Origin of the sequence: Phytobacter diazotrophicus, from assembly GCF_052061655.1 — a bacterium.
Taxonomy (GTDB): Bacteria; Pseudomonadota; Gammaproteobacteria; order Enterobacterales; family Enterobacteriaceae; genus Phytobacter; species Phytobacter diazotrophicus.
This window is the reverse complement of record NZ_CM125428.1, coordinates 5439732-5497402: the sequence shown is the minus strand read 5'-3', so window position 1 is coordinate 5497402 and position 57671 is coordinate 5439732. Positions and strand designations below refer to the sequence as shown.

Below are 57671 nucleotides of genomic sequence, written 5' to 3'. Positions count from 1 at the left end.
ATGGCACTTTGGGGTGGGCGTTTTACTCAGGCAGCAGATCAACGGTTCAAACAGTTCAACGACTCTTTGCGCTTTGACTATCGCCTGGCGGAGCAGGATATCGTTGGCTCTGTGGCCTGGTCCAAAGCGTTGGTCACCGTGGGTGTATTAACCAACGATGAGCAGCTACAACTGGAAGAGGCGCTGAATATCCTGCTGGAAGAAGTGCGCGCGAATCCGCAGCAGATCCTCGAAAGTGATGCCGAAGATATCCATAGCTGGGTGGAAGGCAAACTGATCGATAAAGTCGGCCAGTTGGGTAAAAAGCTGCACACCGGGCGTAGCCGTAACGATCAGGTCGCGACCGACCTCAAACTGTGGTGCAAAGACACGGTGGCTGAGCTGCTGACCGCAAACCGTCAGTTGCAAAGCGCGCTGATTGAAACCGCGGAAAATAACCAGGATGCAGTCATGCCGGGTTATACCCACCTGCAACGTGCGCAACCGGTCACTTTTGCCCACTGGTGCCTGGCTTATGTAGAAATGCTGGCGCGCGATGAAAGCCGCCTGCAGGATACGCTTAAGCGCCTTGATGTGAGTCCGCTGGGCTGTGGCGCGCTCGCAGGCACCGCTTATGAAATCGATCGTGAGCAGTTGGCAGGCTGGCTGGGCTTTGCATCCGCGACCCGCAACAGCCTGGACACCGTTTCTGACCGTGACCACGTGCTGGAACTGCTCTCCGACGCCTCTATTGGTATGGTCCATCTCTCCCGTTTCGCCGAAGACCTGATTTTCTTCAACACCGGTGAAGCCGGGTTTGTTGAACTGTCCGATCGCGTTACTTCCGGCTCATCCCTGATGCCGCAGAAGAAAAACCCGGATGCGCTGGAGCTGATCCGCGGTAAATGTGGCCGTGTGCAAGGCGCCTTGACCGGCATGATGATGACCCTGAAAGGTCTGCCGCTGGCCTACAACAAAGATATGCAGGAAGACAAAGAAGGGCTGTTCGATGCGCTCGATACCTGGCTTGACTGTCTGCACATGGCGGCGCTGGTGCTGGATGGCATCCAGGTGAAACGTCCGCGTTGCCAGGAGGCGGCACAGCAGGGTTATGCGAACGCGACTGAGCTGGCAGATTATCTGGTTGCCAAAGGCGTGCCATTCCGTGAAGCGCACCATATTGTTGGTGAAGCGGTAGTCGAAGCTATCGGCCAGGGCAAACCGCTGGAAGAGCTGGCGCTGGCGGATTTGCAGAAATTTAGCGCGGTGATTGCCGATGATGTCTATCCGATTTTGTCGCTGCAATCTTGCCTGGACAAACGCGCCGCAAAAGGCGGCGTGTCACCGAAACAGGTCGCTCAGGCCATTGCGGATGCGAAAAACCGGTTGGTTTGATTTGTGCGGGCTGGTGCCCTCACCCCGCCCTCTCCCACAAGGAGAGGGAGCAAACACTAAAAATGGCAACTTCGGTTGCCATTTTGCTTTTATCCCGGGCTTTTTTACGCAAAAAAAAAGCGGACCACGGGGTCCGCAAATGTTCACGTTGGCTTTAGTTGTTCAGAGAGAACGCGCAGTGGTATCAAGGGTAATGTCTCCCGCTGCGTTTCTTGAGCTAATTATTGAACAGAATGCTTGATAGGGATAATCGTTCGTTGCTATTCTATCTATCGCCATGAACTATCGTGGCGACGGAGGATGAATAATGAATATTCGTGATCTTGAATATCTGGTGGCGTTAGCCGAACACCGCCATTTTCGCCGCGCAGCGGATTCCTGCCACGTCAGCCAGCCAACACTGAGCGGGCAAATTCGTAAACTGGAAGACGAGCTTGGCGTTATGCTGCTGGAGCGTACCAGCCGCAAAGTCTTGTTCACTCAGGCCGGTTTGCTGCTGGTGGATCAGGCACGTACCGTGCTGCGTGAGGTCAAAGTGCTCAAGGAGATGGCAAGCCAGCAGGGGGAGACGATGTCCGGCCCGCTGCATATTGGCTTAATCCCTACCGTTGGACCCTATCTGCTTCCGCATATTATCCCTATGCTGCACCAGACATTCCCGAAACTGGAAATGTATCTGCATGAGGCGCAGACGCATCAGCTTCTGGCGCAACTGGACAGCGGCAAGCTGGATTGTGCAATCCTGGCGTTGGTGAAAGAGAGTGAAGCCTTTATTGAGGTGCCGCTTTTCGACGAACCCATGATGCTGGCGATTTATCAGGACCATCCCTGGGCGAATCGCGACCGCGTCCCGATGTCCGATCTGGCGGGTGAAAAGCTGCTGATGCTGGAAGATGGACACTGCCTGCGCGATCAGGCGATGGGCTTCTGCTTTGAAGCGGGTGCAGATGAAGACACTCACTTCCGGGCGACCAGTCTGGAGACACTGCGTAATATGGTGGCTGCGGGCAGCGGTATTACGTTGCTACCGGCGCTGGCGGTACCGCGTGAGCGTGTGCGGGATGGTGTGGTGTATCTGCCCTGTATTAAACCGGAGCCGCGCCGTACTATCGGTCTGGTCTATCGTCCGGGCTCACCGCTGCGTAGCCGCTATGAGCAGTTGGCAGAGGCCATCCGTGGTGCGATGGATGGCCATTTCGACAGTGCGTTAAAACAGGCGGTTTAAGCCATTTAGCGCAGCTACCCGATAGGCTTCCGCCATAGTCGGGTAGTTAAAGGTGGTATTAACAAAGTACTCGATCGTGTTACCGCCACCTTTCTGCTCCATAATCGCCTGGCCGATATGAATGATTTCGGCCGCGCGTTCCCCAAAGCAGTGAATCCCTAAAATCTCTTTGGTTTCGCGATGGAACAGGATTTTCAGCGTGCCAACGTTCATACCCACAATCTGCGCTCGCGCCAGATGCTTAAACTGTGCCCGGCCCACTTCATAAGGTACTTTCATTGCCGTTAGCTGCTGCTCGGTTTTGCCCACAGAGCTAATTTCCGGAATGGTGTAAATGCCGGTTGGAATGTCTTCAACCAGGTGCGCTGTCGCTTCACCTTTCACCATCGCCTGTGCGGCGATACGCCCCTGATCATACGCTGCTGAGGCAAGGCTTGGATAACCGATCACATCACCCACCGCATAAATATGCGGCAACGCTGTCTGGTACATACTGTTGACTTTCAACTGACCACGACCATCAGCATCCAGGCCAATATTTTCCAGTTGTAAACTGTCGGTGTTACCGGTGCGTCCGTTCGCATAGAGCAGGCAGTCTGCTTTCACTTTCTTGCCAGATTTCAGGTGCATAATCACACCATCATCCATTCCCTCGATCTGCTCGTACTCTTCGTTATGGCGGATAACGACGCCACTGTTCCAGAAGTGGTAGGAAAGGGAGTCCGACATTTCCTGATCGAGGAAAGCCAGCAGGCGATCGCGGGTATTGATCAGATCGACTTTTACATTCATTCCCCGGAAGATCGAGGCATATTCGCAGCCGATCACCCCCGCACCGTAGATAATTACGTGACGAGGTTCATGGTGCATATTCAGAATCGAGTCGCTGTCGTAAATGCGCGGATGAGAGAAGTTCACATCGGCCGGGCGATAGGGGCGGGAGCCACAGGCTATCACGAACTTCTCGGCGGTGAGGGTTTCTACTGAGCCGTCCGGACACTCCAGCGAAACTGTGTGTGGGTCAATAAAATGAGCGTTACCCTGCAAAATCTCGCAGCGATTACGCTCATAAAAGCCTTGCCGCATCTGCGTTTGTTGGTTAATCACGCTATCCGCATGGTTGAGAATATCGGCGAAAGAGGAACGAAGAAGGCGGGTGTGGTCGCTATATAAAGGGTTTTGGTTAAATTCGATAATACGGCTGACCGCGTGGCGAAGGGCTTTCGAGGGGATGGTTCCCCAGTGGGTACATCCTCCGCCCACGTTGTGATAGCGCTCAATCACCGCTATCCGGGCACCTTGTTTAACCAGCCCCATAGCAGCGCCTTCGCCGCCGGGACCGGAGCCTATAACTATTGCGTCGTAATCGTAGGAATGTGGCATGGGAGGGCTTACCTGTTCTTATACATAAAAACAACATAATAGTAACATCGTTAGCGGCATAACCCAATTATCGTTGTGCTTTTTTCATGCAGCAAAGCAGAAAGAGCTCGTAAACAATCATTCACAATCCAGTACAATCCGATTAGTTTTATTCTCTGGTATAGTGCCAGCAGGTCTGCGGAGGGATTCAAGCATCGTGATGGGCGTTAGAGCGCAACAAAAAGAAAAAACCCGGCGTTCGCTGGTGGAGGCGGCATTTAGCCAGCTTAGCGCTGAGCGTAGTTTTGCCAGCCTGAGTTTGCGCGAAGTTGCGCGTGAAGCGGGCATCGCCCCGACGTCCTTTTATCGCCATTTCCGCGATGTGGATGAGCTTGGCCTGACGATGGTCGATGAAAGCGGCTTAATGCTGCGCCAGTTAATGCGTCAGGCGCGCCAGCGTATCGCAAAAGGCGGCAGCGTTATTCGAACGTCCGTTTCGACCTTTATGGAATTTATCGGCAACAATCCGAACGCATTTCGTCTGCTGCTACGTGAACGTTCCGGCACCTCAGCGGCATTCCGCGCTGCGGTAGCACGTGAAATCCAGCACTTTATTGCGGAACTTGCCGATTATCTTGAACTCGAAAACCATATGCCGCGTGCGTTCACCGAAGCGCAGGCCGAGGCAATGGTCACTATTGTTTTCAGCGCGGGTGCCGAAGCACTGGATATCGGCGTTGAGCAACGCAGGCAATTAGAAGAGCGACTGGTATTGCAACTGAGGATGATCTCCAAAGGCGCGTATTACTGGTATCGCCGTGAACAAGAAAAAATGGCGCATCAAACCGACGAGTGAAGGATAAGTAATGAAACAATCTGTCCAGGATAAAGGTACATTGTTGCTGGCACTGATCGCTGGCTTATCGATTAACGGCGCATTTGCAGCGATTTTTAGCTCGATCGTGCCTTTCTCCGTTTTCCCGATTATCTCACTGGTGCTCACGGTGTATTGCCTGCATCAGCGTTATCAAAACCGAACCATGCCGGTCGGATTGCCGGGTCTGGCAGCGGCTTGCTTTATTCTGGGCGTGTTACTTTACAGCACCGTGGTACGAGCGGAATATCCGGCTATCGGCTCTAATTTCCTGCCTGCGGTATTGTCCGTGATCCTGGTTTTCTGGATTGGTTATCGTATGCGTAACCGTAAGTCGGAACTGTAATCCAAACAAATAAAGCGCATCCGGCCCTTGAGCTGATGCGCTTTTTTTTACTTCGCCGTGAGCAATACGCCGCACTCCATATGGTGCGTGTAAGGGAACTGATCGAACAGCGCAAGGCGTTCAACGCGGTGTGTCTGGCTCAGGGTTTCCAGGTTCTTACACAGCGTCTGCGGATTACAGGAGATATAAAGAATGCGCGGATAGGCCTGCACCATCTTTTCTGTCCCGGCATCCAGTCCGCTACGCGGCGGATCGACAAAAATCGTCTCGCACTGATAGCCTTTCAAATCGATACCCTGCAAGCGGTTGAAGTCACGCACACCGTTCATCGCCTGAGTAAACTCTTCTGCCGACATACGAATGATTTGCACGTTATCGATATGATTCGCTGCGATATTGTATTGCGCGGCCGCAACCGAAGGCTTGGCGATTTCTGTGGCCAGAACGCGGTCAAAATTACGTGCAAGTGCCAGTGAGAAATTGCCGTTCCCACAGTAGAGCTCCAGCAGATCTCCCGTTGAATCTTTCGTCGCGCCCAGCGCCCACTCCAGCATCTGAATATTCATCGCCGCGTTAGGTTGTGTGAAGCTGTTTTCAACCTGGCGATAAATCATCTCTTTCCCGGCGACCGGCAGACGTTCGTCGATATAATCCTGATCCAGCTCGATTTTAGTTTTGGTGGCGCGCCCGATAAGGTGCACATTCAGGTTTTTAGCACGTAAAGCATCACGCAGACGCGTAGCCTCTTCACGCCATTCGTCATCCAGCTTTTTGTGATACAGCAGGGAGACAACGGCCTGATTGCTCATGGTGGTCAGGTAATCAATCTGGAATAGCTTGTGGCGCAGCACCTTATTGCCGCGCAGGCCTTCCATCAGCTCTTTCATTAACTGATTAATCAGCTCGCTTGCCGCCGGGAAGCTATCGACACGGATTCGGCTTTTCGTCTGTTGATCAAAAATAATGTGGTAGAGATCGTCACCGTCGTGCCAGATACGGAATTCGGCACGCATGCGGTAATGGCTGACCGGTGAGCGGAACACCTCCGGAACGGGCGCGGAAAAAGGCGTCATCATGGCTTGCAGACGTACGACTTTCTCAGCCAACTGGGCTTCGTACTGTTCTGTTGGCAGGTGTTCGGGTGTCATTGTGTTTCCTGAATGATTAAGAATAACGCGGGGATTGTAGGGATTGCTCAGGGGATGTCCAGTCCTGATGTTTTTTCACTTCCCGGCATAGCAGTCTGGACATCTATATGTTTCTGAATGTAGCATCCTTGTTCCGGTCCTGTGAGTTAAAAGGGAATCCAGTGTAAATCTGGAGCTGACGCGCAGCGGTAAGGATGTGTGGGATGGTAGCGAAAGCAGACACTGCATATATATGTGGGAAGTCATCATCTTGTTGTACCTCCTAGCCCGAAGACCTGCCGGAATTACGTCGCATTTGGTGCCATCATCGCGAGCTATTGATGACACCTGCGGCATCCTTATTATTTTGTGGATGCTCTCACAATGATTAAAAAAGCTTCGCTGCTGACGGCGCTCTCCGTCACAGCTTTTTCCGGCTGGGCGCAGGATGGCAACCCGGACACTCTGGTGGTAACAGCAAACCGTTTTCAACAACCGGTGAATACCGTACTGGCACCCACCGATGTGGTGACGCGTGAAGATATTCAACGCTGGCAGTCAAAAGACCTTAACGATGTGATGCGTCGTCTGCCAGGGGTGGACATTGCCCAGTACGGTGGAATCGGGCAGAGCTCCTCTCTTTTTGTTCGCGGTACCGAAGCGCGTCATGTACTGGTGCTGATTGACGGTGTACCGATGGCGCGTGCCGGTATTGGCAATGCAATCGATATTGGTCAGATCCCGGTCTCGCTGGTACAACGTATTGAATATATCCGTGGGCCACGCTCTGCGGTTTATGGATCCGGTGCCATCGGTGGTGTGGTTAACATCATTACGATGAGTGAAGATGAGCGCGCGCAGATTAACGCAGGGATGGGGACCAACGGTTACCAGAACTATGACGGCGCGATAAATCAACGCTTTGGCGATACGATGGTCACTGCTGCTGGTGCGTATCAGACGACCAAAGGTTTTAACGTTCAGCCGGACTCAACCTACGCGGATGACAGCGATCGCGACGGTTATCGCAATAAACTGTTCTGGGGCGGTGTTCAGCATAAGTTTAACGATAGCGTCTCAGGTTTCTTCCGCGGCTATGGCTACAGCTCCAATACTGACTATGACCAGGGCAGTGGTGGTTACGCAGGTGGTGGCGATGAAAGCCAGAACTATACCCAATCATGGGATACCGGCCTCAATTATCATTCCGGCATCTACTCATCTCAGCTGATTGCCAATTATCAGCACCTTAAAAATTATAATTACAATGCGCAGGATGGTCGCTATGCAGCGAGCGCAAGCCTGGACAATATGGAACAGCGTTACATCCAATGGGGTAACAACGTCGAGGTGGGACATGGTTCCGTCAGTGGTGGCGTTGACTGGAAACAAGAGAAACTGCAATCCAGCGGCACATCCAGTACGGATATCTATAAGCGCGACACCACCGGGCTCTATTTGACCGGCCAGCAGCAAATCGACAAAGTAACCCTGGAAGCATCCGGGCGTGAAGACCATGACGAACAGTTCGGTTGGCATGGTACCTGGCAGACAGCAGCGGGTTGGGAGTTCGTTGATGATTACCGAGTGACGCTTTCTTATGGGACCGGATTCCTGGCGCCATCGCTTGGGCAGCAGTTTGGCGCGGAGCGGTTTGGCATTGCTTCCAACCCGAATCTGAAACCGGAAGAGTCGAAGCAATGGGAAGCAGGGCTTGAAGGCCTGACGGGACCGTTGGACTGGCGTCTGTCTACGTATCGCTATGAAATCAATAACCTGATTGATTACGATAATAGCGCTTATTACAACGTGAAATCGGCAACGATCAAAGGGCTGGAGTGGACCGGAAACGTAACGACAGGTCCTGTCGATCACCATTTGACGCTGCAATATATCGATCCGCGTGATGACGAAACCAATAAGGTGCTTGCTCGCCGTGCGAAGCAGCAGGTTAAGTACGAACTGACCGGGCAGATTTATGACCTTGGCTGGAATGTGGCGTATCAATATCTGGGGCAACGCTATGACAACGCCTATGACGCAACTACCTATACTTCCCATACCGTTAAGCTGGGCGGTGTAAGCGTCTGGGACATTGGATTGTCATATCCGATGACCTCACATCTGACAGTTCGTGGTAAAATAGCTAACCTGTTCGATAAAGATTACGAGACAGCTTATGGCTACCAAACTGCAGGACGAGAATACACCTTGTCTGGCAGCTACACCTTCTAAACTGCGGCCCACCGTGCTGGTGTTTGATTCTGGCGTAGGTGGGTTATCTGTTTATGATGAGGTCCGGCATCTCCTGCCGGACCTGCATTATATTTACGCGTTCGATAATGTCGCCTTTCCTTATGGTGAAAAGAGCGAAGAGTTTATCGTCGAACGTGTTGTCGAAATCGTCACTGCCGTTCAGGCTCAATATCCCCTGGCGCTTGCCGTCATTGCCTGTAATACCGCCAGCACCGTTTCTTTACCTGCGCTACGTGAGAAATTCGCTTTCCCGGTTGTTGGGGTGGTTCCCGCGATCAAGCCCGCTGCACGCTTAACGGCGAATGGTGTGGTGGGGTTACTGGCCACACGTGCAACCGTAAAGCGTCCTTATACCCACGAACTCATTAAGCGCTTCGCTAACGAATGCAAAATTGAATTGCTGGGTTCAGCGGAGATGGTTGAGCTTGCGGAAGCGAAGCTGCACGGTAAGCCAGTTCCGTTGGATGAACTCAAACGCATTTTACGTCCGTGGCTTCGGATGCCTGAGCCGCCGGATACCGTGGTGCTTGGATGTACGCATTTCCCTTTATTGCAGCATGAGCTGTTGCAGGTGCTTCCGGAGGGAACGCGGCTGGTGGATTCGGGTGCGGCTATAGCGCGTCGTACGGCCTGGTTGCTTGAGCATGAGGCGCCTGATGCTAAATCAGCAGATGCAAATCTGGCGTATTGCATGGCCGTCACACCAGAAACTGTTCTTTTATTGCCCGTTTTACAGCGCTATGGCTTCGGAACGCTCGAAAAACTCGCGCTTTAATGGTCTTTTGAGCAAAAAAGAGACGGTTGAAAAATTTTTTAAAATTAGGGCTTGTCACTTCCTGAGAACTCCCTATAATGCGCCTCCACTGACACGGAACAACGGCAAGCAAGCCGCCGGGTCAGCAGGGTTCTCAGGCGAATGCCGGTGAGAATTCCGCAGAGAAAAGTGAAAATAAATACTTGACTCTGCAGCGGGAAAGCGTAATATGCACACCCCGCGCCGCAGCGAAAAACGAAGCGGCACTGCTCTTTAACAATTTATCAGACAATCTGTGTGGGCACTCAAAGTGACATGGATTCTTAACGTCCTCGGACGATAAATGAATACCAAGTCTCAACGAGTGAACACGTAATTCATTACGAAGTTTAATTCATTGAGCATCAAACTTTTAAATTGAAGAGTTTGATCATGGCTCAGATTGAACGCTGGCGGCAGGCCTAACACATGCAAGTCGAACGGTAGCACAGAGGAGCTTGCTCCTTGGGTGACGAGTGGCGGACGGGTGAGTAATGTCTGGGAAACTGCCCGATGGAGGGGGATAACTACTGGAAACGGTAGCTAATACCGCATAATGTCGCAAGACCAAAGAGGGGGACCTTCGGGCCTCTTGCCATCGGATGTGCCCAGATGGGATTAGCTTGTTGGTGAGGTAATGGCTCACCAAGGCGACGATCCCTAGCTGGTCTGAGAGGATGACCAGCCACACTGGAACTGAGACACGGTCCAGACTCCTACGGGAGGCAGCAGTGGGGAATATTGCACAATGGGCGCAAGCCTGATGCAGCCATGCCGCGTGTGTGAAGAAGGCCTTCGGGTTGTAAAGCACTTTCAGCGGGGAGGAAGGCAGTACGGTTAATAACCGTGTTGATTGACGTTACCCGCAGAAGAAGCACCGGCTAACTCCGTGCCAGCAGCCGCGGTAATACGGAGGGTGCAAGCGTTAATCGGAATTACTGGGCGTAAAGCGCACGCAGGCGGTCTGTCAAGTCGGATGTGAAATCCCCGGGCTCAACCTGGGAACTGCATTCGAAACTGGCAGGCTTGAGTCTTGTAGAGGGGGGTAGAATTCTAGGTGTAGCGGTGAAATGCGTAGAGATCTGGAGGAATACCGGTGGCGAAGGCGGCCCCCTGGACAAAGACTGACGCTCAGGTGCGAAAGCGTGGGGAGCAAACAGGATTAGATACCCTGGTAGTCCACGCCGTAAACGATGTCGACTTGGAGGTTGTGCCCTTGAGGCGTGGCTTCCGGAGCTAACGCGTTAAGTCGACCGCCTGGGGAGTACGGCCGCAAGGTTAAAACTCAAATGAATTGACGGGGGCCCGCACAAGCGGTGGAGCATGTGGTTTAATTCGATGCAACGCGAAGAACCTTACCTGGTCTTGACATCCACGGAATTTGGCAGAGATGCCTTAGTGCCTTCGGGAACCGTGAGACAGGTGCTGCATGGCTGTCGTCAGCTCGTGTTGTGAAATGTTGGGTTAAGTCCCGCAACGAGCGCAACCCTTATCCTTTGTTGCCAGCGGTCCGGCCGGGAACTCAAAGGAGACTGCCAGTGATAAACTGGAGGAAGGTGGGGATGACGTCAAGTCATCATGGCCCTTACGACCAGGGCTACACACGTGCTACAATGGCATATACAAAGAGAAGCGACCTCGCGAGAGCAAGCGGACCTCATAAAGTATGTCGTAGTCCGGATTGGAGTCTGCAACTCGACTCCATGAAGTCGGAATCGCTAGTAATCGTGGATCAGAATGCCACGGTGAATACGTTCCCGGGCCTTGTACACACCGCCCGTCACACCATGGGAGTGGGTTGCAAAAGAAGTAGGTAGCTTAACCTTCGGGAGGGCGCTTACCACTTTGTGATTCATGACTGGGGTGAAGTCGTAACAAGGTAACCGTAGGGGAACCTGCGGTTGGATCACCTCCTTACCTTAAAGAACCTGCCTTTGTAGTGCTCACACAGATTGTCTGATGAAATACAGCAGTAAAAAATCTCTGCAGGCTTGTAGCTCAGGTGGTTAGAGCGCACCCCTGATAAGGGTGAGGTCGGTGGTTCAAGTCCACTCAGGCCTACCAAATTCCTGCTGATGCTGCGTTGCGGCGACACTCACATACTTTAAGTATGCTTCGTGTCACCACGCCTTGCCTCAACAGTAATTAAGGTTGGTGAGATTTACCTACGATGGGGCTATAGCTCAGCTGGGAGAGCGCCTGCTTTGCACGCAGGAGGTCTGCGGTTCGATCCCGCATAGCTCCACCATCTTTTACTGCGAACACAAGAAAACTTCAGAGTGAACCTGAAAAGGTGCACTGCGAAGTTTTGCTCTTTAAAAATCTGGATCAAGCTGAAAATTGAAACGACACACAGTGTCTGTTCTCCGTAATAAGAACAGATGACGGTGTGTTCGAGTCTCTCAAATTTTTGCAGCGCGATGATGAATCGAAAGAAACATCTTCGGGTTGTGAGGTTAAGCGACTAAGCGTACACGGTGGATGCCCTGGCAGTCAGAGGCGATGAAGGACGTGCTAATCTGCGAAAAGCGCCGGCGAGGTGATATGAACCTTTGACCCGGCGATGTCCGAATGGGGAAACCCAGTGTGATTTGTCACACTATCATTAACTGAATCCATAGGTTAATGAGGCGAACCGGGGGAACTGAAACATCTAAGTACCCCGAGGAAAAGAAATCAACCGAGATTCCCCCAGTAGCGGCGAGCGAACGGGGAGCAGCCCAGAGCCTGAATCAGCTTGTGTGTTAGTGGAAGCGTCTGGAAAGTCGCGCGATACAGGGTGACAGCCCCGTACACGAAAGCACACAGGTTGTGAGCTCGATGAGTAGGGCGGGACACGTGGTATCCTGTCTGAATATGGGGGGACCATCCTCCAAGGCTAAATACTCCTGACTGACCGATAGTGAACCAGTACCGTGAGGGAAAGGCGAAAAGAACCCCGGCGAGGGGAGTGAAAAAGAACCTGAAACCGTGTACGTACAAGCAGTGGGAGCCTCTTAATGGGGTGACTGCGTACCTTTTGTATAATGGGTCAGCGACTTATATTCTGTAGCAAGGTTAACCGAATAGGGGAGCCGAAGGGAAACCGAGTCTTAACTGGGCGTTAAGTTGCAGGGTATAGACCCGAAACCCGGTGATCTAGCCATGGGCAGGTTGAAGGTTGGGTAACACTAACTGGAGGACCGAACCGACTAATGTTGAAAAATTAGCGGATGACTTGTGGCTGGGGGTGAAAGGCCAATCAAACCGGGAGATAGCTGGTTCTCCCCGAAAGCTATTTAGGTAGCGCCTCGTGAATTCATCTCCGGGGGTAGAGCACTGTTTCGGCTAGGGGGCCATCCCGGCTTACCAACCCGATGCAAACTACGAATACCGGAGAATGTTATCACGGGAGACACACGGCGGGTGCTAACGTCCGTCGTGAAGAGGGAAACAACCCAGACCGCCAGCTAAGGTCCCAAAGTCATGGTTAAGTGGGAAACGATGTGGGAAGGCACAGACAGCCAGGATGTTGGCTTAGAAGCAGCCATCATTTAAAGAAAGCGTAATAGCTCACTGGTCGAGTCGGCCTGCGCGGAAGATGTAACGGGGCTAAACCATGCACCGAAGCTGCGGCAGCGACACTATGTGTTGTTGGGTAGGGGAGCGTTCTGTAAGCCTGCGAAGGTGTGCTGTGAGGCATGCTGGAGGTATCAGAAGTGCGAATGCTGACATAAGTAACGATAAAGCGGGTGAAAAGCCCGCTCGCCGGAAGACCAAGGGTTCCTGTCCAACGTTAATCGGGGCAGGGTGAGTCGACCCCTAAGGCGAGGCCGAAAGGCGTAGTCGATGGGAAACAGGTTAATATTCCTGTACTTGGTGTTACTGCGAAGGGGGGACGGAGAAGGCTATGTTAGCCGGGCGACGGTTGTCCCGGTTTAAGCATGTAGGCTGGTTATCCAGGCAAATCCGGATAATCAAGGCTGAGGTGTGATGACGAGTCACTACGGTGATGAAGTAACAAATGCCCTGCTTCCAGGAAAAGCCTCTAAGCATCAGGTAACATCAAATCGTACCCCAAACCGACACAGGTGGTCAGGTAGAGAATACCAAGGCGCTTGAGAGAACTCGGGTGAAGGAACTAGGCAAAATGGTGCCGTAACTTCGGGAGAAGGCACGCTGATATGTAGGTGAAGCCCCTGCGGGTGGAGCTGAAATCAGTCGAAGATACCAGCTGGCTGCAACTGTTTATTAAAAACACAGCACTGTGCAAACACGAAAGTGGACGTATACGGTGTGACGCCTGCCCGGTGCCGGAAGGTTAATTGATGGGGTTATCCGTAAGGAGAAGCTCTTGATCGAAGCCCCGGTAAACGGCGGCCGTAACTATAACGGTCCTAAGGTAGCGAAATTCCTTGTCGGGTAAGTTCCGACCTGCACGAATGGCGTAATGATGGCCAGGCTGTCTCCACCCGAGACTCAGTGAAATTGAACTCGCTGTGAAGATGCAGTGTACCCGCGGCAAGACGGAAAGACCCCGTGAACCTTTACTATAGCTTGACACTGAACATTGAGCCTTGATGTGTAGGATAGGTGGGAGGCTTTGAAGCGTGGACGCCAGTCTGCGTGGAGCCAACCTTGAAATACCACCCTTTAATGTTTGATGTTCTAACGTGGACCCGTGATCCGGGTTGCGGACAGTGTCTGGTGGGTAGTTTGACTGGGGCGGTCTCCTCCCAAAGAGTAACGGAGGAGCACGAAGGTTGGCTAATCCTGTCGGACATCAGGAGGTTAGTGCAATGGCATAAGCCAGCTTGACTGCGAGCGTGACGGCGCGAGCAGGTGCGAAAGCAGGTCATAGTGATCCGGTGGTTCTGAATGGAAGGGCCATCGCTCAACGGATAAAAGGTACTCCGGGGATAACAGGCTGATACCGCCCAAGAGTTCATATCGACGGCGGTGTTTGGCACCTCGATGTCGGCTCATCACATCCTGGGGCTGAAGTAGGTCCCAAGGGTATGGCTGTTCGCCATTTAAAGTGGTACGCGAGCTGGGTTTAGAACGTCGTGAGACAGTTCGGTCCCTATCTGCCGTGGGCGCTGGAGAATTGAGGGGGGCTGCTCCTAGTACGAGAGGACCGGAGTGGACGCATCACTGGTGTTCGGGTTGTCATGCCAATGGCATTGCCCGGTAGCTACATGCGGAAGAGATAAGTGCTGAAAGCATCTAAGCACGAAACTTGCCCCGAGATGAGTTCTCCCTTGGACTTTAAGTCCACTAAAGGAACGTTAAAGACGATGACGTTGATAGGCCGGGTGTGTAAGCGCAGCGATGCGTTGAGCTAACCGGTACTAATGAACCGTGAGGCTTAACCTTACAACGCCGAAGATGTTTTGGCGATTTGAGAAGATTTTCAGCATTGATTACAGATTTTCGGGAACGAAAGATTTTACGCTGAGGCAAGGCGGCAAATGAAGTAAAGGAAGGAGCATACATGAGTATGTGACTGACTTTGCGAATGCAGCCAACGCAGCCACAGTGAAAAAGATTCGTTTCTGGCAACAGAATTTGCCTGGCGGCTTTAGCGCGGTGGTCCCACCTGACCCCATGCCGAACTCAGAAGTGAAACGCCGTAGCGCCGATGGTAGTGTGGGGTCTCCCCATGTGAGAGTAGGGAACTGCCAGGCATCAAATTAAAAGACCTGCACCAGTCTTCGGGGCAGTTCGCTACTCGACAGAGAGTAGGACAAAAGCGAGCGCTTTTGAACGTTGCGCAGCAACGGCCCGAAGGGTGAATCACAACATGATTCATAAACTGCCAGGCATCAAATTAAGAAGTAAACCGGTGCATTAATCCGGTGGTTACAGAAGTATTCGGTGGAGCGGTAGTTCAGTCGGTTAGAATACCTGCCTGTCACGCAGGGGGTCGCGGGTTCGAGTCCCGTCCGTTCCGCCACCCTATTTAGGGGCGTAGTTCAATTGGTAGAGCACCGGTCTCCAAAACCGGGTGTTGGGAGTTCGAGTCTCTCCGCCCCTGCCAGAAAAAGAAAAAATCCTTTGCTCAGGCAAAGGATTTTTTTTTGCTTGTTTTCTGACAAAGCAATTGAAACGCATCCATAGCGGATGCGTTGACGTTACTCCATTACCTGTATTTTCAATAGCTCGCGGATCTGGTTTTGCTTATCGCTATTCTGTAACCAGATAGCGTAAAGCGGTCGGGATAACGTCGTGCTATCAGTCACAACATGCAGGCCATTCCTTTGCTGCGCCCAGGATACGGGTAACCACGCACATCCATTTAACAGTGTCAGTTGCTGATGAGCGACCTCAGCAGAACTGGTGGTTAGTGTTGGTACATCGTCGCTGCCGATCAATTCGGACTCATGTTGCTGAAAATCCGGCCCCCATTCCAGGCGTAAATAATTTAACTGTGACTTCGTTTTTTCGGGCTTTGAGCAATAGAGCCCAAGCGTAAAGTGACCTAACAACTGGCTGCTAAATTCGTCCATTTTGGGCGTTTCTGTTGTGATCAGGAGATCAAGCTGACGCTCATGTAACTGTTTGACCAGCGATTGTCTCTGTGCAATTCGTGCTTCAAATTGCAGACTTTCCTCGAGCTGATACAACCTCCCAAGCCAGTCGCTAAGCATGCATTCCCATAGCGATGCACTTGCGCCGATAGAAAATTGATTGTGTCGCGATGTATGGGCTACTTCTTTGCGTGCCGCCTGCCAGGTATTCATCAGCGTTTCGGCATAGGGGAGGAGTTTTTCTCCGGCCGCTGTCAGGCGGATATTATTGCGATGGCGAGTGAAAAGGTTCACGCCAAGCTGGTTTTCTAACTGACGAATACGAAAGCTCACCGCTGACTGGGTTAAATAGAGCGCTTCAGCTGCACGCCCAAAGTGGCGAGTTCGGCTGACTTCCAGGAAAGTTTTTAGCAATTCCGTATCCACAGGTTTCTCCGCAAAATTATTTGTCGTAATGATTTAAATGTTTTGTTTTACACTCTGTCAAGCGTAACTAATACTCCGCGCCATAAATAGCTCGGCCAAAGAATTAGGAGCGTGCAGGATGGCGGAAAGCTTTACGACGACTAATCGTTTTTTTGATAACAAACATTATCCGCGCGGGTTTTCCCGTCATGGTGATTTCACCATCAAAGAAGCTCAGCTGCTTGAGCGTCACGGTTATGCTTTCAACGAGCTGGATCTCGGGAAGCGTGAACCGACCACCGAAGAAGAAATCCGTTTCGTCGCTGTATGTCGCGGCGAGCGCGAGCCAGATACCGAAGCAGAACGCGTCTGGTCTAAGTATATGTCACGCATTAAGCGTCCAAAGCGTTTTCATACCCTGTCCGGTGGCAAACCGCAGATGGAAGGGAATGAGGACTACACGGAATCTGACGATTAAAAAACAGGGGCTACGGCCCCTTTTTTTATCCCAACATTTTCTGCAAATGGATGAGTAGCCTGTCGATAGCACGATAGCTAAGCGCTTCCTGTAGATGCTCGCGCTGAATACTTTCTGCGCCTTCCAGATCGGCGATGGTTCTTCCTACTTTCAATAAACGTTGCCAGGCTCGTACTGAAAGGCCAAGCCGAACCAGTGTTTCTTCCAGCCACTGTCCATCCGTTTGCGTGAGCACGCAAAAATCCCTCATCTCGCTATTTTCCAGTAGCGCATTGAGCTTCCCTTGCCGTTGGTACTGTCGTTCATGTGCTGCGATAACCCGTGCACGAACAACGCTGCTCTTTTCGCTGTCATGTTGGCTATGACTCAGCATACCGGGCGGCAGAAGCGGGATCTCAAGCGACAGGTCGAAGCGGTCAAGAAATGGGCCGGATAAACGCCCAAGGTAGCGCAGTGTCTGCTCCGGTGTGCTGCGGTTATGGTTCCCTTGATAATGCCCTGTCGGACTGGGATTCATGGCGGCAATAAGTTGAAAACGGGCAGGATAAGTTACTTTCGCCCGCGTACGGGAAATATGAATCTGCCCTGACTCGATGGGTTCTCGCAACGCGTCCAGCACTCGACGCTCAAATTCGGGAAGTTCATCAAGAAACAACACGCCGTTATGGGCCAGCGAGATCTCTCCTGGCCCCGGTATTGCGCCACCGCCAACCATGGCCGTAAGTGAGGCACTATGATGCGGTGCGCGAAAAGGTCTCTGTCGCCATTGACGTATCAATCCGGAGGTATTTACCAGACTCAGAATTGCCGCGCTTTCCAATGCCTCCTGGTTGCTCAGGGGCGGCAACAATGCACCAAGCCTGCTGGCGAGCATGGTTTTACCTGTCCCCGGTGGACCAATCAACAATAAGTTATGTCCGCCAGCAGCGGTAATCTCCAGTGCGCGTTTGCCTTGATCCTGGCCGATGATATCGCTTAGGTCGTGTTGCACTGTATCCTGGTTATCACTGATAAAATGTGGAGAGGGGGGAGATAACTCATGTTTGCCTTCAAGAAAGGCGCATACAGCCTGTAGATGCTCGGCAATATAACAATCTTGCGTTCCCGTAAGGCTAACCTCGGCCTCGTTCTCTGCCGCGACAATAATGGATCTGCCTGCCTTGATTGCCTCCATGGCACTTGATATTGCCCCGGGAACGCCACGTAACGCCCCTGTAAGGGCCAATTCACCCACGAACTCAAACCGATGAAGTTGGATATTCTGCAATTGCTCAGAGGCCGCGAGAAGCGCAATCGCGATAGGTAAATCATATCGCCCTCCCTCTTTGGGAAGATCCGCCGGCGCCAGGTTGATAGTGATCTTTTTCGCGGGAAATTCGTAGCCGCTATTGATGATTGCGCTACGTACACGGTCCCGCGCTTCCTTCACCGTTGTTTCCGGTAAACCGACCATTGTCAGGCCGGGAAGACCATTGCTTATATGCACCTCAACAGTGATTAACGGTGCACAAACCCCCAGCGCTGCGCGTGTGTAAATAACCGACAACGTCATAACACCTCCTTGTTAAAGGTAAGTATGCGGCGTAAATGGACGTTGGATTCCTGAAAAAAAGAAGGTTTGCGTGCAGGCTTCCACACTTTTTGGGCGATTGCGGACGATCTATTTTTTTCTGGAACGCTCCTCGCATGTTACAAGCTGATGTCCCAAAGCCCTTTTACCGTTGAAAAAAATGAAATTATTTCATTTAACTTTTTCTTTATAAAAAACAAAGCGTTTCATTGGGATTGTTTTGCTAAAGAAAAAACGCGTCATAAAAATTTCTTGTGTCATGTCTTATATCTGTGATAACTCTTTAGGCATTCCTTCGAACATGAAGCCAGAAAGTACAGAAAATGACAGCCCTTCTACGAGTGATTAGCCTGATTGTGATTAGCGTGGTGGTGATTATTATCCCACCGTGCGGGGCTGCACTTGGACGAGGAAAGGCTTAAAAATCAAGCCTTAACGAACTAAGACCCCCGCACCGAAAGGTCCGGGGGTTTTTTTTATGACCTAAAAACATAAACGAGGAGCAGAGAATGAGTAGTAGCACAAAATTCTGTTTATCCCGATTTACGGCGGGGAAGTAACTATGAATGGCGCACAATGGGTAGTACATGCGTTGCGGGCACAGCAGGTTGATACGGTCTTTGGGTATCCGGGTGGCGCAATTATGCCGGTTTACGATGCATTGTATGACGGCGGCGTGGAACACCTGTTGTGCCGGCACGAGCAGGGTGCGGCAATGGCGGCTATCGGTTATGCGCGCTCCACGGGTAAGACCGGTGTTTGTATCGCTACGTCTGGTCCGGGCGCAACCAACCTGATCACGGGGCTGGCGGATGCGCTGCTGGATTCCGTTCCTGTGGTTGCCATCACCGGCCAGGTTGCGGCACCGTTCATTGGTACCGATGCCTTCCAGGAAGTGGACGTTCTCGGTTTGTCGCTGGCCTGCACTAAACATAGTTTTCTGGTGCAGTCCCTGGAGGAGCTGCCGCGCGTTATTGCCGAAGCTTTCCAGGTGGCAAACTCAGGCCGTCCTGGCCCGGTTCTTGTTGATATCCCTAAAGACATCCAGTTAGCCTCCGGTGATTTGGAACCGCATTTCTCCACCGTCGAAGACGAGTTCTCCTTCCCGCATGAAGAAATGGCACAGGCGTGCCAGATGCTGGCTCAGTCCAAAAAACCGATGCTGTATGTTGGCGGCGGTGTAGGCATGGCGCAGGCGGTTCCGGCGCTGCGTACGTTCCTCTCCGCCACCCGGATGCCAGTAACCTGCACACTGAAAGGCCTTGGTGCGGTTGAAGATAGCTATCCATGGTATCTCGGTATGCTGGGGATGCACGGTACCAAAGCCGCAAATCTGGCGGTGCAGGAGTGCGATCTGCTCATCGCTGTGGGCGCACGCTTTGACGATCGTGTGACCGGCAAACTGAATACCTTTGCCCCGCATGCAAAAGTGATTCATATGGATATCGACCCGGCTGAAATGAACAAATTGCGTCAGGCTCATGTCAGCCTGCAGGGCGATTTGAATGCACTGCTGCCCGCACTGCAACAGGATTTAGAGATTAACGAATGGCGTCAATTTAATGCCGACATGCGTACAGAGTTCGCCTGGCGTTACGATCATCCAGGTGACGCGATTTACGCACCGTTATTGTTAAAACAACTGTCAGATCGCAAACCTGCCAACAGCGTGGTCACCACCGATGTGGGTCAGCACCAGATGTGGTCCGCTCAGCACATGACTTACACTCGTCCGGAGAACTTCATCACCTCCAGCGGCTTGGGCACAATGGGTTTTGGCCTGCCAGCCGCCGTTGGGGCGCAGGTGGCTCGCCCGAATGATACGGTAATCTGTATCTCCGGTGACGGCTCTTTCATGATGAATGTTCAAGAGCTCGGCACCGTAAAACGCAAGCAGTTACCGCTGAAAATCGTGTTACTGGACAATCAGCGTTTAGGGATGGTTCGCCAGTGGCAGCAGTTATTCTTCAACGAACGTTATAGCGAAACAACGCTTACCGATAACCCCGATTTCCTCGTTCTGGCCAGCGCCTTCGGCATTCCCGGCCAGCACATCACCCGTAAAGACCAGGTTGAAGCGGCACTCGACACCATGCTGTCCAGCGAGGGGCCTTACCTGCTTCATGTCTCAATCGACGAGCTTGAGAATGTCTGGCCGTTGGTACCGCCAGGTGCCAGTAATGCAGAAATGCTGGAGAAATTATCATGATGCAACATCAGGTCGCCGTGCAGGCCCGCTTCAACCCGGAAACGTTAGAACGTGTATTACGTGTGGTGCGCCACCGTGGCTTTCAGGTTTGCTCAATGAACATGGAAGCGGCCACCGACGCGCAGAATATAAATATTGAATTGACCGTTGCCAGCCCGCGCCCCGTCGAATTACTGTTTAGCCAGCTAAGCAAACTGGTCGACGTCGCCCGGGTTGATATCCAGCAATGTACAACATCATCACAACAGATCCGCGCCTGAGCGCAAAGGAATTAAAATGACGACGAAAAAAGCTGATTACATTTGGTTCAATGGCGAGATGGTTCCGTGGGGAGAAGCGAAGGTTCATGTAATGTCCCACGCCCTGCATTACGGTACTTCCGTGTTTGAAGGTATCCGTTGCTATGACTCGCACAAAGGGCCGGTGGTGTTCCGTCATCGTGAACACATGCAACGTCTGCGTGATTCAGCCAAAATTTACCGCTTCCCGGTTTCTCAAAGTGTTGATGAACTGATGGAAGCCTGCCGTCAGGTGATTCGCAAAAATAACCTGACCAGCGCCTATATTCGTCCGTTGGTGTTTGTCGGTGATGTAGGTATGGGTGTTAACCCGCCGGAAGGTTATACCACTGATGTGATCATCGCAGCTTTCCCTTGGGGGGCATACCTCGGCGCAGAAGCGCTGGAGCAGGGGATCGACGCGATGGTTTCCTCCTGGAACCGCGTTGCACCGAACACCATCCCGACTGCGGCAAAAGCCAGTGGTAACTATCTTTCTTCTCTGCTGGTTGGCAGCGAAGCACGTCGTCACGGTTATCAGGAAGGTATTGCGCTCGACGTGAACGGCTATATTTCAGAAGGCGCGGGGGAAAACCTGTTCGAAGTGAAAGATGGCGTGCTGTTCACTCCGCCGTTTACCTCTTCCGCTCTGCCGGGCATCACCCGCGATGCGATCATCAAACTGGCTAAAGAACTCGGCATTGAAGTTCGCGAGCAGACCCTGTCCCGCGAATCTCTGTACCTGGCCGATGAAGTATTCATGTCTGGCACCGCAGCAGAAATCACGCCGGTTCGTAGCGTAGATGGTATTCAGGTGGGCGAAGGTCGCTGTGGCCCGGTCACCAAACGTATTCAGCAAGCATTCTTTGGCCTCTTCACCGGTGAAACCGAAGATAAATGGGGCTGGTTGGATCAAGTTAATCAATAAACAAAACGACAGGGCGGCACGCACCGCCCTGTTTTGTAGACAGACTGGGAGTAAATAAAGCATGCCTAAATACCGTTCCGCCACCACCACTCATGGCCGCAATATGGCGGGCGCCCGCGCGCTGTGGCGCGCAACCGGGATGACAGACGCCGATTTCGGTAAGCCGATCATTGCTGTCGTGAACTCGTTTACCCAGTTCGTGCCGGGGCACGTGCACCTGCGCGATCTCGGTAAACTGGTTGCTGAGCAGATTGAAGCCTCCGGCGGTGTGGCAAAAGAGTTCAACACCATTGCCGTGGATGACGGTATCGCCATGGGTCACGGCGGCATGCTTTATTCACTGCCATCACGCGAACTGATCGCTGACTCCGTTGAGTACATGGTGAATGCCCACTGTGCGGATGCCATGGTTTGCATCTCCAACTGTGACAAAATCACCCCGGGGATGCTGATGGCGTCACTGCGCCTCAATATTCCGGTGATCTTCGTCTCCGGTGGCCCGATGGAGGCTGGTAAAACCAAGCTTTCCGATAAAATCATCAAGCTCGATCTGGTTGATGCGATGATTCAGGGCGCGGATCCGAAAGTATCCGACTCGCAAAGCGAGCAGGTTGAACGCTCTGCCTGTCCGACCTGCGGCTCCTGTTCCGGTATGTTTACCGCTAACTCAATGAACTGCCTGACCGAAGCGCTGGGCCTTTCTCAGCCGGGCAATGGCTCGCTGCTGGCGACCCATGCCGATCGTAAAGAGTTATTCCTCACCGCAGGCCAGCGCATCGTTGAACTGACCAAACGCTACTACGAGCAGGATGATGCTTCCGCGCTGCCACGCAATATCGCCAGCAAAGCGGCGTTTGAGAACGCCATGACACTGGATATCGCGATGGGTGGTTCTACCAATACCGTTCTGCACCTGCTGGCGGCAGCGCAAGAAGCCGAAATCGATTTCACCATGAGTGATATCGACAGGCTGTCCCGCAAAGTGCCGCAGTTGTGTAAGGTGGCGCCGAGCACGCAGAAATACCATATGGAAGATGTGCATCGTGCCGGTGGCGTACTGGGGATCCTCGGTGAGCTGGATCGCGCAGGTCTGTTGAACCGCGACGTGAAAAACGTACTCGGTTTGACACTGCCGCAGACGCTGGAGCAGTACGACATCACGGTAACACAGGACGAGGCGGTGAAAAAAATGTTCCGCGCGGGCCCTGCCGGTATCCGTACGACTCAGGCTTTCTCGCAGGATTGCCGCTGGGATTCGCTGGATGACGATCGCGCTGAGGGTTGTATCCGTTCTCTGGAACATGCCTACAGCAAAGACGGTGGTCTGGCCGTACTGTACGGTAACTTCGCTGAAAACGGCTGCATCGTAAAAACCGCAGGCGTGGATGACAGCATCCTGAAATTCACCGGCCCGGCAAAAGTCTATGAAAGCCAGGATGATGCGGTAGAAGCGATCCTCGGTGGTAAGGTTGTGGCGGGTGATGTTGTTGTTATCCGTTACGAGGGGCCAAAAGGTGGGCCGGGCATGCAGGAGATGCTGTACCCGACGACGTTCCTTAAGTCGATGGGCCTGGGTAAAGCCTGTGCGCTGGTCACTGACGGCCGTTTCTCCGGCGGTACATCTGGCCTCTCCATTGGCCACGTCTCTCCGGAAGCGGCGAGCGGTGGCAATATTGCCATTATTGAAGATGGCGACATGATCGCCATCGACATCCCGAACCGGGGTATTCAACTGCAACTGAGCGATGCCGAAATTGCGGCTCGTCGTGAAGCGCAGGAAGCCCGTGGCGCTCAGGCCTGGACGCCGAAATCTCGCGAACGTCAGGTTTCCTTCGCGTTGCGTGCATATGCCAGCCTCGCCACCAGCGCAGATAAAGGCGCGGTGCGCGATAAATCAAAACTGGGTGGCTAATTATGGCTGATTCACAACCCCTATCCGGCTCCCCTGAGGGGGCCGAGTATCTCAGGGCGGTGCTGCGTGCACCGGTCTATGAAGCGGTGCAGGTTACCCCTCTGCAGAAAATGGAAAAACTCTCTTCGCGCCTCGACAATATTGTGCTGGTGAAGCGTGAAGACCGTCAGCCGGTGCACAGCTTTAAGCTTCGTGGCGCTTACGCCATGATGGCGGGTTTAACCGCCGAGCAGAAAGCCCGTGGCGTGATTACCGCATCGGCAGGCAACCATGCGCAGGGCGTGGCCTACTCTTCTGCCCGACTTGGTGTCAAAGCGTTGATCGTGATGCCGACTGCAACTGCGGAAATCAAAGTGGATGCGGTGCGCGGTTTTGGCGGAGAAGTGCTGTTGCATGGTTCGAACTTCGATGAGGCAAAAGCCAAAGCACTTGAACTCTCTCAGCAACAGGGGTTTACCTGGGTGCCGCCATTTGATCATCCGATGGTGATTGCCGGTCAGGGCACGCTGGCGTTGGAACTGCTGCAGCAGGATGCCCACATTGACCGCGTTTTCGTACCCGTCGGCGGCGGCGGTCTGGCGTCTGGGGTAGCCGTACTGATTAAACAACTGATGCCGCAAATCAAAGTCATCGCTGTGGAAGCAGAAGATTCCGCCTGTCTGAAAGCGGCGCTGGATGCCGGACATCCTGTCGACCTGCCACGAGTAGGTCTGTTTGCCGAAGGGGTTGCCGTTAAACGTATTGGCGATGAGACGTTCCGTCTGTGCCGTGAATATCTTGACGACATCATCACCGTCGACAGCGACGCCATCTGCGCGGCCATGAAAGACCTGTTCGAGGACGTACGCGCGGTGGCTGAACCTTCTGGCGCCCTGGCGCTGGCAGGGATGAAAAAATATGTCGCTCAGCACAAGATCCGTGGCGAGCGTCTGGCGCATGTCCTGTCTGGTGCCAACGTGAACTTCCACGGTTTGCGTTACGTTTCTGAGCGCTGTGAGCTGGGCGAACAGCGCGAAGCGCTGCTGGCCGTCACCATTCCGGAAGAGAAAGGTAGCTTCCTGAAATTCTGTCAGCTATTGGGCGGACGTTCCGTCACGGAATTTAACTACCGTTTTGCCGATGCGAAAGATGCCTGTATTTTCGTGGGCGTGCGCTTAAGCCGCGGACTGGAAGAGCGCAAAGAGATCCTGCAACTGTTGAACGAAGGCGGTTACAGCGTGGTGGACCTTTCTGATGACGAAATGGCGAAGCTGCATGTGCGCTATATGGTCGGAGGTCGTCCCTCGAAACCGCTTACCGAGCGTCTTTTCAGCTTCGAGTTCCCGGAATCACCCGGTGCGCTGCTGAAATTCCTGCACACGCTTGGTACTCACTGGAATATCTCGCTGTTCCACTACCGTAGCCACGGTACTGACTACGGTCGCGTGCTGGCGGCGTTCGAACTGGGCGACCATGAGCCGGATTTTGAAACTCGCCTCAATGAGCTTGGCTACGATTGCCATGATGAGACCAACAACCCGGCATTTCGCTTCTTCCTTGCGGGCTAGCGTCAGGCTCTTAAAAAAACAAGGCACGATATTTCGTGCCTTGTTTGTCTGGCGAGCACGGCGGCATAATGCAGCAGAACATTTCCGCTAAAACAGGTGAAGCACATGGCAGGACGCTTTCAGGGCTTTGCTCAGGAAGGGCTCGACTTCCTCCAGCAAGTCCGCATCGAAAACGACAAGACCTGGTTTGAAGAGCATCGTTTTATCTATGACCGCAGTATCCTTACCCCTTTTCGTGCGCTGGTGGACGACCTGGCTCCCACGATGCTGGAAATTGATCCGCTGCTGGAAACACGCTCCGCGATTGGTAAGACCTTGTCGCGCATTCATCGCGATACCCGTTTCTCTCACGACAAATCCCTTTATCGCAGCCGGATGTGGCTGACCTTCAAACGCCCGGCAAAGAACTGGACGGACGCGCCGGTTTACTTTTTTGAGATCAGCCCGGACACCCTGCGCTATGGCCTGGGGTATTACAGCGCCAGCAAATCAACGATGGACCTTTTTCGCCATACGTTGAAGCAGCGTCCGGCACAATTTCTGGAGATAGCCGATGAATGCTGCCAGTCGCCGTTTGCGCTGGAGGCTGAGCGTTATAAGCGGCCGCTTGTGAAAGATCTCGATCCGGCGATTGCCAACTGGTATCAGTGCAAAACATTCGCGGTGATGGTGACCGATAACGACGTGGAAAAGCTGTTCCACGCCGGGTTGGTGAATCTGCTGGCCGAAGGGTTTCGTCAACTGGAACCGCTGTATCAGTGGCTGATGACTGTGGAAACGATGAAACAAATCGATCCCGATGATTTATAAATACCAGGATAAGTGAGAAGGGGCACCCCTTGTGTCACTTCATCACTGTCCCTCGTACATACTTATCCAGCTTGTCCGATTCATAAAATTTCATGCATTGCGCCAGCACGTTATTGGCGGTCTGAGCATGGTCGGGGTGTAACGACATCGTTAGCTGATCAAAATTTTGCGTCTCTTTAGCGACGAATTTCTGAAATTCGTCCCAGACACCGGCATTGCTTAATGCGTAGCTCTCGACAAGGAATGATGCGTCCTGCGAGGGGGCTGATTGCGTGCCTTCTGGCGTTCGGGCCTGGTAATTCGTCACCAGGCACTGTTTCAGCGCCAGATGTTTTACATCCTGTACGGTAACGCCCTTTGGTTTAGCCTGGGCTGTGCAACATACCGCAATGGCTACGGTTAACAACAGGACCTGGATACGCATCATTTTCTCCTTATTTAGCCTGAACAATTTCCCAGAATGCATTAATCAGAGGCTCGTGTAGCCGCTTTTTCGGTGCGCAAACGCCCAGTTCGAAGGGGGTTTTTTCATCGCTGCGCTCCAGAATCATGACACGGTTGCGTACGGGTTCGGGGCTATTTTCCAGCACCACCTCAGGGATGAGCGCCACGCCACAACCGAGTGCTACCATGGAGACCATCGCTTCATGGCCGCCTACTGTCGCATAAATCGACGGGTTACTGATTTTATGGCGACGAAACCAGAGTTCAATGCGGCGGCGTACAGGACCTTGATCCGCCATGATAAACGGCACCGTAGCCCAGTCAGGGTTATCCACAGAGACCTGGCTGCGAACAGGGCAAGGCAGCGCCGGGGCAATCAACACCACCGCCAGATTCTCCAGCATCGAAAATGCCACTGCGCCAGGCAGTGTTTCCGGTTTACCGGCAATCGCCAGATCGGCTTCCCCTGTCACCACTTTTTCCATCGCATCGGCAGCGTCACCGGTGGTGAGCTTAATTTCTACCGAAGGATGCGCGGCGCGGAAGCGATCGAGAATCGGTGGCAGATGGCTGTAGGCTGCCGTGACCGAGCAGAAGATATGTAACTCGCCTGACAGTGACGGTCCTTTCTGATCGATGGCGTGGCGCAGTTGCTGATACTGCAATAAAGTTTGATGAGCAAATGCCCGCAACTCTTCACCCGCTTCGGTGAGCGTAACGGTGCGGTTATCGCGAACAAATAGCGCCTGGCCAAGATCTTCTTCCAGACGCTGGATCTGCCTTGAAAGCGTGGAGGGACTGACGTGCATGGCGCGCGCACTGCGGCCGAAATGGCGGCTCTCCGCCAGATGCAGGAAGGTTTTCAGGTCACGTAAATCCATGAGACAGACTCCACATTTTTACGTTGCATAAATTGCAATGTCACATTGTTAATATATCAATTTAAGCAACACATTTCCTGTTGTAATGTGGGTACATTCTCGCAATACAGCGAACCGAATAACAAAAGCACGACACACGACGAGGAATCACCATGGCTAACTACTTCAATACACTGAATCTGCGCCAGCAGCTGGCGCAACTGGGTAAATGTCGCTTTATGGCGCGCGACGAATTCGCCGATGGCGCAAGTTACCTGCAGGGTAAAAAAGTGGTCATCGTCGGGTGTGGCGCGCAGGGCCTCAACCAGGGGCTGAATATGCGTGACTCCGGTCTGGACATCTCCTATGCACTGCGTGCAGAAGCGATTGCCGAAAAACGCGCTTCCTGGCGTAAAGCGACCGAGAACGGTTTCAAAGTTGGGACTTACGAAGAGCTGATCCCGCAGGCTGACCTGGTGGTTAACCTGACGCCGGACAAACAGCACTCTGATGTTGTGCGTTCTGTTCAGCCGCTGATGAAAGACGGCGCGGCGCTGGGCTACTCCCATGGTTTTAACATCGTGGAAGTGGGCGAGCAGATCCGTAAAGACATTACCGTTGTGATGGTAGCCCCGAAATGTCCGGGTACCGAAGTCCGTGAAGAGTACAAACGTGGTTTTGGTGTTCCGACCCTGATCGCGGTTCACCCGGAGAACGATCCGAAAGGCGAAGGTATGGCCATCGCCAAAGCCTGGGCTGCGGCGACCGGTGGTCACCGTGCCGGCGTGCTGGAGTCTTCCTTCGTTGCGGAAGTGAAATCTGACCTGATGGGCGAGCAGACGATTCTGTGCGGTATGCTGCAGGCGGGTTCTCTGTTGTGCTTCGACAAGCTGGTGGAAGAAGGTACTGACCCGGCATATGCAGAAAAACTGATTCAGTTCGGCTGGGAAACCATCACCGAAGCGCTGAAACAGGGCGGTATTACGCTGATGATGGACCGTCTGTCCAACCCGGCAAAATTGCGTGCTTACGCGCTGTCCGAACAACTGAAAGAGATTATGGCGCCGCTGTTCCAGAAACATATGGATGACATTATCTCCGGCGAATTCTCTTCCGGCATGATGGCGGACTGGGCGAACGACGATAAGAAACTGCTGACCTGGCGTGAAGAGACCGGTAAAACCGCGTTCGAAACCGCAGCCCAGTTCGATGGTAAAATTGGCGAGCAGGAGTACTTCGATAAAGGCGTTCTGATGATTGCGATGGTGAAAGCGGGCGTTGAGCTGGCCTTCGAAACCATGGTGGCATCGGGCATCATCGAAGAGTCTGCATACTACGAGTCACTGCACGAGCTGCCGCTGATTGCCAACACCATCGCCCGTAAGCGTCTGTACGAAATGAACGTGGTTATCTCTGATACCGCCGAATACGGTAACTACCTGTTCTCTTATGCTTGCGTACCGCTGCTGAAAGAGTTCATGACCACCCTGCAGACCGGCGACCTGGGCCAGGCTATTGCCGAAGGTTCCGTAGACAACGCGCAACTGCGTGATGTTAACGAGGCTATTCAGGCTCACCCGATTGAAGCCGTTGGTAAGAAACTGCGTGGCTATATGACCGATATGAAACGTATCGCTGTTGCGGGCTAACCAGGCGTCGGGTCGCTTTTTGCTGATCTGACTTGCCACTTCCTGTTTAAAAACCTGATGAGCGGATACGCCGTCAGGTTTTTTTACATCTAAAAAACATTCCATATCAATAAGATATTCGTCTCCTGCCATGAGTTTTCACTGGCATGATTGTTATTTAAATTTTTATGTAATATTGTAAGTTACATGAAAATAAATAACTCATTCTCAGCAACGCTACACATCCTGCTTCACATGGAGCAGGCGGATAAACCGATGACATCGGAACAGATGGCTGCTTTTATCGACGGCAACCCGGCATTTATACGTAAGCTTCTTGCCGGGCTGCGGGAAAGCCAGATTGTGTGTGCGACAAAAGGGCATCACGGTGGCTGGCGGCTTTGTCGCCCCGCCAGCGAAGTTACTCTCTACGATATCTATATCGCTTTAGGTTCCCCGGCGCTGTTTGCTTTGGGAAATCGTAGCGAGAATCCCCAGTGCCTGGTTGAACAAGGGGTTAACCGGGTGATGTCATCCACGCTTGCGGATGCGCAGTCGCTGATCCTGGAGCGCTTTAAAAACCTGACGTTGCAGGATGTGGGGGAAGAATTTATCAGTTACTTCAATGAAAAGGGCCATAACCATGTTTTCCACAATAATGACTGAGTTGACGACCTGCCTGATGATCGCCCTTGCTGCCAGCAGCATCTCCATGACGGTCACGCAAACAGAATTGTTTGCCGCATTTCGTGAATGGACTACTAAAAAGAACGCAATGATGGGGCACCTTTTCCAGTGCTTTTATTGCCTGAGTCATTGGGTGGTATTTGGCGGGATGCTGGTTTATCGCCCGGCGTTACTGCAAAGTGGTTTTGCGCTGATTGATTGGGTGATGACGGCGTTTATCACCATTACCCTGACGACCTTGATTAATGGCCTGATGTTTAAAGTTTTTCAGGCGGCTGTCAGCACACACGTCATGAAATTCGAAGCGCAAAAGACGCTGCAATCGCAGAAATAAAAAAACCGGCGTCGCTGGCTAATTACGGAGCACGCTGGTGCCCTCACCCCGGCCCTCTCCCACGGGGAGAGGGTGCAAACACTAAACGCCTTCTCCTGGAGAAGGCGTTGTTGTTTATTTCCGGTACAGCACTTTGATGATGTGGTAACCGAACTGGGTGTGCAGCGGACCGGTAGGCTCCAGCTCAGGGCAGGAGAAGACCACTTTATCGAAAGCCGGCACCATCTGACCCTGCTTAAACTCGCCTAAGTGGCCGCCTTTCTTGCCAGAAGGGCAAGTTGAGTGTTTTTTTGCCAGCTTCTCGAAATCGCCGCCATTTTTAAGCTGTTCAAGAAGATCGAGTGCCAGTTTCTCTTCTTTCACCAGAATATGCATTGCTGCCGCTGTTTTTGCCATGATTGCGCCTTGATGAGGTTGGGATAAATCCGGGCGCAATAGTAGCACGCGTTAGCGGCGATATAGCACCTTGATGATGTGATAACCAAACCTGGTTTTAACCGGACCGAAAGGTTGTAACAAGGGGCAACTGAATACGGCCTTATCGAAAGGCCCAACCATTACACCTTGTTTGAATTCACCCAGATCGCCGCCGTTACGTGCCGAAGGGCAGGAGGAATAACGCTTTGCCAGATGGTCGAAACTTGAGCCTTTCTCCAGCTTAGCCATAATTTCCTGCGCCAGTTTTTCGGTTTTCACCAGAATATGCAGCGCTGCCGCTGTCTTCGCCATGTTCGCGTTCCGTAGTTGAGAGAAGTCTCCACACTTTACCATTGGCGGGTAAATCTCTGGCAGGCTTTCTGCTACAATCCTCCCCCCGTTCGAAGATTGAGCAATACCCCCATGCGTTTAAATCCTGGCCAACAACAAGCTGTCGAATTTGTTACCGGTCCCTGCCTGGTGCTGGCGGGTGCTGGCTCGGGTAAAACCCGTGTGATCACCAATAAAATTGCCCACTTAATTCGGGAGTGCGGCTATCAGGCGCGGCATATCGCGGCGGTCACCTTTACTAACAAAGCTGCGCGCGAAATGAAAGAACGTGTGGCGCAGACGCTTGGCCGTAAAGAAGCACGTGGTTTGATGATTTCAACATTCCACACGTTGGGCCTGGATATTATTAAGCGGGAGTTTGCCGCACTGGGAATGAAATCCAATTTCTCCCTCTTTGACGATACCGATCAAGTGGCGCTGCTCAAAGAGCTGACCGAAGGGTTGATCGACGATGACAAAGTGGTGCTGCAGCAGCTGATCTCGACGATCTCCAACTGGAAAAACGATCTGCTGACGCCTTCCCAGGCAGCGGCAAAAGCGATGGGCGAACGGGATCGTATTTTTGCCCACTGCTACGGTCTTTACGATGCACATCTGAAAGCGTGCAATGTCCTCGACTTCGATGATCTGATTCTGTTACCGACACTGTTGCTACAGCGTAATGAAGAGGTGCGCGAGCGCTGGCAGAACAAAATCCGCTATCTGCTGGTGGATGAGTATCAGGACACCAACACCAGCCAATATGAGCTGGTCAGGCTGCTGGTCGGGCAGCGAGCGCGCTTTACCGTTGTGGGCGATGATGACCAGTCCATTTATTCCTGGCGTGGCGCGCGTCCCCAAAACCTTGTGCTGCTGAACGAAGATTTTCCGGCATTGCAGGTGATAAAGCTTGAGCAAAACTACCGCTCATCGGGACGCATTCTGAAAGCCGCAAACATCCTGATTGCGAACAATCCCCATGTGTTTGAAAAACGCCTTTTCTCTGAGCTGGGCTATGGCGCTGAGCTTAAGGTTCTGACGGCGAATAATGAGGAACATGAAGCGGAGCGTGTGACCGGGGAATTGATAGCTCATCACTTTATCAACAAGACGGAATACAAGGATTACGCCATCCTCTATCGCGGCAATCACCAGTCGCGTGTGTTCGAAAAATTCCTGATGCAAAACCGCATCCCGTATCGTATTTCCGGGGGGACATCATTTTTCTCGCGCCCCGAGATCAAGGATCTGCTGGCTTACTTACGCATACTGACTAATCAGGATGATGACAGCGCATTCCTGCGGGTAGTGAATACGCCGAAACGTGAAATTGGCCCTGCAACGCTGCAAAAGCTGGGGGAGTGGGCCACAACACGCAATAAGAGCTTATTTGCCGCCAGCTTTGATATGGGGCTAACGCAGACCCTGACCGGGCGTGGCTATGAATCGCTGACCCGTTTTACCCACTGGCTTGGCGAGATCCAGCGTCTGGCCGAGCGGGAGCCGATCGCCGCCGTGCGCGATCTGATTCATGATATTGATTATGAATCCTGGCTGTTTGAGACCTCACCCAGCCCGAAAGCCGCTGAAATGCGGATGAAAAACGTCAACACGCTCTTTTCCTGGATGACAGAGATGCTGGAAGGCGATGAGCTTAACGAGCCGATGACGCTTGACCAGGTTGTTACCCGCTTTACTCTGCGTGACATGATGGAGCGCGGTGAAAGCGATGAAGAGTCGGATCAAGTGCAACTGATGACGTTACACGCCTCAAAAGGGCTGGAGTTTCCGTATGTATTTATGGTGGGGATGGAGGAAGGTTTCCTGCCGCACCAAAGCAGTATTGATGAAGATAATATTGATGAAGAGCGTCGCCTTGCCTACGTGGGCATTACTCGCGCGCAGAAAGAACTGATCTTCACCTTATGCAAAGAGCGCCGTCAGTATGGTGAACTGGTGCGCCCTGAACCGAGCCGCTTCTTGCTGGAATTGCCGCAAGATGATGTGATTTGGGAGCAAGAGCGTAAGGTCATTACGGCAGAAGAAAGGATGCATAAGGGTCAGGCCAGTATCGCCAATATACGGGCGATGATGGCGAAAGCGAAAGAGAAATGATTTTCCCGCCTCTCCCGGTTTGGAGAGGCAGGAACGGTTTATTTCAACTCAAGCGGCCAGTGAACGTAACTTTGCCACTGACTTTCCTGTTCAATGACTTCTGCCCCTAACGGATGACTTTCCAGCCAGCCGTGCGGTAATACCAGGGTCAATGCTTCCCCTTTGGCAGAAATATCAATGTCAGGTAGAAGATCGTCGCGGCGACGGCTGGCAAAAATAATCGCCAGACGCAGTAAGCGGCAAAGATGTTCCGCCACTCTCGGTGGGACGGCATTTTGCTGATGCAAAGAAGAGAGATCAACCGGGTTAGTCTGGTTTAATAACAGCGTTGCGAGCAGCTTTTTCTGTGCTGGCGTAAACCCAGGTAAGTCCAGATTGCGTACCAGCCATGCTGCGTGCAGCGGCGCCTGTTTAAATTCAATGCTCAGGCCAATTTCATGCAATTCGCTGGCAACTTGCAGAATTTCGATGCTATATGCATCTAAATCCCACTCATGAGCGACCGCGCTGGCAAATTGTGTCGCCAGGGTGGATACGCGTTTCGCCTGGTCGGTGTCGATGATAAAACGGCGCTGGATGTTACGCAGCGTGCGACGGCGGATATCTTGATCAACGGCCAGATGCAGCATGCCATAGACCAGCCCTTCGCGCAGCGCGCCGCCAGCCAGCGTCATACTCTGGATATTCATTTCGGTGAAAATGGCGATGAGAATAGCCAGCCCGCTCGGAAAAACCAGCGCACGTTCCAGCGTGAGGCCTTCAATCTCCAGCTCTTCCAGACGCCCGCACTGGATGGCCCGCTGTTTTAACTGCTGGAGTTTGGGCAGGGTGATACGTTCATCCATCCCCTGGGCCATCATGATTTCCTGCAATGCCTGTACGGTACCGGAAGCACCAACACAGACCTGCCAGCCGTGATGGCGAAGTTCATCAGCAACCGGGCGTAAAACATCGCGCGCGGCTTTTTCCGCAGCGTCGAAATTTTCCTGCCCAAGATTACGGTCGGTGAAAAAACGCTCAAGCCAGGTTACACAGCCCATGGACAGGCTGAACAGCGATGTCGCCTGGGCACCAGTTCCGGTAACAAGCTCTGTACTGGCGCCACCAATATCGACAACGAGCCGCTGATCGGAACCGCCTGTTGTATGCGCAACGCCCTGATAAATAAGACGGGCTTCTTCCTCGCCGCTGATGACCTGCACCGGACAGCCGAGGATCTCCTGCGCTCTGCTGATGAACTCACCGGCATTGACTGCCAGACGAAGCGTCGCCGTGGCGACGACACGAATTTGTGCCGGAGGGATATCCTGAAGCCTTTCCGAAAAAAGGCGCAGACACTGCCAGCCGCGCTCCATTGCTTCCTGTGAAAGCACGTTTTCCTGGCTCAAACCTGCTGCCAGGCGAACTTTACGTTTGATGCGGGTAAGCGTCTGGATGCTTCCAGCCACCTCGCGCACAACCAGCATATGAAAACTGTTTGAGCCTAAATCAATAGCCGCATAGAGCGAGGCGGAAGCGAGCATATTTTTTAACCTGAACGACGACGATTACGTGGTGCACCGCTGCGGCGCGGACCATTGCCAGAACGCGTACGCGTCAGGCGTTTCGCGGGTGGCAGATCACTTAACAGGGCATCCGGATTGTACTTGCTGACCGGAATAGAGTGTCCAATGTATGTTTCAATCGCCGGTAGGTTCAGTGCGTATTCTTCACACGCCAGGCTGATAGAGTGACCACTGGCGCCAGCACGACCGGTACGGCCAATACGGTGGACGTAGTCTTCACAGTCATCCGGCAGATCGTAGTTGAATACGTGTGTCACAGCAGGAATATGCAGACCGCGCGCGGCAACGTCAGTTGCGACCAGAATATCCAGATCGCCGCGGGTGAATTCATCGAGAATACGCAGGCGTTTTTTCTGTGCGACATCGCCAGTCAGCAAACCAACACGATGACCGTCTGCGGCAAGGCTGCCCCAGATATCTTCACAACGGTGTTTGGTGTTGGCAAAGACGATAGCGCGATCCGGCCATTCTTCTTCGATTAAGGTTTGTAGCAGACGCATCTTCTCTTCATTAGAAGGGTAGAAGAGCTCTTCTTTAATACGGTGGCCTGTTTTCTGCTCCGGTTCGACTTCCACGTACTCAGCGTTGTTCATCTGCTCGAAAGCCAGTTCGCGAACACGGTAAGAGAGTGTGGCGGAGAAAAGCATGTTCAGACGCGCAGTTGCCGGAGGCATGCGGCGGAACAACCAGCGGATATCTTTGATAAAGCCCAGATCGTACATGCGATCGGCTTCGTCGAGAACCACGACCTGAATCGCGCCCAGGTTAATATGGTTCTGTTTTGCGTAATCGATAAGGCGACCGGTGGTGCCGATAAGAATATCGACGCCGCTCTCAAGCACTTTTAACTGCTTGTCATAACCGTCGCCGCCATAAGCCAGGCCCAGCTTCATGCCGGTAGACTGCGCCAGCGGTTCAGCATCAGCGTGGATTTGCACAGCCAATTCACGGGTTGGCGCCATAATAAGCGCGCGCGGCTGATTCACCTTGCGATCATCGATCGCCGGATGAGAAAGAAGATAATGAAACGTTGACGTTAAAAACGCCATCGTTTTGCCAGTACCGGTTTGCGCCTGCCCTGCAACATCACGACCTTCCAGCGTCAGCGGGAGAGCCAGTGCCTGTATGGGCGTACAATTATGAAACCCTTTAGTTTCAAGGGCTTCGATCACCTTAGGGTGCAGGGCGAAGTCGGAAAACTTCTGTTCAGTTAAATGTGTTTTGCTCATAGTGTGGTAGAATATCAGCTTACTATTGCTTTACGAAAGCGTATCCGGTGAAATAAAGTCAACCTTTAGTTGGTTAATGTGGCATCAACACGATGCTGTTTTATGCTACACCAACACCAACACACCAGGCTTATTCCTGTGGAGTTATATATGAGCGATAAAATTATTCACCTGACTGACGATAGTTTTGACACGGATGTACTCAAAGCGGACGGGCTGGTTCTCGTCGATTTCTGGGCAGAGTGGTGCGGTCCGTGCAAAATGATCGCCCCGATCCTGGATGAAGTCGCTAGCGAATACGAAGGTAAACTGACCGTCGCGAAGCTGAATATCGACCAGAATCCAGGTACTGCGCCGAAGTACGGTATCCGTGGTATCCCGACCCTGCTGCTGTTTAAAAACGGCGAAGTGGCTGCGACCAAAGTGGGCGCGCTGTCCAAAGGTCAACTGAAAGAGTTCCTGGACGCTAATCTGGCGTAACTCCTCGAATCTCAGCCGGTGCGCCAGCCTTCTAAATTATGTGGATCGCTGGACGCCCGGCTTCAGTCGTGCTAATTTAGTTTTGACTTCGTTGTAAACATACCTTGTAGTTTGAATCTTGTGTTACCCGACGCTTCCCGCTGAGCTTTGCCTCGCGAGAGAAGTGGATAGATTCCGGGCTTATCATTTTTCCGTCTTGTCGTTTCAGTTCTGCGTATTTACCTTTGACCAGGCAGCGATTGGACATAAGTGATGGCCGTTAACAGGCATGGATGACCCTGCCATACCATTCACAACATTAAGTTCGAGTTTTACCCCGAGTTTAAGAACCCACACCACTATGAATCTTACCGAATTAAAGAATACGCCGGTTTCTGAGCTGATCACTCTCGGCGAAAATATGGGGCTGGAAAACCTGGCCCGTATGCGCAAGCAGGACATTATTTTTGCCATCCTGAAGCAGCACGCAAAGAGTGGCGAAGATATCTTTGGCGACGGTGTGCTGGAGATTCTGCAGGATGGATTTGGTTTCCTCCGCTCCGCAGACAGCTCCTACCTCGCCGGTCCTGATGACATCTACGTATCCCCCAGCCAAATCCGCCGTTTCAACCTCCGCACTGGTGACACCATTTCTGGTAAGATTCGTCCTCCAAAAGAGGGTGAACGTTACTTTGCGTTGTTGAAAGTTAACGAGGTTAACTACGACAAGCCGGAGAACGCGCGTAACAAGATTCTGTTCGAGAACTTAACGCCGCTGCACGCGAACTCTCGCCTGCGCATGGAACGGGGTAACGGTTCTACCGAAGATTTGACGGCACGTGTCCTGGACCTGGCTTCGCCAATTGGCCGCGGTCAGCGTGGTTTGATTGTTGCACCGCCGAAAGCTGGTAAAACGATGCTGCTGCAGAATATTGCGCAGAGCATTGCCTACAACCACCCGGATTGCGTACTGATGGTTCTGCTCATCGACGAACGTCCGGAAGAAGTGACCGAGATGCAGCGTCTGGTTAAAGGTGAAGTTGTCGCTTCCACCTTCGACGAACCAGCATCTCGTCACGTTCAGGTTGCGGAAATGGTGATTGAGAAGGCTAAGCGCCTGGTTGAGCACAAGAAAGACGTTATCATTCTGCTCGACTCTATCACCCGTCTGGCGCGTGCGTATAACACCGTGGTTCCCGCTTCCGGTAAAGTCTTGACCGGTGGTGTGGATGCCAACGCCCTGCACCGTCCGAAGCGTTTCTTCGGTGCTGCACGTAACGTGGAAGAGGGTGGTAGCCTGACCATTATCGCTACTGCGCTTATCGACACCGGCTCCAAAATGGATGAAGTTATCTACGAAGAGTTTAAAGGCACCGGTAACATGGAGCTGCATCTCTCCCGTAAGATCGCTGAAAAACGTGTCTTCCCGGCTATCGACTACAACCGTTCCGGTACCCGTAAAGAAGAGCTGCTCACCACGCAAGAAGAGCTGCAGAAAATGTGGATCCTGCGCAAAATCATTCACCCGATGGGTGAAATCGACGCGATGGAGTTCCTCATTAATAAACTGGCGATGACGAAGACGAACGATGAATTCTTCGACATGATGAAACGCTCTTAATAGAAATAAAGCCAGGAAACGCCACGTTTTTACGTGGCGTTTTTCATTTGTGGACTATACGCTATATGCATTGGGACAGGCACCGTCCGCTACAGGCCAGCTCAACACAAATACCTAAGCAATCACACTATTCTGCTTGCTTAAGAAACATACTAAAACGCCTGTGAATGACCTGCTTTCTTCTTTTTGGAGCGAGGCATCGTCGTTATACTGCCAGGATTAACATTCGCTGAGAGCATGCATTGTGAATTTACTCACTGCGTTTACTGAATTATTCAGTATTTTCTTATTCACGACCGCGTTTTTATTTTTCGCCCGAAAAATGGCGAAGCGTGTCGGTCTGGTGGATAAGCCCAACTTTCGTAAACGGCATCAGGGTTTGATTCCGCTGGTTGGGGGCATCTCAGTGTTCGCCGGTATCTGCTTTACCTTCGGCATTGCTGATTACTACATTCCCCATGCGGTGCTGTATCTGTGCTGCGCCGGGATTCTGGTGTTCGTGGGCGCGCTCGATGACCGCTACGACATCAGTGTCAAAATTCGCGCAATGATTCAGGCAATTATTGCGATCGTAATGATGTCGGTTGGTAAACTTTACCTCAGCAGTCTGGGCTACATCTTTGGTACCTGGGAAATGGTGCTGGGGCCCTTTGGGTATCTGCTGACGCTCTTTGCCGTTTGGGCTGCCATTAACGCCTTCAACATGGTTGATGGTATTGACGGTTTGCTGGGAGGATTGTCCTGCGTCTCCTTTGCCGCAATCGGCATCATCTTGTGGTTTGATGGTCAAATCAGCCTCGCGATGTGGTGCTTTGCCATGATTGCCGCGATCCTGCCGTACATCATGTTGAACCTCGGCGTACTGGGGCGGCGCTATAAAGTCTTTATGGGCGATGCCGGCAGTACCTTTATCGGTTTCACACTTATCTGGATTTTGCTTGAGACTACGCAGGGTAAGACCCACCCTATAAGCCCGGTTACCGCGTTGTGGATTATCGCGATCCCATTAATGGATATGGTGGCGATCATGTATCGTCGCTTGCGTAAAGGGATGAGTCCGTTCTCCGCGGACCGCCAGCATATTCACCATCTTATTATGCGCGCCGGGTTTACCTCACGGCAGGCCTTTGTGTTGATTACACTTGCCGCGGCGCTGCTGGCGTCGGTTGGTGTATTAACCGAATATCTTCACTTCATTCCTGAATGGGTGATGTTGGCATTATTTTTGCTATCCTTTTTCTTATATGGCTACTGCATCAAACGCGCATGGAAAGTGGCGCGGTTGATAAAGCGTGTGAAGCGCAGAATGCGCCGTAATAGCGGTCACAAACCAACCTTAACCAAGTAAATCTGGGAAAGCGATGACTCAACCATTGTCGGGAACACCTTCAGCGGGTACGGAAAACGAGCTGGATATTCGTGGTCTTTTTCGTACTTTATGGGCCGGAAAATTATGGATTTGCGGGATTGCGCTACTGTTTGCGTTAATCGCCTTAACGTGGACATTCTTTGCTCGTCAGGAGTGGGGGGCAACAGCCATCACCGATCGTCCCACGGTAAACATGCTGGGTGGCTATTATTCACAACAACAGTTCCTGCGTAACCTGGACGTTAAAGCGAGTCTCGCACCTGTAGACCAGATTTCTGTCATGGATGAAGCGTATAAAGAGTTTGTGATGCAACTGGCGTCATGGGATACACGGCGTGACTTCTGGATGCAGACGGACTATTTCAAGCAGCGGAAAGTCGGTAACAGCAAAGCAGACGCCGCAATGCTGGATGATTTAATCAACTACATCCAGTACACGCCGGGCGATGTGACGCGTAACCTTAATGACAATGTCAAACTGACGGCTGAAACTGCGCCTGATGCTAATAATTTGTTGCGTCAGTATGTGGCTTTTGCCAGCCAGCGCGCTGCACGCCATCTCAACGATGAGCTTAAAGGAGCATGGGCGGCTCGTACTATCCAGATGAAAGCGCAGGTGAAGCGTCAGGAAGAGGTTGCCAATACCCTTTTTAATCGCCGCGTGAGTAGCGTTGAGCAGGCGCTGAAAGTGGCAGAAGAACACAATATCTCCCGCAGCGAAACAGAAGTCCCGGTGGATGAACTGCCGGATTCTGAGATGTTTTTGTTAGGCCGCCCAATGTTGCAGGCGCGCCTGGAAAATTTGCGTGCGGTAGGGCCTGAGTACGATTTGGACTACTTCCAAAACCGAGCCATGCTTAATACGCTGAATGTGGGCCCTACGCTTGATCCCCGCTTTCAGACTTATCGATATTTGCGCACACCTGAAGAACCGGTAAAACGCGACAGCCCGCGTCGTGCCTTCCTGATGATCATGTGGGGTGTGGTAGGGGCACTCATCGGAGCTGGTGTTGCATTAACGCGTCGTCGATCATTTTGACACGCAATCTAAGATGAAGGCTTCGTGCCTTCATTACCTAATCGAAGAGAATCGTTGTGAAAGTACTGACCGTATTTGGCACACGACCGGAAGCCATTAAGATGGCGCCTCTGGTACACGCGCTGGCAAGGGACCCTGATTTCGACGCAAAGGTATGCGTCACTGCGCAGCATCGGGAAATGCTCGATCAGGTATTGAAACTTTTTTCTATCGTTCCGGATTACGACCTGAATATTATGCAGCCCGGGCAGGGACTGACAGAAATTACTTGTCGTATTCTGGAAGGGCTTAAACCTATCCTGGAATCTTTCCGTCCTGATGTCGTATTGGTTCACGGCGACACGACAACCACTATCGCTGCAAGTCTGGCTGCGTTTTATCAGCGCATTCCTGTCGGGCATGTGGAAGCAGGGTTGCGTACGGGGGATCTGTCATCGCCGTGGCCGGAAGAGGCCAATCGCACGTTAACTGGTCATCTGGCGCTGTATCATTTCGCGCCGACGGAAAACTCCCGCCATAACTTGCTGCGGGAAAACGTTGCGGATAAACATATTTTTGTTACCGGCAATACCGTTATTGATGCGCTGTTTTGGGTGCGGGATAGCGTCCTGAACAACCCTTCGCTTGAGGAAGAACTGGCATCACGTTATCCCTTCCTCGACGGCAATAAAAAACTGATTCTGGTTACCGGGCACCGTCGTGAGAGTTTTGGTCTCGGCTTTGAGCATATTTGTCATGCGCTGGCGGAAATTGCTTCACAGCATGACGATGTGCAGATTGTTTATCCGGTACACCTTAATCCCAATGTCAGCGAACCCGTGAACCGTATCCTCGGTCATGTGGAAAATGTCACGCTGATAGAGCCGCAAGACTACTTACCCTTCCTGTGGTTAATGAATCGCGCCTGGCTGATTCTCACCGATTCCGGTGGGATTCAGGAAGAAGCCCCTTCGCTGGGTAAACCCGTTCTGGTGATGCGTGACACCACCGAACGCCCGGAAGCCATTGAAGCCGGGACCGTCAGGTTAATTGGCACCGACAGCCAGCGTATCGTTGAGGAAGTATCACGCCTGCTTTATGACAATGATGCCTGGCAGGCCATGAGCCATGCGCACAATCCGTACGGAGACGGGCAGGCCTGTGGTCGAATTTTGCATGCACTAAAAAACAATCGGGTAACATTATGAGTTTCAAAACGATTTCCGTCATTGGCCTTGGCTATATTGGACTGCCAACTGCGGCGGCTTTCGCCTCACGGCAAAAAGAGGTAGTAGGGATTGATGTTAATCCCCATGCCGTGGAGACCATTAATCGCGGGAAGATTCATATTGTTGAGCCTGAACTGGACATGGTCGTCAAAACCGCCGTTGAAGGCGGCTGGCTGCGCGCCAGCACGACGCCGGTGGCAGCGGATGCCTATTTAATTGCCGTTCCCACCCCTTTTAAAGGCCAACACGAGCCGGATATGACTTTTGTCGAAACGGCGGCAAAATCCATTGCGCCTGTGCTGAAAAAAGGCTCGCTGGTTATTCTTGAATCGACATCGCCGGTGGGCGCGACGGAGCAAATGGCAGAGTGGCTGGCCGCTGCTCGTCCGGACTTAACTTTCCCACAGCAGGTGGGAGAGCAGGCTGATATCAACATTGCCTATTGCCCGGAGCGCGTTCTGCCCGGCCAGGTCATGGTTGAGCTTATCAAGAATGACCGGGTCATTGGCGGTATGACGCCCGTATGCTCGGCACGCGCCAGCGAGCTGTATAACATTTTCCTCGAAGGCGAGTGTGTGGTGACGAACTCCCGCACCGCTGAAATGTGCAAATTGACGGAAAATAGCTTCCGCGACGTGAACATCGCGTTTGCCAATGAATTGTCGCTCATTTGTGCCGACCAGGGCATCAATGTCTGGGAACTGATTCGCCTGGCTAATCGCCACCCTCGCGTGAATATTCTGCAGCCTGGCCCTGGCGTAGGCGGTCACTGTATTGCCGTCGATCCGTGGTTTATTGTGGCGCAGAACCCACAGCAGGCCCGCTTGATTCGTACCGCGCGTGAAGTGAACGATAGCAAACCACACTGGGTATTGAACCAGGTTAAAGCAACCGTCGCCGATTGCCTGGCCGCAAGCGATAAGCGTGCCAGCGACATCAAAATTGCCTGTTTCGGTCTGGCATTTAAACCCAATATTGACGACCTGCGTGAAAGCCCGGCGATGGAAATTGCCCACAGCATTGCCGAGTGGCATAGCGGTGAAACGCTGGTGGTAGAGCCGAACATTCATCAGTTGCCGCCGCGTCTGGCAGGCCAAAGTACTCTGGTCAGTCTTGAGGACGCAATGGCGCAGGCTGATGTACTGGTTATGCTGGTCGATCACAAAGAGTTCAAAGCCATCGCGGGTGACAATGTGCGCCAGCAATACATTGTTGATACCAAAGGCGTATGGCGCTGAGGTTACCTCCCATGACACTACACGGCAACATTGACGAACTGGCATGGGAGAGTGAATTCTTTGGCCTGCGCAGCGCCATCGTGCGTTTGCAGGAGGATGCGCCGGCGCTTGATGTTTCTGCGTTCGACGGCTGGCCGCGCCTACAGGCGAAAATTTCCGCATCCAATACGCAACAGCTTGATGCTCTGCAACATTTTGGCTTTCGTCTGGTCGAAGGCGAAGCGGATTTCGCATTATCGGTTCCGCTACAGGCTGTTAATCCGCAGGCGCAGACGGCGGTAGCCGGTGATATCGCACCGTTACGTCAGATGGCGGAAAATATGTTCAGTCAGAGCCGCTTTCGCGCGCCCTGGTACCCTGAGGAGGCCAGTGGGCGTTTTTACGCGCAGTGGATTGAAAACGCGGTGAAAGGCGTATTTGACCATCAATGCCTGCTGTTTCGCGGAGCAAATGGCGATATCGAGGCTTTTGTCTCCCTGCGTCAACTCAATGAACAGGAAGCCAGGATCGGTTTACTGGGCGGGCGTGGCGCGGGGGAAAAATTGATGCAGGCGGCCTGTTATTGGGCGCAACAGCGGCAACTTAAGACAATCCGTGTGGCGACGCAGATGGGCAATCTTGCGGCTATCAGACGCTACACTCGCAGCGGTGCGATAATGGAAAGCACCGCCTACTGGTTATACAGGTGACTCTATGATCCCTTTTAATGCACCTCCTGTGGTGGGAACGGAACTCGACTACATGCAGTCGGCGATGGGCAGCGGCAAACTTTGCGGTGACGGTGGTTTTACCCGTCGCTGTCAGCAGTGGATGGAACAGCGTTTCCATAGCCCGAAAGTGCTACTGACCCCCTCCTGTACGGCATCGCTGGAGATGGCGGCGCTGCTGCTGGATATTCAGCCTGGCGATGAAGTGATCATGCCAAGCTACACCTTTGTTTCTACCGCTAACGCTTTTGTACTGCGTGGCGCGAAAATCGTATTTGTGGATATCCGCCCGGATACGCTGAATATCGACGAAACTCGCATTGAAGAGGCCATCACGGAAAATACCCGCGCCATTGTGCCGGTTCACTATGCCGGTGTGGCCTGTGAAATGGACACCATTATGGCGATTGCCAAACGGCATGATCTGTTTGTGGTGGAAGATGCCGCGCAGGGTGTGATGTCCACCTATAAAGGTCGGGCGTTGGGCACTATCGGGCACATTGGCTGCTTTAGCTTCCATGAAACCAAAAACTACACCGCGGGCGGTGAGGGCGGCGCGACGCTGATTAACGACCGCGCGCTGGTTGAACGCGCGGAAGTCATCCGCGAAAAAGGGACCAACCGCAGTCAGTTCTTCCGTGGGCAGGTGGATAAATACACCTGGCGCGATATCGGTTCGAGCTATCTGATGGCGGATTTGCAGGCGGCCTATCTATGGGCGCAGCTTGAAGCAGCAGATCGTATCAATCAGCAGCGTTTATCCCTGTGGCAAACCTATTTCGATGCCTTGTCGCCGCTGGCACGCGCCGGGCGTATTACGCTGCCGTCGATTCCCGAAGAGTGCGGGCATAACGCCCATATGTTTTATATCAAGCTGCGTGACGAAGAAGATCGCAGCAAGCTCATCGCCTTCCTGAAAGAGGCCGAGATTCTCTCTGTGTTCCATTATATTCCGCTGCACGCATCACCTGCCGGGGCGAAATTTGGTGAGTTCCACGGTGAGGATCGTTATACGACGCAGGAAAGTGAGCGTTTGCTTCGTCTGCCTCTGTTCTACAATCTCGCCCCTGTTAACCAGCGTACCGTGATTAACACGTTACTGAGCTATTTCCGCTAACATGTCGCTGGCAAAAGCTTCTGTCTGGACGGCGGCAAGTACTCTCCTCAAGATTGGCGCCGGGCTACTGGTGGTTAAACTGCTGGCGCTGGCCTATGGCCCCTCCGGGGTTGGGCAGGCGGGTAACTTTCGTCAGTTGATCATTGTGCTCGGCGTGCTTGCAGGCGCAGGTATCTTTAATGGCGTGACGAAATTTGTCTCTCAACACCATGATGACCCCACGCGATTACGTGAGGTCGTCGGCACGTCTTCTGCCATGGTGCTGGGCTTCTCAATGCTGCTGGCGCTGATCTTTTTACTGGCGGCGGCGCCGATCAGTCGCGGCTTGTTTGGTCATGGTGATTACCAGGGGCTGGTGCGGCTGGTGGCGCTGGTGCAAATGGGAATTGCCTGGGCGAACCTGCTGCTGGCGGTGATGAAAGGCTTTCGCGATGCGGCGGGTAACGCGCTGTCACTGATTATTGGTAGCGTGGTGGGGGTGGCCGCCTGGTATCTTTGCTATAAGCTGGGTGAGTATCAGGGAGCATTGCTTGGTATGGCGTTGGTGCCTGCGCTAGTGGTCTTCCCGGCGATGTTGTTGCTAATGCGCCGCAGCCACGTTCCATTAAGCTATTTTCGCCCACGTTGGGATAACGGGCTGGCCGGGCAACTCAGCAAATTCACTCTGATGGCACTTATCACGTCTGTCACGATCCCGCTGGCCTATGTGATGATGCGAAATTTGCTGGCTGCCCATTACAGCTGGGACGACGTGGGAATCTGGCAAGGGGTAAGCAGTATCTCCGATGCTTATCTACAATTTATTACCGCCTCGTTTAGCGTGTATCTGCTTCCTACTCTCTCGAGGCTCGCCACAAAACAGGACATCACCCGCGAGATCGTGAAATCGCTGCGCTTTGTGTTGCCTGCGGTGGCGGCCGTGAGTTTCTGTGTCTGGTTGCTGCGCGACGTGGCTATCTGGCTGCTGTTTTCTGACAAATTTACGGCGATGCGTGACCTGTTTGCCTGGCAACTGGTTGGGGACGTATTGAAAGTGGGCGCTTACGTTTTTGGTTATCTGGTTATCGCGAAAGCCTCGCTGCGCTTTTATATTCTGGCGGAAGTGAGTCAGTTTGCTTTGCTGACGCTTTTTTCCCGTCTCCTGATCCCGACCCACGGTGCGGCAGGAGCGGCGCAGGCCTATATGGCAACCTACATAATTTATTTCGCCCTCTGTTGTGGCGTGTTTTTACTCTGGCGTAGACGGGCATGACGGCACTCATACACGTACTGGGATCGGATATCCCTCATCATAATCACACCGTGCTGCGTTTCTTTAATGAACATCTCGCGGCAACGGGCATCCATGCCCGTGAATTTATGCTCGCCGGAAAGGACGACGGCATGAGTGACGCTTACCCGAACCTGCATTTGCATTTTTATGGCAGTAAGCAGGAGCTGGCGAAGGCCGTTATTGCCAAAGCGCAGGCCGACAGGCAGCAACGTTTCTTTTTTCACGGTCAATTCAATACCGGTATCTGGCTGGCACTGCTACGCGGGGCGATTAAGCGCTCGCAATTTCACTGGCATGCCTGGGGCGCCGATCTGTATGAGGTCTCCCGTAGCCTGAAATTCCGCCTGTTTTACCCGTTGCGGCGTCTGGCGCAGGGAAGAGTCGGCACTATCTTCGCGACTCGTGGCGATCTGGCCTGGTTTGCAGACCGGCACCCGGATATACGCGGTGAGTTGCTGTACTTCCCAACGCGTATGGACCCGGCACTCAACACGCTGGGCTATGAAATGCAGCGCGAGGGCAAGCTGACGCTGTTGGTGGGGAATTCCGGCGATCCCAGCAATGAACATATCGCCGCCTTAAAAGCGATTCATCGGCAGTTTGGCGATACGGTAAATATCATTGTGCCCATGGGCTACCCGGCAAATAACGAAGTCTACATTGAGCTGGTTCGTCAGGCCGGGCTGGCACTGTTTAGCCCGGACAATTTGCGTATCCTGAACGAGAAGATGGCGTTTGATGATTACCTGACACTGTTGAGCCAGTGCGACCTGGGTTATTTCATCTTCGCGCGCCAGCAAGGTATCGGTACGCTGTGTCTATTGATTCAGGCGGGTGTGCCCTGTGTGCTCAACCGCAAGAACCCGTTCTGGCGGGATATGGTGGAAGAAGGCGTTCCAGTGCTGTTTACCGATGATCTGCTCAATGAAGCGATCATTCGTGAAGCGCAACGTCAGTTGCTGGCGGTCGACAAAGATACCATCACTTTCTTTAGTCCGAACTTTATTGCACCCTGGCATCAGGCACTGTGCATTGCCGCAGGGGAGGCGTGATGAGTCCGCTTGAATTCAGTGGGTTGCTGATCATCTGGCTGCTGGCGACGCTGTTTATCGCCACGCTGACGTGGTTTGAGTTCCGCCGCGTGCGCTTTAATTTCAATGTCTTTTTTTCATTGCTGTTTTTGCTAACGTTTTTCTTCGGTTTTCCATTGACCAGCATCCTGGTGTTTCGCTTCGATGTTGGCGTGGCACCGCCTGGCGTTATGCTACAGTCGTTGCTGGCTGCGGCCTGTTTTTATGGTGTGTACTATGTGACGTATAAAACACGGTTGCGTGCATCATCCCGTGTGGATGAACGCCGTCCTCTGTTTACCGTCAATCGGGTGGAGACGCATTTAACCTGCGCGATGCTGATGATTCTTGCGCTGGTGAGTGTGGGTATCTTTTTCATGCATAACGGCTTTTTGCTGTTCCGTCTGCATTCCTATAGTCAGATTTTTTCCAGTGAAGTCTCTGGTGTCGCGCTCAAGCGGTTCTTCTATTTCTTTATCCCCGCCATGCTGGTGGTCTATTTCCTGCGTCAGGATGGGCGGGCGTGGCTGTTCTTCCTGGTCAGTACCGTGGCGTTTGGCCTGCTGACCTATATGATTGTCGGCGGGACGCGCGCGAACATTATCATCGCGTTCGCCATCTTCTTGTTTATCGGGATTATCCGTGGCTGGATTTCGCTGTGGATGCTGGCAGCGGCAGGGGTAATGGGCATTGTCGGCATGTTCTGGCTGGCGCTTAAACGCTACGGGCTCAATGTCAGCGGTGATGAGGCGTTTTACACCTTCTTGTATCTCACCCGCGATACCTTCTCGCCCTGGGAAAATCTGTCGTTGCTGCTGCAAAATTACGACAAGATCGATTTCCAGGGGTTAGCTCCAATCGTTCGTGATTTCTATGTCTTTATTCCCACCTGGCTGTGGCCTTCACGTCCTGGCATTGTGTTGAATTCGGCGAACTATTTTACGTGGGAAGTGTTGAATAACCACTCGGGTCTGGCGATTTCCCCCACCCTGATTGGCTCACTGGTGGTAATGGGCGGTGTCTGGTTTATTCCGTTGGGTGCGGTAGTGGTTGGGCTGATTATCAAGTGGTTTGACTGGTTATATACCCTTGGCAATCGGGAGACCAACCGCTACAAGGCCGCCATTTTGCACAGTTTCTGTTTTGGTGCCATCTTCAACATGATCGTGCTGGCGCGTGAAGGGCTGGACGCATTTGCTTCTCGAGTGGTCTTTTTCCTCGTCATCTTTGGCGCCTGCCTGCTGACGGCGAAACTGTTGTACTGGCTGTTTGATAGTGCCGGGTTGATTAACAAGCGCGGCACCTCTTTGTCGCGGGTCTGACTAAGGATACGAATGACTGACAACACAGTGGCTCCGGTGTATGAGCTACGTGGGCTGAAATTGATTGGCTGGCGTGATATGCAACATGCACTGGACTATTTATATGCCGGTGGCGCACTTAAGGAAGGAACCCTGGTCGCCATCAACGCTGAGAAAATGCTCACTATTGAGGACAACCCGCAGGTGAGGTCGCTGATTGAGGCGGCTGAATTCAAATATGCCGATGGTATTAGCGTGGTGCGATCGATCCGGAAGAAATTTCCGCAGGCACGCGTTGAGCGTGTTGCGGGGGCCGATCTCTGGGAAGCGCTGATGGAAAGAGCGGGGCGCGAAGGGACGCCGGTATTTTTGTTGGGCGGAAAGCCAGAAGTGCTGGAGCAAACGGAAGATAAGCTGCGTAAACAGTGGCAGGTCAATATCGTTGGCAGCCAGGACGGTTATTTCCGTGCCGAAGACAGGCAGGCGCTGTTTGAGCGGATTCGTGCGAGCGGAGCGAAAATCGTGACCGTCGCGATGGGCTCACCGCGCCAGGAGATACTGATGCGTGACTGCCGCGAAGTCTACGCTCACGCCCTCTATATGGGCGTCGGCGGTACCTATGACGTCTTTACCGGTTATGTAAAACGAGCGCCGGGCATCTGGCAACGACTGGGGCTTGAGTGGCTGTATCGCCTGCTTTCGCAGCCGAGCCGCGTCACCCGACAGCTACGTCTGCTGCGTTACTTGTCCTGGCATTACCGCGGAAATCTGTAATTTTCTCCTGCCATGCCCCGTTGATATGGGGCATTCGCTTTTTTATTGTGCGATACCCAGATTTTTTTTACACATCATTTGCCATTTTCATCATTTTAAGAAACCATTCGCTCACTCAATGCATCATCCCAGTATATTTTGCGCGGTTATCGCCTCCGGGATGGCTTTGACGCACGTTATTCTCATAAAAACAACCCGCACAGCGGGAAAGTTGCAAACACGACAGAGGTTATATGGCTGAAAACAAACCCGAGCTCCAGCGCGGCCTGGAGTCTCGTCACATTGAATTGATTGCCCTGGGCGGCACGATAGGTGTGGGGCTCTTTATGGGGGCCGCAAGCACCCTGAAATGGGCCGGTCCTTCCGTGCTACTGGCGTACATTATCGCCGGGCTTTTTGTCTTCTTCATCATGCGCTCAATGGGCGAAATGCTCTTCCTGGAACCCGTTACCGGTTCATTCGCCGTTTATGCGCACCGCTATATGAGTCCCTTCTTTGGATATCTTACCGCCTGGTCCTACTGGTTTATGTGGATGGCGGTTGGTATCTCGGAAATTACGGCCATCGGCGTCTATGTGCAGTTTTGGTTCCCGGACCTGGCGCAGTGGATACCCGCGCTGATTGCCGTTGGGCTGGTTGCAGTCGCGAACCTGGCGGCGGTACGTCTGTATGGTGAAATCGAATTCTGGTTCGCAATGATCAAGGTCACCACCATCATCGTGATGATTATCGTGGGGCTGGGCGTTATCTTCTTTGGTTTTGGTAATGGCGGCCACGCGATTGGGTTTAGCAATCTGACTGAGCACGGCGGCTTCTTTGCAGGCGGCTGGAAGGGGTTCCTGACGGCGCTGTGTATCGTTGTGGCGTCTTACCAGGGCGTAGAGCTTATCGGTATCACCGCCGGTGAAGCGAAAAACCCGCAAGTGACGCTGCGCAGCGCGGTAAGCAAAGTGCTGTGGCGTATCCTGATTTTTTATGTGGGCGCGATTTTCGTTATCGTGACTATCTTCCCGTGGAATGAGATCGGCACTAACGGTAGCCCGTTTGTTCTGACTTTCGCCAGGATCGGCATTACCGCAGCGGCAGGTATCATCAACTTTGTTGTGCTGACGGCTGCACTGTCTGGCTGTAACAGCGGTATGTACAGCTGTGGGCGCATGCTCTATGCACTGGCGAAAAACCGTCAGCTACCGGCGGGTGTGGCGAAAGTCTCGAAAAACGGCGTTCCCGTTGCTGGCGTGACCATTTCTATCATCATCCTGCTGATTGGCTCGTGCCTGAACTACATCATTCCTAACCCGCAGCGCGTGTTTGTCTATGTTTATAGCGCCAGCGTACTACCGGGTATGGTGCCGTGGTTTGTGATTTTGATTAGCCAACTACGATTCCGCCATGCGCATCGTCAGGCGATTGCCAGCCATCCGTTCCGCTCCGTGCTGTTCCCGTGGGCCAACTACGCGACCATGGCTTTCCTGGTGTGCGTGCTGATTGGTATGGCCTTCAATGAAGACACCCGTATGTCACTGTTTGTGGGTATCATCTTCATGGCAGCAGTGAGCGTTATTTATAAGGTGCTGGGTTTAAACCGCCACGCTGTGACGCAGCGAGTGGGGGAATAATCAGCAAAATGCGCAAAGCATAACCAAACGCGCATTTTATTTAAAAAGGCACTAGACAGAGGGGGGGGAAGTCCGTATTATCCACCCCCGCAACGGCGCTAAGCGCCCGTAGCTCAGCTGGATAGAGCGCTGCCCTCCGGAGGCAGAGGTCTCAGGTTCGAATCCTGTCGGGCGCACCATTTAACCCGGTGCTTGATGAGCTGCGGTGGCCTGTGAAATCACAGGGCCGCGTGAAAAGATTTGTAGTGGTGGCTATAGCTCAGTTGGTAGAGCCCTGGATTGTGATTCCAGTTGTCGTGGGTTCGAGTCCCATTAGCCACCCCATTATTTAGTAGTAAAAGTTTCGTGGAATGCGAAGGTGGCGGAATTGGTAGACGCGCTAGCTTCAGGTGTTAGTGTCCTTAGGATGTGGGGGTTCGAGTCCCCCCCCTCGCACCACAACTTAGATTGAACAAAAATTCAAAAAGCAGTACATCGGCGAGTAGCGCAGCTTGGTAGCGCAACTGGTTTGGGACCAGTGGGTCGGAGGTTCGAATCCTCTCTCGCCGACCACTTTTGAACCCCGCTTGAATAAAGCGGGGTTTTTTGTTTTTTGCATTCTAAAAACCTCTCATTTTACGGTGTTGCGTATCAGCGACAACCCAACCTACCTTTGTCGTCAATTGGTGACATCTAATTCCATGATTTATAAGGGGTAGGCTGTCTGACATTGTAGCTGTCTCCTGTGGGCGACAATAAAGCGTCTGGCACCGTAACTAAATTGGGCCGATTGCCGCCGCAGAGCCCGGTTTTCCTGTTATCTGAAAAGCACTTAAGCGTGCTGTTTTGCTAATGCGAACCTGGCACACTATGTGCAATAATATACGTGTAGATGCTCCTTCCACCTCTTATGTTCGCCTTCTGGCCTCATAAACTCCGGAATGATGCAGAGCCGTTTACGGTGCTTATCGTCCACTGACAGATGTCGCTTCGGCCTCATCAAACACCATGGACACTACGTTGAGTGAAGCACCCATTTATGTTGTCAAACAGACCTGTTTTAACGCCTGCTTTCGAGCAGGCGTTTTTTTATGCCTTATTCCCGGTAGCGTGCCATCACCACACTCATCAAAAGCAATGCGCTCAGTGATACGCTGTAGAGCGCCTGCGCGGCGCCCCATTCGCTGGCAAGCCAGGCCGCAATGGTGGTCATCAGAGTGGCGGTTAATGTTTGCCAGCGCCACGCTTTTGCGCTGGCTGCCGGGATCTCATCTCCGCTAAACCCGGCAAGCAGACTAAACGTACCGACAGCAAACACCACATTCGAGGCCAGATGGGCGATAAAAATAAGCCCCAATGCCGCGCTCTTCTCCTCTGAGAGCAGCGGCAGCAGGCCGTATGCGCCAAGGAAAATGGCCAGACACAGCACTAACAGGCGATTGCGACGGGCATAGTGCGGCAACTTTTCACCATTCAGCAGCAGCGGGCCACAAAGCTGTCCCAGGCTACGGGCGAACAGTAGCGGTAATGCCAGCCCGGTAGCGTCGTCCGGATGTATCTGTTGCGCCAGTGCGGGCAAGAGCGCCATGGCTGGTGAACCAACCGCGGCAAGGGCAGGCAGGATCAGCAGGCTGCGCTTTTGTGCGGCGGTCAGTGAAGGCCATGCAATAGTCGATAACGGTTTGCCGTTATTGCGATTGCTCATGTCATGGGCACGATAATGTGCCCGTGTCAGCATGAGCAGAGCCACCGACGCCAGAAAACTCAGTGCATCAATGCTCAGCAATATTAGCGGGGCAACATGGTCGAACAACAGCACGCCCACCCCCGTTCCCAGCAATACCTGAGAGGCAAAAATAACGCTCTCCATCCCTGTGGCCGCAGGCAATTCATCATGCGTAAGGCCGCGCTTGAATACCAACGCCAGCGCAGGCCAGAACATCCCGCCCAGCAACGCCTCTGCCGACTGAACCATCAGCAAAGCGGGGATACTGTGATACATGAGCCCGAACAGAGGAAGGGCGAGGGCGACCATACCCAACAGCTCTGTGATAATTAAAAGAGACAGGGGCGACAAACGTCGACAGAGCTTTTCTCCCGCCAGGCTGCCCACAAAGCCCGGTAGCGTTGCCAACAGGTAGGCGAGGGTGAGCGTTGAAGGTGAGGCATGCCAGCGTAAGAGCTGACCGAAGACCAGTACCTGGGTCAGGCCATTACCCACTGAAGATAAGACAAATGCGCAGAGCAGCCGCCGCAGCCAGCGGTGCGTGCGCAGCGCGCGCACGAGCGCGAATAATAGGGTGTTCATGGTAACGATTTCCCAAAACGAGTTATTTCCTGCAGCAAGCGCTGCATCGATTGAAAGGGGTTAACTCGGGAAGATCGTTACATTGGCAGAGACGTTCCGTTAACTGAGACGGGAAAACTGTAGCACAGGATATTCAGAAATGTCAGCCAGGCAAAAAATCGGGGCCTTGCGGCCCCGACAGAGGATCACGAAGGGGGGTTATTCTGCAACGTGAGCAGCAGACCATCACGACGCATCTCGGCGGCTTCTTCCGGCTGGTGCAGCCGGTCGAGGCAGTCAGCAAGCCAGGCGTAATCGAATGCATCCGGGCGTTGTTTCAGCGCGGCACGAAACGCCAGGCAGGCCTCTTTCCACTCGCCGTGTTTCATCAGTGATTGCCCCAGCGTACTCCAGAGCATCGGGCGGTCGCCCTGCGTTTTGATTTGCTGGCGCAGGACTTTTTCTACCTGCTCAGGATTATTGGTTTTCAGGCGCGGGATCACCAGAACCAGGCGGTCGTCATACTGTCGTTTCAGCCCATCCAGGAGGATCGCCTGGGCAGTATCGTGATCGTCACATTCGATAAGGTGTTCTGCCATTGCCACCTGCAAGGGGATTTGATGACGGGTTTTGCGACTCTGGTTTTTCCACCAGCTTCGTAGACCCTCGCTTCCCAGATCGGCACGCGCCTGATCCATTAGCCCAATCCAGGCTTGTTGCTGGAGTGCTTCGCGATGCGCCTCATCTCCGACGTTTGCTTTTGCCATCGACGGAATGATGTCCAGCAGTGAACTCCATGCGCCGGTGCGGATGTAAGCCTGTTCTGCCAGACGCAACACTTCTGGATGACGCGGGGTAATTTCCAGTAGTCGGTCAACGCCATGGCGCGCGGCATGATTTTCATTGCGTGCCAGTTGCAGACGTACACGGGTAATTTCGACCGGGATCGGATCGTTTTCCGACAGCTCTGCGGCACGCTCAAGGTGCTGATTCGCACGCACTTCATCGCCACGTTGCTGTGCCGCTTCGGCCGCCAGTAAGTAGTTCACCACGGGTTGTTGCGCATGATCGGCGTTTTTCGCCATCAACTTCTCAACCTGCTGATAATCGCCTTCTGCCAGCTTGATGAGCGCCAGTTCCGTCTGTTTGCGGGCGCGGCGACGTTTACGGCCAACGAACCAGCCACGCGTATGAGCGCCGGTGCGGAAAATACGGCGTAACAGCCATTCGAGGGCAAAAAGCACCACCAGCGCCAGTACCAGAATGATGACCAGGCCAGTGACGCTGGTTTCAATGTTGTAAGTGTCAGTCTGGATCAGCACATAGCCCTGATGGCCGGCGATCATCGGACCTAACACGATCCCGGCAATCAACAGCGCAAAGAGTAATAATACTTTCAGCATGATTATTCTCCCTGCGGCGCTTGAGCAGGCGCATTCGGATCCGGGGCAACGCCAGGCTGCGCCAGAAGATTACGCACACGGGTCTGCATCAGTTTCTCCAGAATCGGCTGGCTTTTCAGCGACTCAGGGACCGCCATGGCGATGGACTGCTGCTCGAGCTTGTCAATTTCCTCAAGAAACGCTTTGGTGGCGGAATCATCCGTATCGTAATAGGCGCGAATCCAGGTAGAGACATTATCCAGCGCCTGCTTGTAGGTCTCTTCCTGATGGCGAGGTACGGCCTGTGCCGCAACTAACAGCCTTGAGCGGATATTTTCGCGCAGATAGATGTCCTGGTTCGGTGCCAGCAATGGCACTGCGGTTTCATCGCGACGGCGAATCGTGATGAAGCTGTCCATAAAGTTCTGCCAGCTTTTTTGCAGATTCACGCGCCATTCGCTAAGGGAACTCGACAGCTCACTGCTGTCTGAATCCATCGGGGAATCGTCGTCGTTGTTATCCGCCAGACGCAGATTATCAATCTGGTTCGAGAGTTGGTTCACTTTCAGGATGATGCCATCATAATCCACCTGAGAAATCGCAGAGAGGCTGGCGACATCATCAGTAATGGCGCGGCGCGCAGTGATAAGGCTGGGATCGTTCATGTCCGCCAGGCTGGCATCGGCGCTTTTCAGCAGCGCCGCGGCGGTGGTGACATCCTGATCGCTCCACAGCTTACGCCCGGCCAGTTTGACCAGGAAATCAGCCTGCGCCAGTAGCCAGGTTTTCGCATCGGTGCCGGAAATAGTGGCGACTTTTTGCTGAACCTCATTTAACTGCCTGGCGAGCGCGTCTTGCTGACGTTTGGCCTCATCAAGCTGCGTGGCCTGCTGTTTAATAACGCCTTCCAGCCCGGCTTTTTGTTTGTCCTGCGCTTGCTGCATCGCAATGACCTGGTTGGCCAGCTCATCATTCGTTGCGCGCAGTACGGTAGTTTGCTGCTTTACCCAGCCATAAAGACCGACGCCTGCTGCCAGCGCAATTGCAATAGCAATCACGCTAAGTGCAAGACTTGTCTTGCCCGCGCGGTTGTTCTTCTCGGCGTTTTTCGGCGGCGGCGTGTAGCCATCAGCCTGCTTGGTTTCTTCAACCACGGCAGAGGAGTGTTGTTGTTCCGTCATTATGGCTTCCCATTATGAGTGTTATTGTAATGCGCGAAGCAGCGCATCGTTGTCTGCGTTTTCAGCGACCTGAATATCTTGCCAGCCCAGTTCCCGGGCGAGGTTCGCCAGACGCTCGCTGACGACCAACAGCCGACAGCGTAGTAACCAATTTTCGCGATACCAGAGCGGAATAAGCGTAAAAAGCTGTTGCAGCATCTCACCGCTGGTGACCACTATCGTATCGACACCGCGCGTATGCCAGCGCATGGCCTCTTGTGCCCCGTCATACAACTTCCCACAGCGTTGATAACATTCGCAAAACTCAACCTGAGCGCCGCGAGCCACCAGCGTTTCACCTAATAACTCACGTCCGCCGTTTCCCCGTAAGATTAGCGCACGTTTGCCCTGAATGTTTTGTAATTCAGGCAATTGTAGTAGGACTTCGCTGATTTCCTGGTCCAGTGGATAGCGAACCTCAATACCGCTGGCAGTATGTAACGCCAGCGCGGTTGTGCGACCAATGGCAAAGTAGCGTGGCTGTAAAGGCCAGTGAGCGTGGGTTTGCTGTAAATGCGCGTGGGCAAATGTCACGGCATGCTGTGATAAGGCAAAAACCATATCGTCTTGGCCCAGCGCCGACAGACGTTCGGGCAGCGTGTTGAGTTCCCTGCCTGGGGTGAACTCAATCAACGGAAAGCTCCATGCCACCTGTCCCAGTGCGCGCAGTCGGCTCACTAACATTTCCCCTGACGGGGAGGGGCGGGTGACAAGGATATTCATGCGGGCGCATCTCCGTTGTAGACGTCAGCCAAAATTTCACGTGCGCCGTTATCCAGCAGTTCCTCGGCAAGTGAGATACCTAACTGGACGGCTTCGTCCGGATGACCCCGGCGCTCGCCCTGGACCATTTTCGAACCGTCCGGCGCGCCAACCAGCGCACGCAGCCACAGTTCACCATCATGTAATTCAGCATAGCTGCCAATTGGTACCTGGCAGCCGCCTTCGAGACGGGTATTCATGGCACGCTCTGCGGAAACCCGCACGGCGGTTTCGTGATGGTTAAGCGGGGCGAGCAGCAAACGGGTGCGTTCGTCTGCAAGACGGCACTCAATGCCCACCGCCCCCTGACCCACTGCCGGGAGCGAAAGCTCTGCTGGCAGCGCGACGCGAATTCGCGATTCGAGCCCCAGACGTTTCAGGCCTGCCACCGCCAGGATGATGGCGTCATAATCACCGCTATCGAGTTTCGACAGACGGGTACCGACGTTGCCACGTAAAGAGCGGATCACCAGATCGGGGCGGCGTGCCGCCAACTGACACTGCCGACGTAAACTTGATGTGCCAACTACGCTTCCCGCAGGCAGCGCGTCGATGTCGCTGTAGTGATTAGAGACAAAGGCATCGCGCGGATCTTCACGCTCACAAATCGTCACCAGACCCAACCCTTCCGGGAACTCGACGGGGACATCTTTCATAGAGTGCACGGCGATATCGGCGCGATTTTCAAGCAATGCCAGCTCAAGTTCCTTCACAAACAGGCCCTTACCGCCGACTTTCGCCAGCGGTGTGTCCAGAATGACATCGCCACGCGTGACCATAGGCACCAGTTCGACCGTCAGGCCCGGGTGGAGTGCCTCAAGACGCTGCTTAACATATTGTGCCTGCCAAAGTGCAAGGGGACTTTGCCGTGTGGCAATTCTCAGAACATTGTCTAACATGCTTGTTACCGTCATTATCATCCATCGACCATCCTAACATTCTTGTCTTAGGGTGTCAGTGTTCGTGGTGATTGCATAGGTGAGGCGAGCACGGTCTCGTCAAAACGAGACACACCCTCAGCCGTAATTGGGAATTTACACATTGTAAATGGTGCTAAACTGGTATGTAGCGCATCTTTCTTTACGGTCAATCAGCAAGGTGTTAAATTGATCACGTTTTAGACCATTTTTTCGTCTGTACCACCACAAAGACAAGGGCGAAAAAAGGTGACGGCGATTTTGGACTTTCTGTAAACATCAGGCGATACGTCTTGTACCTCTATATTGAGACTCTGAAGCAGAGGCTGGATGCCATCAATCAATTGCGTGTGGATCGCGCGCTAGCGGCCATGGGCCCTGCTTTCCAGCAGGTCTACAGTCTGCTGCCCACGCTTTTGCACTACCATCATCCGTTGATGCCGGGCTACCTCGAAGGTAGCGTTCCAAAAGGCATTTGCCTCTACACGCCTGATGAAACCCAACGCCACTACCTCAACGAGCTTGAGCTCTACCGTGGAATGCCCCCGCAGGAATCGCCAAAAGGCGAGTTGCCGATAACCGGCGTCTACTCCATGGGCAGTACTTCATCGGTAGGACAAAGCTGCTCTTCTGACCTGGATATCTGGGTTTGCCACCAGTCGTGGCTCGATAACGAAGAGCGCCAATTGTTGCAGCGTAAATGCAGCCTGCTTGAGA

At 53.0% G+C, this 57671-nt stretch carries 47 protein-coding genes, 8 tRNA genes, 3 rRNA genes and 1 riboswitch (1 of these 59 only partly in view); of the genes, 43 read left to right on the top strand and 15 right to left on the bottom strand.

Annotation, left to right across the window (positions count from 1 at the left end):
* On the top strand, window positions 1-1374 hold the full coding sequence (argH, locus tag ACS0RQ_RS26585) for an argininosuccinate lyase (protein ID WP_271850442.1): 1374 nt from the start codon (window positions 1-3) through the stop codon (window positions 1372-1374).
* Window positions 1375-1681: 307 nt separating this feature from the next.
* Window positions 1682-2599 (top strand): DNA-binding transcriptional regulator OxyR, encoded by a 918-nt coding sequence (oxyR, locus tag ACS0RQ_RS26580; protein ID WP_039077271.1) that lies wholly within the window; start codon window positions 1682-1684, stop codon window positions 2597-2599.
* Here oxyR and sthA read toward each other — a convergent pair.
* Window positions 2582-3982, bottom strand: coding sequence for a Si-specific NAD(P)(+) transhydrogenase (sthA, locus tag ACS0RQ_RS26575; protein ID WP_271850441.1), 1401 nt, complete (start codon window positions 3980-3982; stop codon window positions 2582-2584). The genes oxyR and sthA overlap by 18 nt on opposite strands.
* Before the next feature lie 196 nt (window positions 3983-4178).
* Between sthA and fabR the strand changes: the two genes are divergently transcribed.
* Together fabR and ACS0RQ_RS26565 are read left to right on the top strand one after the other, a co-directional pair.
* Complete coding sequence (gene fabR / locus ACS0RQ_RS26570) at window positions 4179-4817, top strand: HTH-type transcriptional repressor FabR (protein WP_039077269.1); 639 nt, start codon at window positions 4179-4181, stop codon at window positions 4815-4817.
* Between the two features lie 10 nt (window positions 4818-4827).
* Complete coding sequence (locus ACS0RQ_RS26565; protein WP_039077268.1) at window positions 4828-5181, top strand: YijD family membrane protein; 354 nt, start codon at window positions 4828-4830, stop codon at window positions 5179-5181.
* 47 nt (window positions 5182-5228) lie between these two features.
* Here ACS0RQ_RS26565 and trmA read toward each other — a convergent pair whose 3' ends face one another.
* Window positions 5229-6329, bottom strand: a complete 1101-nt coding sequence (trmA, locus tag ACS0RQ_RS26560; protein ID WP_125125577.1) for a tRNA (uridine(54)-C5)-methyltransferase TrmA — start codon at window positions 6327-6329, stop codon at window positions 5229-5231.
* A gap of 117 nt (window positions 6330-6446) precedes the next feature.
* A riboswitch (cobalamin riboswitch) is annotated at window positions 6447-6626 on the top strand.
* A gap of 66 nt (window positions 6627-6692) precedes the next feature.
* Here trmA and btuB point away from each other — a divergent pair.
* The 9 genes from btuB (at window position 6693) to ACS0RQ_RS26515 (ending at window position 15376) form a co-directional block, all read left to right on the top strand.
* Window positions 6693-8543 (top strand): TonB-dependent vitamin B12 receptor BtuB, encoded by a 1851-nt coding sequence (btuB, locus tag ACS0RQ_RS26555; protein WP_271850440.1) that lies wholly within the window; start codon window positions 6693-6695, stop codon window positions 8541-8543.
* Window positions 8488-9339: a glutamate racemase gene (murI, locus tag ACS0RQ_RS26550; RefSeq protein ID WP_107223580.1), complete on the top strand. Its 852-nt coding sequence runs from the start codon at window positions 8488-8490 to the stop codon at window positions 9337-9339. The genes btuB and murI overlap by 56 nt, the downstream gene beginning before the upstream one ends.
* A 393-nt stretch (window positions 9340-9732) precedes the next feature.
* Window positions 9733-11274, top strand: a 16S ribosomal RNA gene (locus tag ACS0RQ_RS26545).
* Between the two features lie 70 nt (window positions 11275-11344).
* A tRNA-Ile gene (locus ACS0RQ_RS26540) sits at window positions 11345-11421 on the top strand.
* Window positions 11422-11529: 108 nt separating this feature from the next.
* Window positions 11530-11605, top strand: a tRNA-Ala gene (locus tag ACS0RQ_RS26535).
* Between the two features lie 206 nt (window positions 11606-11811).
* A 23S ribosomal RNA gene (locus tag ACS0RQ_RS26530) occupies window positions 11812-14712 on the top strand.
* A 195-nt stretch (window positions 14713-14907) separates the two neighbouring features.
* Window positions 14908-15023: ribosomal RNA gene (gene rrf / locus ACS0RQ_RS26525) — 5S ribosomal RNA — on the top strand.
* The 16S, 23S and 5S rRNA genes sit together here with 4 tRNA genes alongside, the layout of an rRNA operon.
* Before the next feature lie 192 nt (window positions 15024-15215).
* Window positions 15216-15292, top strand: a tRNA-Asp gene (locus tag ACS0RQ_RS26520).
* An 8-nt stretch (window positions 15293-15300) separates the two neighbouring features.
* Window positions 15301-15376: transfer RNA gene (locus tag ACS0RQ_RS26515), tRNA-Trp, on the top strand.
* 94 nt (window positions 15377-15470) lie between these two features.
* On the opposite strand, the gene hdfR is transcribed toward ACS0RQ_RS26515, so the two are convergent.
* Window positions 15471-16322: an HTH-type transcriptional regulator HdfR gene (hdfR, locus tag ACS0RQ_RS26510; protein WP_420372489.1), complete on the bottom strand. Its 852-nt coding sequence runs from the start codon at window positions 16320-16322 to the stop codon at window positions 15471-15473.
* Window positions 16323-16410: 88 nt separating this feature from the next.
* Here hdfR and ACS0RQ_RS26505 point away from each other — a divergent pair, with 88 nt between their 5' ends.
* Window positions 16411-16749, top strand: coding sequence for a MaoP family protein (locus tag ACS0RQ_RS26505; protein WP_039076994.1), 339 nt, complete (start codon window positions 16411-16413; stop codon window positions 16747-16749).
* A gap of 25 nt (window positions 16750-16774) precedes the next feature.
* On the opposite strand, the gene ACS0RQ_RS26500 is transcribed toward ACS0RQ_RS26505, so the two are convergent.
* Window positions 16775-18301: a YifB family Mg chelatase-like AAA ATPase gene (locus ACS0RQ_RS26500; protein WP_271850780.1), complete on the bottom strand. Its 1527-nt coding sequence runs from the start codon at window positions 18299-18301 to the stop codon at window positions 16775-16777.
* Window positions 18302-18642: 341 nt separating this feature from the next.
* On the opposite strand from ACS0RQ_RS26500, the gene ilvL reads away from it, so the two are divergent.
* From ilvL to ACS0RQ_RS26465, 7 genes are all read left to right on the top strand, one after another.
* Window positions 18643-18741 carry an ilv operon leader peptide gene (ilvL, locus tag ACS0RQ_RS26495; protein WP_032229281.1) on the top strand — a complete coding sequence of 33 codons (99 nt, stop codon included), beginning with the start codon at window positions 18643-18645 and terminating at the stop codon, window positions 18739-18741.
* A 140-nt stretch (window positions 18742-18881) separates the two neighbouring features.
* Window positions 18882-20528 carry an acetolactate synthase 2 catalytic subunit gene (gene ilvG, locus ACS0RQ_RS26490; protein WP_271850781.1) on the top strand — a complete coding sequence of 549 codons (1647 nt, stop codon included), beginning with the start codon at window positions 18882-18884 and terminating at the stop codon, window positions 20526-20528.
* Window positions 20525-20788 (top strand): acetolactate synthase 2 small subunit, encoded by a 264-nt coding sequence (gene ilvM / locus ACS0RQ_RS26485; protein ID WP_039076997.1) that lies wholly within the window; start codon window positions 20525-20527, stop codon window positions 20786-20788. Before ilvG ends, ilvM begins: the two co-directional genes overlap by 4 nt.
* A gap of 16 nt (window positions 20789-20804) precedes the next feature.
* Window positions 20805-21734 carry a branched-chain amino acid transaminase gene (locus ACS0RQ_RS26480; RefSeq protein ID WP_271850782.1) on the top strand — a complete coding sequence of 310 codons (930 nt, stop codon included), beginning with the start codon at window positions 20805-20807 and terminating at the stop codon, window positions 21732-21734.
* A gap of 61 nt (window positions 21735-21795) precedes the next feature.
* Window positions 21796-23646, top strand: a complete 1851-nt coding sequence (gene ilvD / locus ACS0RQ_RS26475; RefSeq protein WP_271850783.1) for a dihydroxy-acid dehydratase — start codon at window positions 21796-21798, stop codon at window positions 23644-23646.
* A gap of 2 nt (window positions 23647-23648) precedes the next feature.
* On the top strand, window positions 23649-25193 hold the full coding sequence (ilvA, locus tag ACS0RQ_RS26470) for a threonine ammonia-lyase, biosynthetic (protein WP_039077000.1): 1545 nt from the start codon (window positions 23649-23651) through the stop codon (window positions 25191-25193).
* Window positions 25194-25298: 105 nt separating this feature from the next.
* Complete coding sequence (locus ACS0RQ_RS26465) at window positions 25299-26003, top strand: DUF2461 domain-containing protein (protein WP_271850784.1); 705 nt, start codon at window positions 25299-25301, stop codon at window positions 26001-26003.
* A 34-nt stretch (window positions 26004-26037) separates the two neighbouring features.
* On the opposite strand, the gene ACS0RQ_RS26460 is transcribed toward ACS0RQ_RS26465, so the two are convergent.
* Both ACS0RQ_RS26460 and ilvY read right to left on the bottom strand, forming a co-directional pair.
* Window positions 26038-26427, bottom strand: coding sequence for a hypothetical protein (locus ACS0RQ_RS26460; protein ID WP_271850820.1), 390 nt, complete (start codon window positions 26425-26427; stop codon window positions 26038-26040).
* A 10-nt stretch (window positions 26428-26437) separates the two neighbouring features.
* Window positions 26438-27328 (bottom strand): HTH-type transcriptional activator IlvY, encoded by an 891-nt coding sequence (gene ilvY, locus ACS0RQ_RS26455; protein WP_071195544.1) that lies wholly within the window; start codon window positions 27326-27328, stop codon window positions 26438-26440.
* Between the two features lie 152 nt (window positions 27329-27480).
* Here ilvY and ilvC point away from each other — a divergent pair, with 152 nt between their 5' ends.
* The 3 genes from ilvC (at window position 27481) to ACS0RQ_RS26440 (ending at window position 29956) form a co-directional block, all read left to right on the top strand.
* Entirely contained in the window at window positions 27481-28956 is a 1476-nt protein-coding gene (gene ilvC / locus ACS0RQ_RS26450) for a ketol-acid reductoisomerase (RefSeq protein ID WP_071195545.1), read from the top strand.
* Window positions 28957-29142: 186 nt separating this feature from the next.
* On the top strand, window positions 29143-29601 hold the full coding sequence (locus tag ACS0RQ_RS26445; RefSeq protein ID WP_271850785.1) for an Rrf2 family transcriptional regulator: 459 nt from the start codon (window positions 29143-29145) through the stop codon (window positions 29599-29601).
* Window positions 29579-29956 (top strand): DUF1360 domain-containing protein, encoded by a 378-nt coding sequence (locus ACS0RQ_RS26440; RefSeq protein WP_271850786.1) that lies wholly within the window; start codon window positions 29579-29581, stop codon window positions 29954-29956. Before ACS0RQ_RS26445 ends, ACS0RQ_RS26440 begins: the two co-directional genes overlap by 23 nt.
* A 114-nt stretch (window positions 29957-30070) precedes the next feature.
* On the opposite strand, the gene ppiC (ACS0RQ_RS26435) is transcribed toward ACS0RQ_RS26440, so the two are convergent.
* Window positions 30071-30352, bottom strand: a complete 282-nt coding sequence (gene ppiC / locus ACS0RQ_RS26435) for a peptidylprolyl isomerase PpiC (RefSeq protein WP_039077006.1) — start codon at window positions 30350-30352, stop codon at window positions 30071-30073.
* Between the two features lie 51 nt (window positions 30353-30403).
* Window positions 30404-30685: a peptidylprolyl isomerase PpiC gene (gene ppiC, locus ACS0RQ_RS26430; protein ID WP_039077007.1), complete on the bottom strand. Its 282-nt coding sequence runs from the start codon at window positions 30683-30685 to the stop codon at window positions 30404-30406.
* A 111-nt stretch (window positions 30686-30796) separates the two neighbouring features.
* Between ppiC (ACS0RQ_RS26430) and rep the strand changes: the two genes are divergently transcribed.
* Complete coding sequence (gene rep, locus ACS0RQ_RS26425) at window positions 30797-32818, top strand: DNA helicase Rep (RefSeq protein WP_271850787.1); 2022 nt, start codon at window positions 30797-30799, stop codon at window positions 32816-32818.
* A 38-nt stretch (window positions 32819-32856) separates the two neighbouring features.
* Here the strand turns inward: rep and gppA are convergent, their stop codons facing one another.
* Both gppA and rhlB read right to left on the bottom strand, forming a co-directional pair.
* Window positions 32857-34341 carry a guanosine-5'-triphosphate,3'-diphosphate diphosphatase gene (gene gppA / locus ACS0RQ_RS26420; RefSeq protein ID WP_271850788.1) on the bottom strand — a complete coding sequence of 495 codons (1485 nt, stop codon included), beginning with the start codon at window positions 34339-34341 and terminating at the stop codon, window positions 32857-32859.
* A gap of 5 nt (window positions 34342-34346) precedes the next feature.
* Window positions 34347-35612 (bottom strand): ATP-dependent RNA helicase RhlB, encoded by a 1266-nt coding sequence (rhlB, locus tag ACS0RQ_RS26415; protein ID WP_047372315.1) that lies wholly within the window; start codon window positions 35610-35612, stop codon window positions 34347-34349.
* A 150-nt stretch (window positions 35613-35762) separates the two neighbouring features.
* Between rhlB and trxA the strand changes: the two genes are divergently transcribed.
* From trxA to ACS0RQ_RS26330, 17 genes are all read left to right on the top strand, one after another.
* Window positions 35763-36092, top strand: a complete 330-nt coding sequence (gene trxA / locus ACS0RQ_RS26410; protein WP_039077011.1) for a thioredoxin TrxA — start codon at window positions 35763-35765, stop codon at window positions 36090-36092.
* A 340-nt stretch (window positions 36093-36432) separates the two neighbouring features.
* A complete protein-coding gene (rho, locus tag ACS0RQ_RS26405) occupies window positions 36433-37692 on the top strand; it encodes a transcription termination factor Rho (protein ID WP_023479599.1) in 1260 nt (419 codons plus the stop codon).
* A 244-nt stretch (window positions 37693-37936) separates the two neighbouring features.
* Entirely contained in the window at window positions 37937-39040 is a 1104-nt protein-coding gene (wecA, locus tag ACS0RQ_RS26400; protein WP_039077012.1) for a UDP-N-acetylglucosamine--undecaprenyl-phosphate N-acetylglucosaminephosphotransferase, read from the top strand.
* A 13-nt stretch (window positions 39041-39053) separates the two neighbouring features.
* Window positions 39054-40100 carry an ECA polysaccharide chain length modulation protein gene (gene wzzE / locus ACS0RQ_RS26395; protein WP_071195547.1) on the top strand — a complete coding sequence of 349 codons (1047 nt, stop codon included), beginning with the start codon at window positions 39054-39056 and terminating at the stop codon, window positions 40098-40100.
* A gap of 56 nt (window positions 40101-40156) precedes the next feature.
* Window positions 40157-41287, top strand: coding sequence for a non-hydrolyzing UDP-N-acetylglucosamine 2-epimerase (gene wecB, locus ACS0RQ_RS26390; RefSeq protein WP_334633867.1), 1131 nt, complete (start codon window positions 40157-40159; stop codon window positions 41285-41287).
* Window positions 41284-42546, top strand: a complete 1263-nt coding sequence (wecC, locus tag ACS0RQ_RS26385) for a UDP-N-acetyl-D-mannosamine dehydrogenase (protein ID WP_271850790.1) — start codon at window positions 41284-41286, stop codon at window positions 42544-42546. The genes wecB and wecC overlap by 4 nt, the downstream gene beginning before the upstream one ends.
* Before the next feature lie 11 nt (window positions 42547-42557).
* Window positions 42558-43235 carry a dTDP-4-amino-4,6-dideoxy-D-galactose acyltransferase gene (rffC, locus tag ACS0RQ_RS26380; protein ID WP_271850791.1) on the top strand — a complete coding sequence of 226 codons (678 nt, stop codon included), beginning with the start codon at window positions 42558-42560 and terminating at the stop codon, window positions 43233-43235.
* Window positions 43236-43239: 4 nt separating this feature from the next.
* Window positions 43240-44370: a dTDP-4-amino-4,6-dideoxygalactose transaminase gene (gene rffA / locus ACS0RQ_RS26375; protein ID WP_039077017.1), complete on the top strand. Its 1131-nt coding sequence runs from the start codon at window positions 43240-43242 to the stop codon at window positions 44368-44370.
* Window position 44371: 1 nt separating this feature from the next.
* Window positions 44372-45622, top strand: coding sequence for a lipid III flippase WzxE (wzxE, locus tag ACS0RQ_RS26370; protein ID WP_271850792.1), 1251 nt, complete (start codon window positions 44372-44374; stop codon window positions 45620-45622).
* Entirely contained in the window at window positions 45619-46695 is a 1077-nt protein-coding gene (locus tag ACS0RQ_RS26365; RefSeq protein WP_271850793.1) for a TDP-N-acetylfucosamine:lipid II N-acetylfucosaminyltransferase, read from the top strand. Before wzxE ends, ACS0RQ_RS26365 begins: the two co-directional genes overlap by 4 nt.
* A complete protein-coding gene (gene wzyE / locus ACS0RQ_RS26360; protein ID WP_039077020.1) occupies window positions 46695-48035 on the top strand; it encodes an ECA oligosaccharide polymerase in 1341 nt (446 codons plus the stop codon). Before ACS0RQ_RS26365 ends, wzyE begins: the two co-directional genes overlap by 1 nt.
* 12 nt (window positions 48036-48047) lie before the next feature.
* On the top strand, window positions 48048-48788 hold the full coding sequence (gene wecG / locus ACS0RQ_RS26355; RefSeq protein WP_039077021.1) for a lipopolysaccharide N-acetylmannosaminouronosyltransferase: 741 nt from the start codon (window positions 48048-48050) through the stop codon (window positions 48786-48788).
* 233 nt (window positions 48789-49021) lie between these two features.
* Window positions 49022-50407, top strand: coding sequence for a bifunctional threonine/serine APC transporter ThrP (gene thrP / locus ACS0RQ_RS26350; protein ID WP_271850794.1), 1386 nt, complete (start codon window positions 49022-49024; stop codon window positions 50405-50407).
* Between the two features lie 102 nt (window positions 50408-50509).
* A tRNA-Arg gene (locus tag ACS0RQ_RS26345) sits at window positions 50510-50586 on the top strand.
* A 69-nt stretch (window positions 50587-50655) separates the two neighbouring features.
* Window positions 50656-50731: transfer RNA gene (locus ACS0RQ_RS26340), tRNA-His, on the top strand.
* A gap of 28 nt (window positions 50732-50759) precedes the next feature.
* Window positions 50760-50845 (top strand) — tRNA-Leu (locus tag ACS0RQ_RS26335).
* Between the two features lie 37 nt (window positions 50846-50882).
* A tRNA-Pro gene (locus ACS0RQ_RS26330) sits at window positions 50883-50959 on the top strand.
* 523 nt (window positions 50960-51482) lie between these two features.
* Here ACS0RQ_RS26330 and ACS0RQ_RS26325 read toward each other — a convergent pair.
* From ACS0RQ_RS26325 to hemC, 5 genes are all read right to left on the bottom strand, one after another.
* A complete protein-coding gene (locus tag ACS0RQ_RS26325; protein ID WP_271850795.1) occupies window positions 51483-52694 on the bottom strand; it encodes an MFS transporter in 1212 nt (403 codons plus the stop codon).
* Window positions 52695-52879: 185 nt separating this feature from the next.
* Window positions 52880-54076: a protoheme IX biogenesis protein HemY gene (gene hemY / locus ACS0RQ_RS26320; RefSeq protein ID WP_039077024.1), complete on the bottom strand. Its 1197-nt coding sequence runs from the start codon at window positions 54074-54076 to the stop codon at window positions 52880-52882.
* 2 nt (window positions 54077-54078) lie between these two features.
* Window positions 54079-55236, bottom strand: a complete 1158-nt coding sequence (gene hemX, locus ACS0RQ_RS26315) for a uroporphyrinogen-III C-methyltransferase (protein WP_271850796.1) — start codon at window positions 55234-55236, stop codon at window positions 54079-54081.
* Between the two features lie 21 nt (window positions 55237-55257).
* Complete coding sequence (hemD, locus tag ACS0RQ_RS26310; protein WP_271850797.1) at window positions 55258-55998, bottom strand: uroporphyrinogen-III synthase; 741 nt, start codon at window positions 55996-55998, stop codon at window positions 55258-55260.
* On the bottom strand, window positions 55995-56936 hold the full coding sequence (gene hemC, locus ACS0RQ_RS26305) for a hydroxymethylbilane synthase (protein WP_108702383.1): 942 nt from the start codon (window positions 56934-56936) through the stop codon (window positions 55995-55997). The genes hemD and hemC overlap by 4 nt, the downstream gene beginning before the upstream one ends.
* 311 nt (window positions 56937-57247) lie before the next feature.
* On the opposite strand from hemC, the gene cyaA reads away from it, so the two are divergent.
* A protein-coding gene (cyaA, locus tag ACS0RQ_RS26300; RefSeq protein ID WP_039077028.1) for a class I adenylate cyclase crosses the window boundary here: on the top strand, window positions 57248-57671 show its start. It continues 2120 nt past the right edge of the window; only the first 424 of its 2544 coding nucleotides appear in the window; its start codon is at window positions 57248-57250; its stop codon lies beyond the right edge, outside the window.

What these genes read in the sequence shown, in the direction of transcription:
- argH (WP_271850442.1), top strand. Translation starts at nt 1, where the DNA reads ATGGCACTTTGGGGTGGGCGTTTTACTCAGGCAGCAGATCAACGGTTC.
- oxyR (WP_039077271.1), top strand. Translation starts at nt 1,682, where the DNA reads ATGAATATTCGTGATCTTGAATATCTGGTGGCGTTAGCCGAACACCGC.
- sthA (WP_271850441.1), bottom strand. Translation starts at nt 3,982, where the DNA reads ATGCCACATTCCTACGATTACGACGCAATAGTTATAGGCTCCGGTCCC.
- ACS0RQ_RS26565 (WP_039077268.1), top strand. Translation starts at nt 4,828, where the DNA reads ATGAAACAATCTGTCCAGGATAAAGGTACATTGTTGCTGGCACTGATC.
- trmA (WP_125125577.1), bottom strand. Translation starts at nt 6,329, where the DNA reads ATGACACCCGAACACCTGCCAACAGAACAGTACGAAGCCCAGTTGGCT.
- btuB (WP_271850440.1), top strand. Translation starts at nt 6,693, where the DNA reads ATGATTAAAAAAGCTTCGCTGCTGACGGCGCTCTCCGTCACAGCTTTT.
- murI (WP_107223580.1), top strand. Translation starts at nt 8,488, where the DNA reads ATGGCTACCAAACTGCAGGACGAGAATACACCTTGTCTGGCAGCTACA.
- ACS0RQ_RS26505 (WP_039076994.1), top strand. Translation starts at nt 16,411, where the DNA reads ATGGCGGAAAGCTTTACGACGACTAATCGTTTTTTTGATAACAAACAT.
- ACS0RQ_RS26500 (WP_271850780.1), bottom strand. Translation starts at nt 18,301, where the DNA reads ATGACGTTGTCGGTTATTTACACACGCGCAGCGCTGGGGGTTTGTGCA.
- ilvL (WP_032229281.1), top strand. Translation starts at nt 18,643, where the DNA reads ATGACAGCCCTTCTACGAGTGATTAGCCTGATTGTGATTAGCGTGGTG.
- ilvG (WP_271850781.1), top strand. Translation starts at nt 18,882, where the DNA reads ATGAATGGCGCACAATGGGTAGTACATGCGTTGCGGGCACAGCAGGTT.
- ilvM (WP_039076997.1), top strand. Translation starts at nt 20,525, where the DNA reads ATGATGCAACATCAGGTCGCCGTGCAGGCCCGCTTCAACCCGGAAACG.
- ACS0RQ_RS26480 (WP_271850782.1), top strand. Translation starts at nt 20,805, where the DNA reads ATGACGACGAAAAAAGCTGATTACATTTGGTTCAATGGCGAGATGGTT.
- ilvD (WP_271850783.1), top strand. Translation starts at nt 21,796, where the DNA reads ATGCCTAAATACCGTTCCGCCACCACCACTCATGGCCGCAATATGGCG.
- ilvA (WP_039077000.1), top strand. Translation starts at nt 23,649, where the DNA reads ATGGCTGATTCACAACCCCTATCCGGCTCCCCTGAGGGGGCCGAGTAT.
- ACS0RQ_RS26465 (WP_271850784.1), top strand. Translation starts at nt 25,299, where the DNA reads ATGGCAGGACGCTTTCAGGGCTTTGCTCAGGAAGGGCTCGACTTCCTC.
- ACS0RQ_RS26460 (WP_271850820.1), bottom strand. Translation starts at nt 26,427, where the DNA reads ATGCGTATCCAGGTCCTGTTGTTAACCGTAGCCATTGCGGTATGTTGC.
- ilvY (WP_071195544.1), bottom strand. Translation starts at nt 27,328, where the DNA reads ATGGATTTACGTGACCTGAAAACCTTCCTGCATCTGGCGGAGAGCCGC.
- ilvC (WP_071195545.1), top strand. Translation starts at nt 27,481, where the DNA reads ATGGCTAACTACTTCAATACACTGAATCTGCGCCAGCAGCTGGCGCAA.
- ACS0RQ_RS26445 (WP_271850785.1), top strand. Translation starts at nt 29,143, where the DNA reads ATGAAAATAAATAACTCATTCTCAGCAACGCTACACATCCTGCTTCAC.
- ACS0RQ_RS26440 (WP_271850786.1), top strand. Translation starts at nt 29,579, where the DNA reads ATGTTTTCCACAATAATGACTGAGTTGACGACCTGCCTGATGATCGCC.
- ppiC (WP_039077006.1), bottom strand. Translation starts at nt 30,352, where the DNA reads ATGGCAAAAACAGCGGCAGCAATGCATATTCTGGTGAAAGAAGAGAAA.
- ppiC (WP_039077007.1), bottom strand. Translation starts at nt 30,685, where the DNA reads ATGGCGAAGACAGCGGCAGCGCTGCATATTCTGGTGAAAACCGAAAAA.
- rep (WP_271850787.1), top strand. Translation starts at nt 30,797, where the DNA reads ATGCGTTTAAATCCTGGCCAACAACAAGCTGTCGAATTTGTTACCGGT.
- gppA (WP_271850788.1), bottom strand. Translation starts at nt 34,341, where the DNA reads ATGCTCGCTTCCGCCTCGCTCTATGCGGCTATTGATTTAGGCTCAAAC.
- rhlB (WP_047372315.1), bottom strand. Translation starts at nt 35,612, where the DNA reads ATGAGCAAAACACATTTAACTGAACAGAAGTTTTCCGACTTCGCCCTG.
- trxA (WP_039077011.1), top strand. Translation starts at nt 35,763, where the DNA reads ATGAGCGATAAAATTATTCACCTGACTGACGATAGTTTTGACACGGAT.
- rho (WP_023479599.1), top strand. Translation starts at nt 36,433, where the DNA reads ATGAATCTTACCGAATTAAAGAATACGCCGGTTTCTGAGCTGATCACT.
- wzzE (WP_071195547.1), top strand. Translation starts at nt 39,054, where the DNA reads ATGACTCAACCATTGTCGGGAACACCTTCAGCGGGTACGGAAAACGAG.
- wecC (WP_271850790.1), top strand. Translation starts at nt 41,284, where the DNA reads ATGAGTTTCAAAACGATTTCCGTCATTGGCCTTGGCTATATTGGACTG.
- rffC (WP_271850791.1), top strand. Translation starts at nt 42,558, where the DNA reads ATGACACTACACGGCAACATTGACGAACTGGCATGGGAGAGTGAATTC.
- rffA (WP_039077017.1), top strand. Translation starts at nt 43,240, where the DNA reads ATGATCCCTTTTAATGCACCTCCTGTGGTGGGAACGGAACTCGACTAC.
- wzxE (WP_271850792.1), top strand. Translation starts at nt 44,372, where the DNA reads ATGTCGCTGGCAAAAGCTTCTGTCTGGACGGCGGCAAGTACTCTCCTC.
- ACS0RQ_RS26365 (WP_271850793.1), top strand. Translation starts at nt 45,619, where the DNA reads ATGACGGCACTCATACACGTACTGGGATCGGATATCCCTCATCATAAT.
- wzyE (WP_039077020.1), top strand. Translation starts at nt 46,695, where the DNA reads ATGAGTCCGCTTGAATTCAGTGGGTTGCTGATCATCTGGCTGCTGGCG.
- wecG (WP_039077021.1), top strand. Translation starts at nt 48,048, where the DNA reads ATGACTGACAACACAGTGGCTCCGGTGTATGAGCTACGTGGGCTGAAA.
- thrP (WP_271850794.1), top strand. Translation starts at nt 49,022, where the DNA reads ATGGCTGAAAACAAACCCGAGCTCCAGCGCGGCCTGGAGTCTCGTCAC.
- ACS0RQ_RS26325 (WP_271850795.1), bottom strand. Translation starts at nt 52,694, where the DNA reads ATGAACACCCTATTATTCGCGCTCGTGCGCGCGCTGCGCACGCACCGC.
- hemY (WP_039077024.1), bottom strand. Translation starts at nt 54,076, where the DNA reads ATGCTGAAAGTATTATTACTCTTTGCGCTGTTGATTGCCGGGATCGTG.
- hemX (WP_271850796.1), bottom strand. Translation starts at nt 55,236, where the DNA reads ATGACGGAACAACAACACTCCTCTGCCGTGGTTGAAGAAACCAAGCAG.
- hemD (WP_271850797.1), bottom strand. Translation starts at nt 55,998, where the DNA reads ATGAATATCCTTGTCACCCGCCCCTCCCCGTCAGGGGAAATGTTAGTG.
- hemC (WP_108702383.1), bottom strand. Translation starts at nt 56,936, where the DNA reads ATGTTAGACAATGTTCTGAGAATTGCCACACGGCAAAGTCCCCTTGCA.